This is a genomic window from Pseudomonas sp. CBS, assembly GCF_024734645.1.
Classification (GTDB): Bacteria; Pseudomonadota; Gammaproteobacteria; order Pseudomonadales; family Pseudomonadaceae; genus Aquipseudomonas.
Genome location: NZ_CP102929.1, coordinates 228,641 through 286,311 on the forward strand (window position 1 = coordinate 228,641; position 57,671 = coordinate 286,311).

The following is a 57,671-nucleotide window of genomic DNA, read 5'->3' on the forward strand; positions in this document are numbered from 1 at the left end:
TCTTGCGGTAGCGGGGTCGTCGATGGGTAGTACCTATATGCGAGGCGTGCCTGCTTATCGTAGTTACACGGGACTGGATGTGGGCATCGCTTCCATTATCTTGTCAGCGGGCAACTTTCTTATCCTCCGAGGTCGCGCCTGGGGCGTCTGGATACTGGCAGGCAGTTGTGTGATGAGCTTTTTCATTGTGCTGTTCACCTACAGTTATCAGCCCCATCCTTTTATCTACACAACGGGGCTGTTGTTCCCGCTGCTAAGCCTCTACCTGCTCAATACCCAACGCCACCGCCAAATGCGCGCAGAACTCGTTCTACTTCGTCACGAACGCGAGCGCTACAAAGCCGGCTTTCGGCCCCCGCGTACTCAGGAGATGGCCCAGGCTCGCCTCGAATACAAAACGGCCCGCAGGCTCAAGCGTGAAAATCGCCGCAAATGGAACGCCGCCCTCAACCCTCGCGAAACAAGTCATGGGCATCCAGCAACCGATACGCAATCTCCGGCCGTTTCTCCATGCCCTTGCGAATCGCCGCCGGGATCGACTGCCGGGTCTTGCGACACAACCCCGGCAAGTCATCGATAACGATCTGAATCCCGCGCATCAAGCGACGGTCACGCAAATAAAGGATGCGATTGGCGCGTCTATGAGTATTACCGGCAGCGGGTTGTCCGGGAATATTAGAACCGTCGCTATCGGCCTATACGAAGAGTTTGAATGATGGAATTGAGGCATTCACGTCAGGCCTTTCTGGCTCGGTATGGCCCGGTTTTTATTGGTGCTTTTTTTTGCGCGCTTCTTGGGCTTGTTATGGCGAGCGCGCTTTTGGGCAGCACCTATCTACATCGGATTTCTGGTTACCGCAATTACTCGGGTCTTGATATGGGCGTAATGTCAGTGATCTTGTCGGTGGGAAATGCTCTTGTTGTGCGAGGGCGAGCGTGGGGAGTCTGGATAATGGTTGGCTGTTGTGTGCTGAGCTTTTCTGCGGTGATGTTCACTATCAGCTACACACCAGATCTTTTTACTTTCTCGACAGGGCTTTTGTTCTCGCTTCTAGGCCTCTACCTCCTGAACACTAAACGCCACCGCCAAATGCGCGCAGAACTCGTTCTACTTCGCCACGAACGCAAGCGTTACAAAGCCGGCTTTCGGCCCCCGCGTACTCAGGAGATGGCCCAGGCTCGCCTCGAATACAAAACGGCCCGCAGGCTCAAGCGAGAAAATCGCCGCAAATGGAAGGCTGCCCTCAACCCTCGCGAAACAAGTCATGAGCATCCAGCAACCGATACGCAATCTCCGGCCGCTTCTCCATGCCCTTGCGAATTGCTGCCGGGATCGACTGCCGGGTCTTGCGACACAACCCCGGCAAGTCATCGATAACGATCTGAATCCCGCGCATTGTCTTCACTTCCGTATGGCCCGGCGCGACATGCACGCGAATCCCCAGTTGCTGGTGCATCAGCTGTTGCATGCGCTCCAGGTCGGGCAGGCTTTGCAGGTTTTCGAGGCGTTCGAGCAGGCGTTTTTCTTCCTGGCGCGTCAGGTGCAGGATGCGTGCATCGGCGCCGGGAAGGTCGAGCAGTTGCTCACGATTGCAGTCGCAGACGCCGGGTGGGCAGGGTTGGCGAATTGTCATGCAGTCTCCCTCCCGTTACCGGCGCCGGCGGCTTACCAGGTCAGATGGACCCCAAGGCTTTCCAGCTCTTTCCAGTACTCAGGATAGGTCTTGCCGACGCAGTCCGGGTCCTGAATCCTGATCCCCGAGACCTTCAAGCCCGCCAAGGCAAAGCACATGGCGATGCGGTGGTCGGCGTGGGTGTCGATCAGCGCGTTGCAGGTGGTACCCGCCAGGGCCGGATCGCTGGCTACCAGCAAGTCATCACCTTCAATGGTCGCCAGGCCTGGGCGGATTTCATTCAGACCGTCATGCAGTGCCTGCACCCGATCACATTCCTTGACCCGCAGGTTGGCCAGTTCCGTGAAACGTACCGGCGTGTTGTTGAACGCTGCGAGCACGGCGAGGGTGGGGATTGCGTCCTGCATCTGCGAACCGACAACCACCGGTTGCATGTGCGGGAACTGCGCGATCACTGCCTGGGCCTTGGCATCGGGCTGGGTGAAATCCTGCGGGGCGACACCGAGGTCGATGCGGCCGCCGGTCAACACTTCGGCAGCCCACAAATAGGTGGCGGCGGAAGCATCAGGCTCGATCAGGTAGTCGTGGGCGGTGTAGCCGGTCGGGGCCACGCGCCAGGTGCTTTCATCAACGATGTGTACCTGGGCACCGAAGGCGCGCATGCAGTCCAGGGTCAGGTCGACATAGCCACGGGCGCCAATGTCCTTGCCGGTCAGGGCCACTTCAATCGGGGCTTCGCCGCACGCCGCCAGCATCAGCAGCGCCGACACATACTGGCTCGACAGGCCGCCGTCGATCTCGAAACGCTTGGCTTGCACGCGGCCAGTGCCATGGACGGTCACGGGTGGGCAACCGGTAGGGCTGTCGACCTGGATGCCATTCTGGCCGAGGGTCGCCAGCAGCGGGCCGATCGGGCGTTTTTGCATGTAGGCATCGCCGTCCAGCACCACGGTGCCTTGTACAGTGGCCACGGCAGCGGTGAGGAAGCGCATCGCCGTGCCGGCGTTGCCGAGGAACAGCGGCTGCGCCGGCAATTGCAGCTTGCCTACGCCGGTGACGACGAACGTGGTGTCATCCGGTTCATCGATCACCACGCCCATCTGCCGCAGGGCCACCGACATGTGGCGAGTGTCATCGCTTTTCAGCGCGCCGCTCAAGCGGCTGGTGCCCTTGGCCAGGGCCGCCAGCAGCAAGGCACGGTTGGTAATGGATTTGGAGCCGGGGGGCGCTACCTTGCCGTTCAATGGAAAGTTGGGCGGTGTAACGGTCACGGTTTTCTGCGAACTCAAGGTACAAGGCTCCTGCTTCAAGGCGGGTGGCATTTGGCGGACACGAATAATCGGCCAAACACGCTACCGTTGTCGAGCGTGGATCGTTGAGAGTCGCGGGTTATGGCGCCATGCGGCCATTCATGTCGCCATACGCTCGCACTCGTGAAACCACCATTGGTCGACATTTCCCTCCTTGATGTCGATTGAGCGCCTGATGGATCGACTACAAGCACAACAACCCGTCGAATCAGGAGAATGATCATGTCTTACGTAGATGGCTGCGTCATCGCGGTGCCCACCGCAAAACGCGAACAATTCATCCAGCACGCCAAGGCCGCCGCCGTGGTGTTCAAGGAACACGGTGCGCTGAATATCATCGAGTGCTGGGGCGATGACGTGCCCCAGGGGCAGGTGACCTCGTTTCCCATGGCGGTCAAGCTCAAGGAGGATGAAACCGTGGTGTTTTCCTGGATCGTCTGGCCGTCGCGGCAGGTGCGTGACGTCGGGATGAGCAAGGTGATGGAAGACCCGCGCCTGAAGGCAGACGTCAATCCGATGCCGTTTGATGGGCAGCGGATGATCTATGGCGGGTTTGAGATGATCCTCAACACCTGAGGCCAGGCGTTCATGGACGGCCGCTGTAGTCCGATCGCCTGTCGTAGGGTAGGACCGACGACAACTCTGGTGCAAGACCGGCGCGAAAGCTACGCAAAACAAGGACATGACGCGATTTGTCTGACAGAACCGTCGGGTAGACAACCCGGCGGGGTGGGCTAAGTTCAAGGCGCTTCCCATGACGGGAGGTCTTCAATCAAGGAGTGACTGAAATGAACAAACCCCAGACTCAACTCAAGCATGGTCGCGTCGTGACCCCCGCCAGCCGTGGCGCGGTGGCGGTGGAACGCGGACTGCTGGAAAGCTGGCAAGTCAACGAAATGGAAGGTGGCAAGAACTTCCCGGCCCTCAACGCAGGCCCGTTTCCGGCGCCTTACGAAACCGACGATCAGAGCGTCACGCCGCCCGCTGACGGGCACATCCTCAGCGGCGGCAAGACCGATGCCCGCGACTGCGTGAACTTCACCGACGAAGAAATGGGCAAAAAGCTCAACACCCCGTTTAACTGGCCGTTACTGAATGTTGAAGCCGGCCAGGTGTTCAAGGTGCAGTGGGCTTACACCGCCGCACACGTAACCCGTGGTTATCGCTGGTTGATCACCAAGGACGGCTGGGACCCCAAGCAGCGCATCAGCCGCGCTCAACTGGAGCCCAAACCGTTCTTCGAGGACTTTTATACCCAGGTGCCGTATTACCAGCACTCGGCTGAACTGAAGGCCAAGGTTGAACATCAGGTGACATTGCCCAAGGGCAAGAAGGGCCGGCATGTGCTGGTGTTGATGTGGATCGTGGCCAACACCGGCAATGCGTTCTATCAGGCGTTTGACGTCGATTTCAACTAGCGACAACTGAACCTGGAGGCAAAACAAAATGTGGCGAGGGAGCTTGCTCCCGCTGGGCTGCGAAGCAGCCCTGAAAATCAGGGGGCGCTTCGCACCCCAGCGGGAGCAAGCTCCCTCGCCACAGGTGTTGCGTTCAGCGCTGGGCCAACCAGTAGTCGTGCAACGCGCGGGCGGCCGGTTCGATAGCGGCTACCCGTTGCTGATGGGCATCAACATCCAGGTCTGCCGGCAGTTCAAAGTTGTCCTGCTCGGCGCACCAGGAAATCTTCTCCAGTTGCCCGGCCTGTTCGGCGGGCAGCTCTGGCCAGTTGCCAATCGCGGCGCCACGGATATAGCCAAAGCACCATTCTTCCGCCAGGGTCAGTGGCTGGTCCTGATGCTCGGTTTCTTCGAAACGTGCTTTAAAGCCTTGGGCATCGGTCGCCAGTTGCGTGGCAATGGCGTTCATATGGCGCACGCACAGCTCAAGGAACTGCCCGGCTTCTTCCGGGCTTTCCCAATCCGGGTTCTGCCCACCAAAGATCCCCGGGAACCATTCGGCAACGTCCACTTGGGCAGGGCTTGAAACCAGTGCGGTGAAGTAGCCGTCGAGTTCCGCCAGGTTCAGCACCGAATGGTCGTCGCCGTACTTGAGCAGGGTTTCGTCGATGAATTCGAAATCGGCGGGGGCGAGGGGTTGGTCGTGCATGGGCATATCCTTTGTGCGTAGAACGCCGCTGATGGGGCGGCTTAAAGCGCGGAGGATGGCGCGTGTCGGGGTTTTAATCCAGCTTCTTCAACGCTTTTCCCACAGGACGCACAGCTTGCTCATGCACATCGAACCCGCCACTGCGAGGATGATCGGCACCAGGAAGTCATGGTCGATGCGGGTGAATTCCGCCACCAGCACAATCGCCGTCAACGGCATGCTCATGCTCGATGCCAGGAACGCTGCCGCGCCAATGATCGCGAACGCCCCCAGCGGCACGCCGGGCCACAGCAGGTTCCAGGCGCCACCGAGGATGATCGCGAGCAACGCGCCGTTGGCCAGCGCCGGGGTCAGCAGGCCACCTTCGGCACCGGCGCGCAGGCTGCTGGCGGTGATCAGCACCTTGACCACCAGCAGTACGGCGGCCAGGGCGATGGTCAGCTCGTTGTCGAAGCCCAACTGCGCCGGGCCTTTGCCGTTGCCGAGGATTTGCGGCAGGAACATCGCCAGGCCACCGATGATCGTAAAGTTGATCAACGACAGCACGGGCAGCCGCCAGCCACGGGCGGCGTTGCTGCGGGCTGCTCCGGTCAGGCGGGTGAATCCGTAGGCGGCGAGACCAAATACCGGGCCGCAGGCCAGCGCCCAGGCGATCAAGCCGGGGCTGAGCACGAAGTGCGGCACCACGTATTGCGCCTCAGCCCCCAGGCCGATCCAGGCCACTGATGCGCCGATGGCCGAGGTGGCCAACGCGATCACCGCCGCAGGCCAACTGAACACACCCACCAACACTTCGAGCACAAACACCGCGCCCCCCAGCGGCACGTTGTACACCGCCGCCAGCCCGGCACCCGCGCCGCAGGCAACAATCAACCGATGCATGTCCGGTGCCAGGCGCGCCCGTTGTGATAACCAAGTGGCGGCCAGTGCGCCGACTTCCCGTGGCGCCACTTCACGGCCCAAGGGCGAGCCGAGGGCCACGGTGATGATTTGCAGCACGGCGTGGGCTAGGGTGGTCTTGGGCGGCATGATCGGCGCCTCGGCCGAGACCGCTTGCTTGATGCTCACCAACGGGCGGCCATAGCGGTAGATCAACCACCAACCCACGCCGGCTACTAGGCCGCAGGTGATCAGCACCAACACCCGGCGTTCGGGCGCGGCGGCGGTGACGCCGAGCAAAAAGGTTTCATGGCTGATCAGGCTGTCGAGGCTGTAGCCGTAGGCCAGGTGCTGAATGCCGTGCAGCAGCAAGGCGAGGAGCATGCCGCCCAGGCCGGCGCCGATGCCGGTAAAGATGACGACGAGGGCAAGAATCAGCAGCGAACGGGTCTTTGAGGGCATGAAGGGTCCAGGGAGCCGGGTTTTCGAGCCTGATTCTATAGCGCAATGGTGACGCCATAGCCCCGAGATGTAATGCAACTGCGCGAACTGGCGTTCCACAACATTGCATTACGTTCAGATTACTTTAACGGCCCGGCCAATTGCCTGAATCGGACCTGTCGGCTTGCCGGTTTTCGAGCCACCCGGGTTTTCCAGGGTCAGCTCAAACAGCTGGTTCGGCGCCAGTGGCGGGAGTTTGTCCAGCGGCACAGATAACGTCTGCCCAGGCTTGACCAAGCCCAGCGACACCGGGCCTTGCCAGTCTTCGCCCTTGGTCCAGAACTGCAAGGTCTTGTCCGCCGGTACTTCCATGACGCCCAGGGGAATCAGCTGGATTTCCTGAGTATTACTCGCCTGGATCACCCAGCCCGGCGCCTGGTTTTGCGGGGCGACCAGCACCACCACATAAGCGGTCGGGTTGATGGCAGGTGTGCGGGTGAGTAGCAGCGTCGCCAACACCAGGCTTGCCGCGATGCCGGCACCGGCCAGCCCGCGCCACAAGGCCAGCCGGTTCCACCACGAAACGGGCGAACCGTGAGTGGCCGAATGCCCCAGGCTGCGCTCGATGCGTCGCCATAAATACACCGACGGCGTTGCGGGCGGGGCCTGCTCGGTCAATGGCAATAGGCGCTGCTCCCAGGCCTGTACCGCTGCGCGCAACGCGGCGTCGGTTGCCAGGCGTTGTTCCACCTCGGCACGCTGCTCGGTGGGCAAGGTGCCCAGCACGTATTCGCTGGCCAGTTCGTCGATGCTGTTCATGCCATGCACTCACGCAATGCCGCGAGGCTGCGTTTGATCCACGCTTTCACGGTGCCCAGCGGGGTGCCGAGTTTGTGCGCGATTTCGCTGTGGGAATAACCGTCTACGTACGCATGCAGGATGCAATTGCGGCGGGCCGGGTCGAGTTGTTCGAGGCAACTGTAGATCCGCCCCGAGCGCGCTTGATAGTCGAAGGTGTCGGTGGGCGCTGCGCTTTCATGTTCTTCGCTGAGGGGCACTTCGCGGCCACTACTGCGCACAGCATTCAACGCCAGGTGTCGGGTCACGCTGTACACCCAGCCGCGGGCCGAGCCTTTGTGCGGGTCAAAGCTGGCGGCACGGTTCCAGATCTTGATAAAGGCGTCATGCACGATGTCTTCGGCCACCGCCTTGTCGCGCACAATGCGCAAGGCAACTCCCAGCAACCGGGAGCTTTCCTGTTGGTACAGCCCGCGCAAGGCCGGTTGTTCGCCACGGGCGCAAGCCAGCAGGCAGGCTTCATAGTCAAAATCGGCTTCAGGCAAAGACAGGTTTCCAGGTGGAGGCCCCGGCGGAGAGCCCGGGGCGCTTTCGCAGCAGCGTAGACGAGTTTGGTCAGTTGGCCGCCCAGAAGATGTAATCAGCCTGGTACTTCACCACTGCCTGCTGGCCCTTGTTGGCCGCCGTGCATTCGGTGCTCGGTGCTACGCCACCCTTGAGGGCGACCCGTTGAATGTAGGCGACGCCGCTCATTGCACCCTTGCCTTCGGCGGGGTTGGCCTTGACCAACTGATAGGGCAGGTTGCCGGGGCTGGACGGCGCCACCGCCAACTGGGTGCCGGTGACTTTCGAGCCGTCCTTGGCCTGCCAGGTGGCCGGCGGGCCGAAGTAACTGCCGACCTGCTGGCCATTGCGGTCATTGAGTACGGCCTTGGGCCCGACGAAAAACCATTCGGTCTGGCCGGCAGCGTTGGCCTTGTCGCGGCACTCGTAAGTGATTTCGCCGACTCCAGTGGTTTCCATTGCCACCTTGTGACCGTCCGGCACCTTGATGCTGTCGGGTAAACCGGTCTGGGCAAAGGCGGTCGGTGCAGCGGCAAACAGGCAGGTCACGCAGAACAGGGCTTTGGCGTTCATCGGTGTCTCTCCGTAGGGGCAGCAAGGCGCTGCTGCCTGTACTACCCACGGCACGCGAAAACGGATGCAGCGATTAGAAAATAAATCAGCAAGGGCGCACACTGTGGCCCCCGCACTACCAGAGGAGCGATTGGCAATGACCGGTGTTCACACGTCTGCTCAACAGGGTTTCTCTACTCAGGCCGTCACCTACGCCCAAGGCCGACCGGACTATCCACGGCAACTCACGGGCTGGCTGACCGACGCCCTGCAGATCAATCCCCATTCCACCGTCATCGACCTGGGGGCCGGCACCGGCAAGTTCACCCGCTTGCTCAATACCGTGGCGCCGACGTTGATCGCGGTCGAGCCGGTGGAGGCGATGGGCGCGCAGTTGAAGAAATTGCTGCCGCAGGTGCGCCTGCTCTCGGGCACCGCCGAAGCCATCCCCCTGGAAGCGGCCACCGCCGATGCGCTGGTATGTGCCCAGGCATTCCACTGGTTCTCCACGGAAGCGGCCCTGGCGGAAATTCACCGGGTGCTCAAGCCGGACGGTCGCCTTGGGTTGATCTGGAATGTGCGGGATGAGTCGGTGGACTGGGTTGCAGCGATCACCGAGATCATCACGCCCTACGAGGGTGACACCCCGCGTTTTCACACCGGGCGTTGGCGCGAGGCGTTCACGGGTGAGTATTTTTCCACCCCCGAAATGACCTGCTTCCCCTACAGCCACGTGGGCAGCCCCCAGGAAGTGATCATGGATCGCTTCCTTTCCGTGAGCTTTATCGCAGCGTTGCCGTCGGCGGAAAAAGCACAGGTGACCGAGCAGTTGCAGGCGCTGATCAACACGCATCCGGCGTTGCGCGGTCGTGAGACAGTCGCCTTCCCGTATCAGACCCAGGCCTACCGCAGCCAGCGACTGGCAAGAAAGGCATAAAGTCAGAACGTTTTGATATAAGTAGTTATAAGAAATATCGCTATGCTGCGGCCAGAATTTTATAAGGCCGCAGGTAGTGGTAATGGATGTAGGTAATTTTGGTTTCTCGATTGCTGGCCTGATTGTTGGATTTATCGTGGGTATGACCGGTGTCGGCGGCGGCTCGTTGATGACGCCGATCCTGCTCTGGTTCGGCATCAACCCGGCCACCGCCGTGGGTACCGACCTGTTGTATGCCGCCATCACCAAGTCGGGGGGTGTGCTGGTTCACAGCAAGAATCGAAACATCGACTGGACCATCACCGGCTGGTTGACCCTGGGCAGCGTGCCTGCAGTGTTGCTGACCTTGTGGTTCCTCAAGAGCCTGGACACCGATCCCGCCGCCTTGAACGCGGTCATCAAGCAATCCCTGGGCGTGGTGTTGCTGCTGACGGCCACGGCGATCCTGTTCAAGAACAAGCTGCTGGCGTTCGCCCAGCGGCATGCCGGCGACGACTACAAGATGGCGCCGCGCAACCTCAATGGGCTGACCGTCGTTACCGGCGCTATCCTCGGCACCATGGTGGCCCTGACCTCCATCGGCGCCGGCGCCCTGGGCACCGTGGCGCTGTTTATCCTGTACCCGTTCCTGGCCACCAAGCGCCTGGTGGGCACCGAAATCGCCCACGCCGTGCCGCTGACCCTGGTCGCCGGCCTCGGCCACGCGAGCATGGGCAACATGGACTGGACCCTGCTGGGCTTCCTGTTGCTGGGCTCGCTGCCGGGGATTTATGTCGGCAGCCACATGGCCGGCAAGGTCCCGGACGGGATATTGCGTCCTTGCCTGGCGTTCATGCTGGTGATGATCGGCTTCAAGCTGGCGCTTTAACGCGCCGGCCCATTGCCGATCTGCCATACAAACGGCGGCTCGGTGCCGTTGATCACCCAGTCGCCGACAATCCGCGCCTTGTAGATCACCGGGTTGTGGGACGACACCGTGCGTGCATTGCGCCAGTGCCGATCGAGGGCTTTGCCCTGGCGCACATCCGACGCCCCCAGCGCGTTGAACAGTTCAGTGGTGGCGCGCTGGATCAGTTGCGAAACCACTACCTGCGCCGTGGCTGATTCAATCTCGGCCGCCACGTTGGCTTCGCGCTCGACGGCATCGTCCCCACCAAATCGCGCCACATAAGCCCGCTGCGCCGGAACTGCGGCCTTCAGCGCACTGGCTTCGGCGGCATACACCAGTGCTGCGACTTCGCCCACCACCTGCTGTATCTGCGAATCCTGGCTCACATGGGCCGCATTGCCGTGGCTGTAGATCCGCTTGCGGCTGCGCACCTGATGCGCCACATCCTTGAGGGCTGCGCGGCCGATGCCGGCGAGGGTGGCGAGCAGTACCAACTGGTAGAACGCAGTCTGGTATTTGAAGCGGGTAGCAAAGTCGATGACGTTTTCCGCCTCCACCACCGCATCGGTAAAACGCGAGGTGCCGCTGCCGGTGGTGCGTTGGCCAAAGCCGTCCCAGTCATCGCTTTGCACCACGCCGGGCTGGCGGGTGCGGGTGGCGGCAATCACGTCGCCGCCGGTGTCGCTGCGTTGGGCATAGACGTCGATCCAGTCGGAAAACAGGCTGCCGGTGCTGTAGAACTTCTCACCGTTGAGTTTCCATTTATCGCCGTCGGGGCTGACTTTAGTGACAACATCGCCGATGGCCACGCTGCCGATTTCGGTCCAGGCGCAGCCGACGATGTCGCCGTCGACAAAGCGTTTGAACCAGATGTCCCGCGCTGCGCCAGGTGCGGCGTTCAGGCGGTCTTCGGCAAACGCGAAATGTCCACGCAGGGCCTGGGGCACGTTGGAGTCGGCTTCGGCGAGCTCGATCAGCAGTTCAAACAACTGAGGCAGGGAGGCGCCACCACCGCCGTATTCCACGGGCACGCGCACGGCGCCAAAGCCGGCTTGCTTGAGCCATTGGATCGGCTCGTAGGGCAGGGCGCGGGTGTGTTCGCGTTCTACGGCACCCTCGGCGATGCGCTGGAAAATCGGCCGGAAGCGTTCGGCCAGGGCGTGATAATCGACGCCGGTGGACAGTGGATTGATCACGTGATGTTCGGTCATGGGGAAGGCTCCTGGGCAGTTGGACAGTGGAGCTATTGCACGGTCCATGCCGGGCGCCAACGGCCGTGTTTGCGGGCGCGGGGCGAATCCAACTGTTGCTGTGGCAACAGCAAAACGACAAACCACCGCAATCCATGACACCTTCCCGCAGGTCGTTTTTCGCCCATTTCAGCGCGCCAGGCCCCTTGGTCCGGGCCTCTCGCAGTGACTGGCACAGTTGCTGCTCCCTACGCTGTACATGCCAATCCACGAGGTACAGTCCGATGAGTCAGCAAGCCGTTAAATTTGCCTACTGGGTGCCCAACGTCAGCGGGGGGCTGGTGGTCAGCAAGATCGAACAGCGCACCCACTGGGGCATCGATTACAACCGCAAGCTGGCGCAGTTGGCTGAAGAAGCCGGCTTCGAGTACGCCCTGACACAAATTCGTTTCACCGCCGGTTATGGCGCCGAATACCAGCATGAGTCCGTCGCGTTCAGCCACGCGTTGCTGGCGGCCACCACCAAGCTCAAGGTGATCGCGGCAATCCTGCCCGGCCCTTGGCAGCCTGCGCTGGCGGCCAAGCAACTGGCAACCATCGACCAGCTCACCAACGGCCGCGTGGCCGTCAACATTGTCAGCGGTTGGTTCAAGGGCGAGTTCCAGGCCATCGGCGAACACTGGCTGGAGCATGACGAGCGTTATCGCCGCTCCGAAGAATTTATCCGCGCCCTGAAAGGCATCTGGACCCAGGACAATTTCACCTTCCGCGGGGATTTCTACCGCTTCGACAATTACAGCCTCAAGCCCAAGCCTCTGGGCGAACCGCACCCGGAAATCTTCCAGGGCGGCAGTTCGCGAGCCGCGCGGGACATGGCCGCTCGGGTGTCGGACTGGTACTTCACCAACGGCAACACCCCGGAAGGCATCAAGGCGCAGGTGGACGATATTCGTGCCAAGGCCGCTGCCAACCACCATTCGGTGAAAGTCGGGGTCAACGCGTTTGTGATCGCCCGTGACACCGAGGAAGAAGCCCGCGCCGTGCTCGCGCAAATCATCGAGCAGGCCGACCCGGAAGCCGTCAACGCATTTGGCGACGCGGCGAAACAGGCGGGCAAGGCATCACCGGAAGGCGAGGGCAACTGGGCCAAGTCGACCTTTGAGGATCTGGTGCAATACAACGACGGCTTCAAGACCAACCTGATCGGCACCCCGCAACAGATCGCCGAGCGCATCGTCGCGTTGAAGGCGGTCGGCGTGGACCTGGTGCTGGCGGGCTTCCTGCACTTCCAGGAGGAAGTCGAGTACTTCGGCCAGCGCGTGCTGCCGCTGGTGCGCGAGCTGGAAGCCAAGGCCGGGATCAAGCAAGTCGCCTGAACACCACCACCGCCGCACGCAATTTGTTATTGCCGAACCGGCACATTCGCTCGAACTCCCCGTGGCTGACCGGCAGGTGCTGGCAGTCCATGGGCTGGCGATGCTGGCTGTGGTCCACGTCCGGGTCGTGCAGGTAGACGAAGTCCTCGTCGCAGTCGGTGACGATCACCCAATGGGGCGATTTGGAGCGTGTGAGCCGGTAGCTGCTGATCAACACCAGCGGCTGCCCACCGTCCCGCAGCACCTGGGGTAAATCCAGGGGGCCGCCGAGCACTTGCTCAACGTCGCTCAACGCCAACTCTTCCTCGAAGGCGTCATGCACCAAACGCATGACGTCTTTTTTATGCGCATCACGCACCCCGTCGAGAAACAACGGCCCGCTGACGTTGACCTGCATGCGCACCCGAAAGCCCCGGCGCCACGCGGCGAGTGCCAGGCCTTGGGGGCTGCAACCACCATGGCCGGCGGTCATGAACACGGTGGTTGCTTCGCGCCAGATCTGCAGCTCTTCCCGGCGCTGTGCCACCCGCGCAGGTTCCAGGGCACCCATGGCCATCAGCAGGCTGGCGGCGCCACAGGTGAAGTCGGTGGTCTGTTGGTAATAGGGCACACTCAAGGCCCGCGCGTCCTGGTGCTGGAGGATGCGTTTCTCCAGGCGCAGGGCCGGGGCGTGGTCTTCGTAGTAGTCGTTGATCAGGGCAAAACGTCGGTAGCCGTTGCGCTCGTACAGGGCGATGGCACCGGGGTTGTCGGTGCGCACTTCCAGGCGCAGGTAGGCGCAGTCATGTTCTACGGCGCAGGCTTCGATGCGCGTCAGCAGTTGCTTGCCCAGTCCCAGGCCCCGGGAGGACTCGGCGATGGCGATGGAATACAGGCGCGCCAGGGAGGTGCCCCGGTGGAACAGCACCAGGGCGTAGCCCAGCAATTCGTCATCTTTTTCTGCCACCAGCAGTTGCCCGTGGGCGCGGCTGACCATCCACTGGAAGCTGCGGGTGGAGAGCCGGTCCGTGGTGAAACAGTGCTGTTCCAATGCCACCAATGCAGGCACGTCATCGGGTGTTGCAACGCGAAAGGAAAGAGCCATGTGACCGCCGTAAAAGTTGCGTAACGAAACGGGACTTCTCTAAAAGATCGTGCTTAATAGAAAAGGTCTAGTTCTCTAAAGCGGATCAATCAATATGTCAGCGGTACAAGGTCATTGGCGTGAAGTATCCGAGCAAACAGTGGCGGCGACAATAACTTCCAACGGTTATTTTTCAAGCCCTCCCAAGAGTGCAAGTCAAGTCGTGATTATTGTCGAACGCAAGGAAGACTGGGCGTCGTACTTTCCCAGTGAAGACATCGTCACCGCCCAGGAATACCTTGAGCAAACCCGGGAAAGCGAGACGGGCAAGCGGGTGCAGGTGATCAACCTGTGCCGCAGCTACAAGTACCTGGGGCATGGTTACTACTGCTCGCTGCTGGCCGAGGCGCGGGGCCACAAGGTGATTCCGTCGGTGCGCACCATCAGCGAACTGACCAAGAAATCCCTGTATGGCCTGGCCCTGGATGACCTGGATAAAACCCTCGACAAAGCCTTGAGTCACCATCTCTACAGCAACACCGAAGGCTTTACCCTGACACTTTACTTTGGCCGAACCAATATTGAACCCTTGCAGGATTTGGCCCGCCAATTGTTTGAAGCATTTCCCTGTCCGATCCTGTTAGTTGAGTTTCGCAAGAATAACGGCTGGCACATCGAAGGCATTAAGTCTGGCGTATTGCACAAGTTGCGGGATGACCAGGAAGATCAATTTGCCAATGCGCTGGATAACTTCAGCCGCAAGATCTGGCGCCAACCACGCTCCCGACGGTTGGCCCGCTACGACCTGGCGATCCTGCACGATCCCCAGGAACAATTGCCGCCGTCCAACGCCCGCGCCCTGGACAATTTCGTCCGGGTGGGCAAGGGCCTGGGCATCGATGTGGAGCTGATCGAACGCAAGGACTACGCCCGCCTGGCCGAATACGACGCCTTGCTGATCCGCGAGACCACCAGCGTCGACAACCACACCTACCGCTTCGCCAAAAAGGCCGAGAGCGAAGGGCTGGTGGTGATGGATGACCCGGCGTCGATCCTGCGCTGCACCAACAAGGTCTACCTGACCGACCTGCTGAAAAGCCACCAGTTGGGCATGCCGGCCACCGAAATTCTCTACAAGGAGCGACCCGAAGATTTCGAACGGGTGGGCGAGCGCCTTGGCTTCCCGCTGGTGCTGAAGATCCCCGACGGGTGTTTCTCCCGCGGCGTGATCAAGGTCGAAAGCCAGCAAGCGCTGCTGACCGCCACTGCCGAACTGTTCGAGCATTCAGTGTTGCTGCTGGCCCAGGAATTTTTCTACACCGAGTACGACTGGCGCATCGGCGTCCTCAACCGCAAACCGATCTTTGCCTGCCAGTACTTCATGTCCAAGGGCCATTGGCAGATCTACAACCACAAGGCCATCGGCCAGGACATCAACGGCGAGTGCCGCACCCTGGCAGTCCACGAAGCCCCCAAGGCGGTGGTGGAACTCGCGGTGAAAACCGCCAACCTGATCGGCGACGGCCTGTATGGCGTCGACCTCAAGCAATCCGGCGACAAGGTGGTGGTGATCGAGGTCAACGATAACCCCAACATGGACGCCGGCATCGAAGATGCCTACCTGCAAGACGACTTGTATTCCCTGGTACTGGAAGAATTCGTACGACGCCTGGAGTTGAAGCGTCAAGGCCAGGTGTGGTGACGCGCGATGATCCAGCGCTTTGAATTAACCGATGGCAAGTTGTACAACAGCCTGGGGGACGGCGGGGATGTCTTGCTGTTCAGCAATCCGGACCCCCACGAGCGCAAGTACCTGCGCGACTGCTACAAGCTCGACGAACATGCCCTGGCCTCGGCGCTGGACCCGGACGAAGTGTCCCGCATCGAGTTCCACCCCGATAACCTGTTCCTGATCTGGAAGCGCCCGGAGAACTATTCCGGCGGCGGCAACCTGGTGTTTGAAGTGTCGTCCTGCGGCCTGCTGTTTTCCGGGGACCAACTCCTGGTGATCGCCACCGACGACAGCCAACTCTCCGGGCTGGGTTCACGTCGGCCATTACGTACGCCACTGGATGTGTTGCTGGACCTGCTGCTCAACAATATCCACCACTACCTGGGCCACCTGAAGGTGATCAAGATGGTCGCCCGGGAGTTGCAGCAGCAGTTCAACGCATCGATGAGCAACCGCCACCTGATGCAGATGTTCAACCTCAGCGAAAGCCTGATCTATTACATCAACGCCCTGCACAGCAACGGCGCGGTGCTGACGCGCCTGCGCAACCATGGGGAAAAGGAACATTTCAGCGCTGAAACACTGGGCCTGATCGATGACCTGATCATCGAGAACAACCAGTGCTACAAACAGGCGGAGATCTACTCCAACGTGTTCTCCGGGCTGATCGATGCCCGGGGCAACCTGATGAACAACAGCATGAACAACCTGCTGCGCAAGCTGACGTTGATCAACGTGGTGTTCCTGCCGCTGAACCTGATTGCGAGCGTGGGCGGGATGTCGGAATTCAGCATGATGACGGCGGGGACGCCGTGGTGGATTTCGTATCCGTTGTTCATGGCGGCGATGGGGCTGGGAGCGGGGTTGATGGTGTTGGGGTTGAAGCGGATTGCGGGGAGTGGCGACAAGGCAGTATGACCAAAATCCTGAATATCACTGAGGTCTGAATGTGGGAGCGGGCTTGCTCGCGAAAGCGGTGGATCAGTCGCTGTAGATGGCGACTGTCACACCGCTTTCGCGAGCAAGCCCGCTCCCACAGGGGATGTGCGCCATTCAGACGTCCGGTTGCAACGTCAACACCTCAAACCCGTCCCGCGTCACCGCCACGGTATGTTCCCACTGTGCCGACAGGCTGTTATCCCGCGTCACCACCGTCCAGCCATCCTTCAAGCTGCGCACCTTGGCGCTGCCCTGGTTGAGCATCGGCTCAATGGTAAACACCATGCCTTCGCGCAGTTCCATTCCGGTACCGGGGCGGCCGAAGTGCAGGATTTGCGGCTCTTCGTGCATCTCGCGGCCGATGCCGTGCCCGCAATATTCACGCACCACGCTGTAGCCGTTGTTCTGGGCATGGCTCTGGATGGCGTAGCCGATATCCCCCAGGCGCGCGCCGGGTTTGACCTGGCGGATCCCGGCCCACATGGCCTCAAACGTCATTTCCACCAGGCGTCGAGCCTTGGGCGCGACGTTGCCGATCATGTACATCTTGCTGGAGTCGGCAATGAAACCGCCTTTTTCCAGGGTGATGTCGATATTGACGATGTCGCCGTCCTTGAGCACGGCCTTGGCGCTCGGCATGCCATGGCACACCACCTCGTTGATCGAGGTGTTGATGCAGAAGGGGTAGTCGTACTGGCCCAGGCTCGCCGGCCGCGATTGCAGGTCGTTGCGGATGAACGCTTCGACGGCGCTGTCGATCTCCAGGGTCGACTGGCCGGCGGCGACAAAGCCGTCAAGCATGGTAAACACCTGGGCCAACAGGCGGCCGGATTCGCGCATCACCGCGAGTTGTTCCGCCGTCTTGATCATTGCGCGCGCCCCCGGATCAGGTCGGGTTTGTCCAGCAGCAGCTTGTTGATCAGGTCGTTATAGGCCAGGTGCGGATTGAGTTCGGCGAGCAGGCCGATCTTGATCCAGAACTCGGCCTGGGCGTTGATGGAACGGTCCATGGTGGCGCTGGCCAGACGGAGTTGTTCGTGCAATTGGTCGGTGATCTTGACGATGCCCATAAGCTTCACTATGCAGGGTTGATATACAAAGCGTATACGTTTCGTATGCTCCGCGTAAAGCCTGGCGTTTCGCCATTGACTTGCCCGATGGCGCCGGTTAATTTTGATTCATGACATTTCAAACCTTTCGTTGCCAGCCAAGCATTATTACCGCCATTCCTCATTTGGCGGGATAGCGCACGGCTGCACCCAAACCCGCCCTAGAGGCGGGTTTTGTTTTTCCGTCTCCAGGGCCTTGTAAACACCCAGGAGACATCCATGAGTACCCGCCCGGCGAGCCAGCCCCAAGATTCGGGATTGCTTGAGCACTACGTGAAGAAGATCCTGGCCGCCCCGGTCTACGACCTGGCGGTGCGCACGCCATTGCAGGCAGCGCCGGCGCTTTCGGCGCTGCTGGGTAATCAGATCCTGCTCAAGCGCGAAGACTTGCAACCGACCTTTTCCTTCAAGATCCGTGGCGCCTACAACAAGTTGGTGCAACTCAGCGCCGAGCAAAAGGCCCGGGGCGTCATCACCGCGTCGGCGGGCAACCATGCTCAGGGCGTGGCATTGGCGGCGCGGGAGTTGGGGATCAAGGCGACGATTGTCATGCCGTGCAGCACCCCGGAGTTGAAGGTGTTGGGCGTCCGCTCCCGAGGCGGCGAGGCGGTGTTGCATGGGGCCAGCTTTCCGTTCGCCCTGGCCTATGCGTTGCAATTGGCCGAGGCCACCTGCAGCACGTTTGTCTCGCCGTTCGACGACCCGGACGTGATTGCCGGGCAGGGCACAGTGGGAATGGAAGTGCTGCGTCAGCAGCAGGGCCCGCTGGACGCGATCTTCGTCCCGGTGGGCGGCGGCGGGTTGATCGCCGGTATCGCGGCCTACGTGAAATACCTGCGCCCCGAAGTGCGCATCATCGGCGTCGAGCCCGAAGGCTCCAGTTGCCTGCTGGCAGCCTTGCGTGCGGGGAGCCGGGTGGTGTTGCCGAGTGTCGACAGCTTTGCCGATGGCACGGCCGTGGCCCAGATCGGCGCCTATGGTTTTGAAATCTGTCGGCACCATGTAGATGAGGTGATCACCGTCAGCAATGACGAATTGTGCAGTGCCATCAAGCTGATCTACGACGACACGCGCTCGATCACTGAGCCTTCAGGTGCCCTGGCTGTCGCCGGTATCCGCAAGTATGTCGGGAAGACTGGCCTCCAGGGGCAAACATGGGTGGCGATCAACTCCGGGGCCAATATCAACTTCGATAGTTTGCGGCATGTTGCTGAACGAGTGGCTGCTCAGACAGGTTAAACGTTTAACCTAAAGACTGTTTAATTTAGTTACATTCATCCGTTTGGATACTGGTTATAAAGGCGTCAAAAATTTTGTTGCGGGCACTTATAGCGAGCGGTCTTTCAATTTGCATGATGCCAAGGGAGGCTCATTGCAAGACGCATGAGTCGACGGCACGTAATTTTGTCCGAAAGCCCCGATTTTCCTGGGGCTCAGGGCAGTGCGCACGGCGGCACGTTTAATGCTTTATAAGATCCTGTTACAACTCTGAATGAGCTACAAGCACGACGGTTCATACCTCAAACGGGAGGGTTGATGGCGGTCTGCCACGTAACTTATATAAGTAATGTCGTCGCTTATGAGGAAAGGATCCAACGCATTTCGAGCGAGCCTAGTACGCTGGGTAAGTAAAGCCGTCTGCCAGGGCTGGTCAGGCGCAAACGGCGAGCGTGTCACCGCGTTCGCCAGCCGTACGAATAAAGAATATTGATAACAATCGATTGGCAATCTCATAAAAGGAGAGGTCGGCCATGCTTTCGGATCTGGAACTACGCGGCATTATTGAAGGAAGTTTCCTGCCTAAGCGCTGTGAAGTCACCAAGGCGCCAGACGCCTCACTGACAGTGAAGGTTTATCACGAGATCGACCATGACCGGGTCGACCTGGTGGTCACCGGCATTTGCGCGAACAAGCTCGACAGCAGTCGGGCGATCTGCAATTTGATTACCGAGTTGCGTGAAGACCTCAAGCACACCCACACCCATGCCCCGGCCCTCAAACGAGCCGGTGCGCGTCCTTTCTATTAAACGGACGTATATTAAACGGACGGTTGAGCTTCAATCAGTGAAGACTTGCGGGCCTGGAGAAACGCCAGGCCCAACGCCGTTTCCGTGATCACCGCCAGCAAAATCCCCGGGCCCGCGTGGCCGCTGATCCATTCGCTGATCCCCAACATCGCCAGCACAAAACAGCCGATCACAAAGCCGGAGGTCATGGCGTGCCGTGTCGCATCAGGTGGGGAATGGCGGGCGCGGTAAAACATGATGCCAATGGCCAGGAACAGCGCGGCGTTGCGTCGGGCGACCAGGCCGGTGGCACTGGAGTATTCAACACTCCACACCCACAGGAGCAGGTCCGGGCGCAAACCCCAGATCAGCGCGAGGGCAAAGCACAGCAGGGCAGTGAAGGTAGCGAGGGGACGGAAGTGCACTTGCATGGCGAATCCTTTCAGCCGTAACGAGCGCTCAAGGATACCCCTGTAGGAGCGCGCTTGCTCGCGAAGAACGCAAGGCCATCGCGTACATTCAGGATGCCCGCGTTTCGCTGGGGGCTTTCGCGAGCAAGCTCGCTCCTACAAAAAAAACGATCGGTTCAATTCTGGAAATCACAGGCTTCCGACAGTTTGCGATAGCCCACGTCCTGGACTTTCCCTTGACTGTCCACGAACTTGATATCGGCCTTGATCACCTTGCATTCATTGGTATCGGTTTCATGCATGGCAAGCACCTTCTGCACATCCATCTTCTCGCCGTAGTGATAAGGCGTGACGACGGGTGCGGTGTCAGCCTGCGCCATCCCCGTTACAGCCGTCAGGGCCAGTGCAGCACCGAGCATTAACGTACGCAGTTTCATGGTGTTTCTCCGCAAGTCGTTCGCAGGCTCAACAACGTGATGAGCCGCGGCCGCCCTGGGCAACGGCAGGAGCCGTGCGAGTGCGGTTGAATCAACTGTCTTCCCGGGGGATTAACCATCGATTAAGTGAGGCTTTACTGACAAAAGCTTCATCTTCATGGGGGCGTGGGCTGCGTGAGGGAAGCATCTATTACGCCTTTTTTTATCACCTCACAACCTGTCAACTCTGACAGTTGTCTGTCCTGGGAACTGTGCCATAACTAGGTTGCCCCGGCGCTTGAAACGTCTCACCCGCCGGCCATCAAACTGGCCTCCAAGGAAAGAATAGCCATGAACAATTTGATCAACCGCACGCTGGTTCTCGCGATGGCGGGTGCAACTGCCTATACAGGCGCTGTCAGCGCAGCAACATTCGTCGGTGAAGGCACGGCTGCCGGGAAGCAATGTGTTTCCTTGGCGGTCAACAACTCGGGCGTTGTGGTGGGTACCTGTACCCCGGGCACTACTTCGGGGCCATCCGTGGCGTGGGTCGCGTCCACGGCAGGCACTGAAGTTCCGCTACCGCCATTGGTGAGTGGCCAAGGCTGCACCGCCGTGGCTATAGACAATAACGGACAAATAGCGGGCTCATGCAAAATGGCAGACAATCGAGCCACCGCCGTCATCTGGAACAGCGCTACGCCGGGCGCTGCGCCGGTGGCGTTGCAAGCCGTCTCGGTATTGGGCACTGGATTACTGCCTGAGGCGCGCACTGTCATTAGTGCCTTCAACCAGAGCGATGTATTGGCCGGGGCGAGCTTAAGCGGTACCGGTGACGCAACGGCAGTGTTGTGGTTTTCCGGGAGTACAGCCCCGCTTCAAGTGTCCGCCCTGCACGACAACTGCTTTCCCGCCGACATCAACAACACGCCTATAAACGGTGTGCCCACCGTTGCGCTCGACTGCCCGAATCCTGCGTCTGGCAACACCGTCGCCAAAGTCGTGCAGAAAACCGGGCTACTGGGCACCTTGGTCACGACGCCCTTGACCACACCTGCCGGTAGCACGGGCTGCAGCGTAAGCAGCGTAAACAATGCAGTGCAGTTGCTGGGCACTTGCCACTTCTCGGCGCCGGATGTGCCCCAAGCCGTCTACTGGCCCAATCCAAGCGCCACGCCGGTTCAGTTGAGCAGCATCAGCGGTGTATCGGGGGCATCTCGAATCACCGGTTTGCGGTTGAACAATAACGGGCATGCCGTTGTGTCGTACCAGGACAGCAATGGCCATCATCTGTTGGCCTTCTGGACGCCTTCGTCGGGCAGCACTCAGTTGATTCCGCCGTTGGCAGGCGGCACACATATAGGCTTCGTGGATTTGAGTGATAACGACGTCGTGGCACTGACCAGCGAAAATGCCGGCGAGCATCACCAGGCCGCCACCTGGACTTCTGCGACGGGAACCGTGGCCATTCCACAGTTCGGCGGCGGTCAGGAAAGCGGTCTGACGGCGATATCCCCAAACGGCACTTATGTGGCAGGCGGTGCTGAAGACAGCACGGGCACCGACGATGCAGTCGTTGCAACGCTGCCATAGAAAAAGGCTCACCGGTTTACCGGACAAGTCTGATACAGCCAAGTTAATCGCTTTTGCTACCGTCGCCGCCAGGCCCATCAATCGGATGGCGTTGGCATTGGGTGGAGTTGGTTTGCAAAAGAAAATCGCAGCAGAGTTTCTTGGGACGTTCTGGTTGACCTTCTGCGGGTGCGGCAGCGCGATACTGGCCGCGGCGTTTCCGGAACTCGGGATCGGCTTCGCCGGTGTCGCCCTGGCCTTTGGCTTGACGGTGCTGACGATGGCCTACGCGGTGGGCAGTATTTCTGGTGCACACTTCAACCCGGCGGTGACCATCGGCCTATGGGTGGGGCGCCGGATGCCGGGCGTTGACGTGGTGCCGTACATCATTGCCCAAGTCGCCGGTGCGATTGTCGCCGCCGCCGTGTTGGCGCTGATCGCCAGTGGTCGTCCGGGGTTTGAAGTGGGCGCTTTCGCCGCCAACGGCTATGGCCAATTGAGCCCCGGGCATTACAGCCTGCTGGCCGCGTTGGTGGTCGAGGCGGTGGGGACGTTCTTTTTTGTGTTCATCATCATGCGTGTCACCGGCCCGGGTTCGGCTGTCGGGTTTGCGCCGATTGCCATTGGCCTGACCCTGACGCTGATTCACCTGGTGGCCATCCCCGTCACCAACACCTCGGTCAACCCGGCGCGCAGCACCGGGCCAGCATTGTTTGCCGGCGGGGAATACCTGATGCAGTTGTGGCTATTCTGGGCGGCACCGATAGTGGGGGCGGTGGTGGGCGCCATCGTTGCCCGGGCGGTTACCCGCGCTAGGGAAGCGTGAGCCTACCAGCTCATGCGTACCTGCGCATTACCGCTGAAACCCTCCAGCGTATAGCTGTCCAACTGGGTCTCCTCACATCTTCCAGAATTGCCTTTGTGTCGACGGGCGTTGCGCCTGGAACCAACGTGGCCAACACGATCCCGTGCTGCGCAAACCAAGTATCCGGCTCATGCTGGCCACTTCAATAGTGCAAATTGACCCCTATGCGTGTATGTCCGACAGCTTTTCCCGCTCCCGTGCGGCAACTGATCCCATTTGCAGAGGTGCCGTTACAGAAACCCGTAGGGAATCCGGGTTGAGTGGCGCTCTTTTCTGGGCTCAAAGTTTTCAATGGGGCATAGGGTGCTATAGACACAAAGGACACATGTTCCCATGCAATAGACTCCAGGTCTGTCGTGGTATCCAGTGGCGTTGCGCGAGCAACCGACGTGGCCAACACTATCCCTACGAACAAGCCAATCTTGATGTTTTTCATAAAATCTCCCGGCAACACAATGATGTTGGCGCCACTTCCTTGAGATCGAGGCGTAACCGGAGTCTTGACCCGAAAACCACGACTGACAACTGTCAAAGTTGACAGGTTGTGGAGGAAAGGAGAAAGGAGTACATGAGTTGCCCCCGCAGCGCGCGGGGGCAGGCGGGGTTAGCTCAATTGCTGGCGGTAGGGCAGGTCCGGCCCGGTCTTGCTGCAGGTGAGTGCGGCAGCGCGGATGGCGAAGGTGAGCATGCTGCTGATCTGCTCGCGGGACAGCTGTTGCAGGCCCTCCACCGAGTCCAATTGTTGCTCGGTCAGCCAGGCAATCAACGCGGCCTGGAAGGTATCGCCAGCCCCAACCGTGTCCGCCATGACGACCTTGGCCGCCGGCGCCGACCAACTGCCGTGCTGGCGGCTGAACACCGTCGCGCCGTCGCCGCCGCGGGTCAGGAACACCAGTTGGCAACGGTGCTGCAACCAGCCTTGCAGGACGCTTTCCGGGGTTTGGCCGGGGTAGAGCAGGTGCAGGTCTTCGTCGCTGACCTTGATCAGGTCGGCATGCTTGACCAGCTCGGCCACGCGGGCGCGCCATAGCTCGATATTCGGCTCCGGGTTCAGGCGTACGTTGGGGTCGAGGCTGATCAGGCGTTTGCCGCTTTCCCGGCGGACCAGGGCCAGCAGGGTGTCGGCAATCGGCTGCACCACCAGTGAGAACGAGCCGATGTGCACGCCACGCACTTCGTCACCCAATACGGGCAGATGCTCAAGTTGCAACTGGCGGTCAGCGCAGCCTTCACCGCGAAAGCTGTATTGCGGTGAACCGTTGGCACCCACGGCGACCATTGCCAGGGTGGTGGGCGCTGAGAATTCCACGAGGTAATCCTCGCCCACGCCTTCGTCCTTGAGCACCTGCAACAGGCGCCGGCCCAGATAGTCGTCGGAGATCCCGGCGAAAAAGCCCGCATCGATTCCCAGTCGACGCAAACCTACCGCGACGTTGAACGGCGAGCCGCCGGCAATCGCCTTGTAATTGACCCTGGATGCCTTGCCGCTGGCATCGTCCTCGCTGAAAAAATCAAACAGCGCTTCGCCACATACCAAATACATATTCGTTCGCTCTTAAAGGGATGCCACGTGCTGTTGATAACGCTCATAAGCCTGCTGGTAGGCGCTGACGCTGTCGGCGTGGGGCAGCGTGCGGCTGGCCGCGTCGACGCTGACGCAACGCTGGCACAGCTGCGCCAGGCTCTCACCGGACTGGCACCACGCCGCCTGGATCGCCGCGCCCAGGGCCGCAGCTTCGCTTTGTTCGGTGCAGATCACTTCGGTGTTCATGATATCCGCGACCATCTGCCGCCACACCGGGCTTTTCGAGCCGCCGCCGATCAGGCGGATACTCTGGCTTTGCAGGCCGGTCTGGCGCAACAGGTCGAGGCCGTAGCGCAGGCCGAAGGTGGTGCCTTCGACCACGGCGCGGCACAGGTTGGCGCGAGTCAGGTTGGTCATGGTCAGGCCGTGCAGGCTGCCGGTGGCGTGGGGCAGGGCGGGCACCCGCTCGCCGTTGAGGAACGGCAGCATGCTCACGCCATCGGCGCCAATCGGAGCCTCGGCTACCAGCGCGTTGAACGCCGCCAGGTCCAGGTCGAACAGCTCGCGAATGACCCCGGTGGCGTTGGTCAGGTTCATGGTGCAGATCAACGGCAGCCAGCCGCCGCTGGAGGAGCAGAAGGTCGCGACCGACGCCTGCGGGCTGACGTTGGCCTGATCGGCAAAGGCATACACGGTGCCGGATGAGCCCAGGCTCATGGTGATCACGCCGGGGGCGATATTGCCGGTGCCGATGGCGCCCATCATGTTGTCGCCGCCGCCGCTGGAGACTTGCGCATTCGGGTTAATGCCCAGACGTTCGGCGACGGCGGGCAGGATGGTGCCCACTGGCTGGCTGGCCTCGATCAACTCCGGCAGCGCCGCTTCCAGGCGCCCGTCGGGATCGATGTGGCGCAACAGTGCCAGGTCCCATTCCCGGGTACGTACATTGAAATAACCGGTGCCCGAAGCATCGCCATATTCCGCACAGGCGCGGCCGGTGAGCCAGTAGTTGAGGTAGTCGTGGGGCAGCAGGATGTGCGCGATGCGCGCGAACACCTCCGGGTGTTGCTCGCGGGTCCACAGCAGTTTGGACACGGTGTAACCCGGCGCGATGGCTACACCGAGGCGTTCCAGGGAGCCGCTTTCACCGCCCAGGTGTTGCAGCAGGCGATCGTTTTCCGGCGCGGTTTCGGTGTCGCACCACAGCTTGGCGGGGCGCAGTACCTGACCCTGGTCGTCGAGCAATACCAGGCCGTGTTGCTGGCCGGAGACGCCGATGGCGAGAATGTCTTGGCCGTCCACGCCAGCCTGTTGCAAGGCGCGGTGAGTGGCTTCGGTAAAGGCGTCGAGCCACTCCTGGGTGTTTTGTTCGCGGCGGCCATTGGCGCCGCTGATCAGCGTATGGCTGGCGGCGCCCAGGCCCAGGACTTTGCCGCTGCTGGCGTCCAGCACGATGGCCTTGGTGCCCTGGGTGCCGCAGTCGATGCCGAGGTAGAGGTTTTGCTGGGTCATTGTAGGTCGCTCAGCCTATTGTTATGGAGAACTCGGTCAATGTGGGAGCGGGCTTGCTCGCGAATACGGTGTGTCAGTTAACGCAAATATTGACTGATCCACCGCTTTCGCGAGCAAGCCCGCTCCCACATTTCTGATTCGGTTCCGTCAGTTGAGATTGGCGAGCAGCCGCTCCAGCGTTTTGCTCACACCCACATCCTGCAGGCTTTCGAAACACCGCTCAAACGCTGCCACAAACTCGGGCGAGTTGGGAATAGCCGCACCAAAAATCTCTTCCACCCCCAGCAGCCGCTTGCTGATCAACGCGTCTTCCGTCACCAGCCCCTGGCAAAACTCGGCGCGGGGATCCGGAATGCGGTAGATCACCCCATTTTCATCCACGCCTTTCAAGTACAGCGCCCATGCAGCCACCACCAGTGCGGCACGCTCGGTCTCGCGCCCGTCGGCAATCAGGCGGTTGATGGTGGGGACGGTGAACTTGGGAAACTTCGACGAACCGTCGGAGCACACGCGCTCCAACTGGTCGGCAATCGCCTGGTTGGAAAAGCGGTCCACCAGGGTCTGCTTGTATTCGGTCAGGTCGATACCCGGCACCGGTGCCAGGTTGGGCGTCACGTCCAGGTCCATGTAGGCGCGCATGTAGGCCACGAACAACGGGTCGTTCATGGTTTCGTGGACGAAGCGGTAGCCCTTCAGGAAACCCAGGTACGTCAGCGCCAGGTGGCTGCCGTTGAGCAGGCCGATCTTCATCTCTTCATACGGCGTCACGTCGTCGGTGAACTGCACGCCTACGGTTTCCCACGCCGGGCGGCCGTTGACGAACTTGTCTTCCAGTACCCACTGCACAAACGGCTCGCAGACCACCGGCCAGGCGTCGTCGATGCCGTGCTCGTCATGCAGTTGCAGGCGATGCGCAGTGCTGGTCATCGGCGTGATGCGGTCGACCATGGCATTCGGGAAGCTGACACTGGCCTTGATCCACTCGTGCAGGTCAGCGTCATGCAACGCGGCGAAGGCCAGCAACGCCTTGCGGGTCACGGCGCCGTTGTGGGGCAGGTTATCGCAGGACATCACGGTAAACGCCGGAACCCCGGCCGCCCGGCGCTGGGTCAAGGCCGCGCAGATAAAACCAAACACGGTTTTCGGTGAGCCCGGGTTGGCCAGGTCGTGCTGGATCTGCGGCAGGTGGGCCATGAACTCGCCGTTGCTGTCGTCGATGCAGTAGCCGCCTTCGGTGATGGTCAGCGAGACGATGCGAATCTGTGGGCTGGCCAGCTTGTCGATCAGCGCCTGGGCACCGTCTTCGGCCAGCAGCATGTCGCTGATGGAGCCGATCACACGCACTTCGGTGTCGTCGGTGTCGCCCAGTTCATACAGGGTAAACAGGTAGTCCTGGCCGGCCAGGTCGTCCCGGGCCTTGCGGTCTTCGGCGCGCAGGCCCACCCCGCAGATGCTCCAGTCCAGGCCCACGCCGGTATTCATCAAGGCGTCGGTGTAATACGCCTGGTGCGCGCGGTGGAAGCCGCCGACGCCAATGTGCGCTATGCCCTGGCTGGTATTGGCAATCGCATAGGCTGGCAGTTGCACTTCAGGCGCCAGTTGCGTGAGGTTTTGCTTGTTCAGTTTCATCGGGAAATTCTCGCGAAATCAGGCGGCGGCGCGCAGTGGACGGGCCACGGCAACACCGTCAGCGTCGAACAGATGGCATTGGGTCGGGTCCAGGTACAGCTGCAGGGTTTCGCCATACTGGCTGGCCATGTCGCCACGGATCCGCAGGGTCAACGGCTCTTTGCTGGCGGTGATGACGTGGCAGAAAGTGTCACTGCCCAGGCGCTCACCGACGTCGGCGGTAACGGTCAGGGTGGCCTGGCCAGGGGTGGCGATTTCCAGGTGTTCCGGACGAATACCCAGGGTCACCGCGCTGCCAACGCTCAAGGTGGCGCTGCTCAGGGGCAGGCTGATACGGCCGCCGGCGTCCAGTTCGACGTCGCAGCTCTGGGCATCCACGCGGCTGACCTTGCCTTTGAGGAAACCCATTTTCGGCGTGCCCAAAAAGCCTGCGACAAACAGGTTGGCCGGCTGGTGATACAGCTCCAGCGGCGAGCCCACCTGTTCCACGCGGCCGCTGTTCAGTACCACCACCTTGTCGGCCAGGGTCATGGCTTCGACCTGGTCGTGGGTCACGTAGATCATGGTGGCTTGCAGTTCTTTATGCAGGCGCGACAGCTCCAGGCGCATCTGCACCCGCAGGGCGGCATCGAGGTTGGACAGGGGTTCGTCGAACAGGAAGATCTTCGGGTTACGCACAATCGCACGGCCAATGGCGACACGCTGGCGCTGGCCGCCGGACAACTGCTTGGGCTTGCGCTCAAGCAAAGGGCCCAGCTCCAGGATACGCGCCGCTTCGTTGACCTTGCTCTCGACAATCTTCTTGTCGACGCCGGCCAGGTCCAGGGCAAACGACATGTTCTTGCGCACGCTCATGTGCGGGTACAGGGCGTAGGTCTGGAACACCATCGCCAGGTCGCGCTTGGCCGGGGTGACTTCGGTGATGTCGCGGCCATCCAGTTCGATGGTGCCTTCGGTGACTTCTTCCAGGCCCGCAATCAAGCGCAGCAGGGTGGATTTGCCGCAGCCCGACGGGCCGACGAACACCACGAACTCCTTGTCGTTCACTTCAAGGTCGATGCCCTTGATGATGGAGAAACCTTCGAAGCCTTTTTGCAGATTCTTGATTTTCAGGTTGGCCATGATGGGCCTCCGCTTCTAAATATTTTTGAAGGAGCCGTTACTTCACGGCGCCGAAGGACAAACCGCGGACCAGCTGTTTCTGGCTGATCCAGCCAAAGATCAGGATCGGCGCACAGGCCAGGGTCGACACGGCAGACAATTTGGCCCAGAACAAACCTTCGGGGCTGGAGTAGGAGGCGATCAACGCGGTGAGCGGCGCGGCATTGGACGAGGTCAGGTTCAGCGACCAGAACGCTTCGTTCCAGCACAGGATCAGCGACAGCAACACCGTGGAAGCCAGTCCGCCCTTGGCGATTGGCAGCAGCACCCGGACCATTTCCTGCCACAGGGTGGCGCCGTCCAGGCGGGCGGCTTCGAGGATGTCCTTGGGGATGTCCTTGAAGTAGGTGTAAACCATCCAGACCACAATCGGCAGGTTGATCAGGGTGTAGATGATGATCAGCGCAATGCGCGTGTCCAGCAGGCCGAAGCTCTTGGCCAGCAGGTAGATCGGCATCAGCACGCCTACCGGCGGCAGCATCTTGGTGGAGAGCATCCACAGCAGCGTGCCCTTGGTGCGCTTGGTCTCGTAGAAGGCCATGGAGTAGGCGGCCGGTACCGAGATCAGCAGGCACAACGCGGTGGCACTGAAGGAAATCAGCACTGAGTTCCAGGCGTAGCTGAAGTAGTTGCTGCGCTCGTTGATGTGCAGGTAGTTCTCCAGCGTCGGCGTGAAGATGAACTGCGGCGGCGTGGCGAACGCGTCGATTTCGGTCTTGAAGCTGGTCAGCACCATCCAGAAGATCGGGAAGAAAATCAGGATCGCGATGGCCCAGGCCAGGGTGCCGAGCAGCACGCTTTGCAGGCGGCGGGATTGTTGAAGCGTCATGGCGCGGCCCTCAAGGCTTGTCAGTCAGGTTTTTGCCGATCATCCGCACCAGGATGATCGCCGCGATATTGGCGATGACCACGGCAATCAAGCCGCCGGCCGAGGCCATGCCCACGTCGAACTGCACCAGCGCCTGGTTGTAGATCAGGTAGGCGAGGTTGGTCGAGGCGTAGCCGGGGCCGCCGTTGGTGGTGGTGAAGATTTCGGCGAACACCGAGAGCAGGAAGATGGTTTCGATCATCACCACCACGGCAATCGGGCGCGCCAGGTGCGGCAGGGTCAGGTGCCAGAAGATCGCGATAGCGCCCGCACCGTCGAGGCGGGCGGCTTCCTTCTGTTCCTGGTCGAGGGACTGCATGGCGGTCATCAGCAGCAGGATCGCGAAGGGCAGCCACTGCCAGGACACGATGATAATGATCGACAGCAACGGGTAATGGGCCAGCCAGTCCACCGGCTGGGCGCCGAACAGCTTCCACACGTAGGCGAGAATCCCCGACACCGGATGGAAAATCAGGTTCTTCCAGATCAGCGCACCGACGGTGGGCATGATGAAGAACGGTGAAATCAGCAACACCCGCACCAGGCCGCGACCGAAGAACTCGCTGGCTTCCAGCAGGGCGCTGATCAGTACGCCAAACACCACGCTGATCAGCAAGACGCTGCCCACCAGCAACAGGGTGTTGGTGGCGCCGGGCAAGAAGCCCGAGTCGGTGATGAAGTAGGTGAAGTTCTCCAGCCCCACGAACTGGTTTTCGCCGGGGTAGAGCAGGTTGTAGCGAATCAGCGAGAAGTACAGGGTCATGCCCAGCGGCACGATCATCCACAGCAGCAACAAGGCCACCGAGGGGCTGACGAGGAACCAGCCGGGGTTGATCAAGCGGCTTTTACGCGGCTTGTCCGGCGAAGCGGTTTGCACTTGGGCAGTGGTGGTATTCATGGTGATCAGGACCGATTAGAGACAGGTACGCAAAGCCCCTGTAGGAGCGAGGCTTGCTCGCGAAAGTATTCCAGGCGCATCGCTGCGGTGGATGTACCTTTTTCGCGAGCAAGCTCGCTCCTACAGGTGTTGGGGGTTACTTGGGATAACCAGCCCGCTTCATTTCGCGTTCGGTGAAGGTCTGTGCATCCGCCAGGGCTTTTTCGGCAGTGGAGCCGCCGGTCAGCGCGCTGGAGAAGAACTTGCCGACCTGGGTACCAATCGCCTGGAACTCAGGAATGGTCACCAGCTGGATGCCCACATACGGCACCGGCTTGGCCGACGGGTCTTTCGGGTTCGCAACTTTCAGCGATTCCAGCGTCACCTTGGCGAACGGTGCAGCCTTCATGTATTCGTCGCTGTAGGTCGACGTGCGGGTACCTGGCGGTACGTTCGCAATCCCGTCGGTCTTGGCGACCAACTGGCTGTATTCCTTGGAAGTGGCCCAGGTGGTGAAGACCTTGGCGGCGTCCTTGGCTTTGGAGCTGGTTGGAATCCCCAGCGACCAGGAGTACAGCCACGAAGTCCCTTTGTCGGTCTTCTCGTGGGGTGCAAAGGTGAAGCCGACGTGGTCAGCCACCTTGCTTTGGGTCTTGTCGGTCACGAACGAGCCGGCGACGCTGGCGTCGACCCAGATGGCGCACTTGCCGCTGTTGAACAGCGCCAGGTTTTCGTTGAAACCGTTGCTGGAGGCGCCCGGCGGGCCGGATTTCTTCATGTTGTCGACGTAGAAGTTCAGTGCGTCTTTCCACTCGGGCCCGTTGAATTCCGGCTGCCACTTCTCATCGAACCAGCGCGCACCGTAGCCGTTGGCCAGGGTGGTGATCAGCGCCATGTTCTCGCCCCAGCCAGCCTTGCCCCGCAGGCACAGGCCGTACTGTTCCTTGTCCTTGTTGGTGAGCTTCTCGGCGAACTCGCCGATCTGCGTCCAGGTGGGATGCTCAGGCATGGTCAGCCCGGCATCCTTGAACAGGTCGGTGCGGTAATAGGTGATGGAGCTTTCGGCGTAGAACGGCAGGGCGTACAGCGAGCCCTTGACGGAAAGGCCGTCACGCACGGATGGGAAAACGTCATCCAGGTCGTAGGAGGCAGGCAGGTCCTTCATCGGTTCCAGCCAGCCTTTGGCGCCCCAGAGTGCAGCTTCGTACATGCCGATGGTCAATACGTCGAACTGTCCACCCTGGGTGGCGATGTCGGTAGTGAGGCGTTGGCGCAGGACGTTTTCTTCGAGTACCACCCAGTTCAGCTTGATCTCCGGATGCTCGGTCTCGAAGGTTTTCGAGAGCTTCTGCATGCGGATCATGTCGCTGTTGTTGACGGTGGCAATGGTCAGGGTTTGCGCGCCAAGGCTGACGGCGCTGAGGGTCATGCAGGTACAGGCAAGCAGAGCTTTAGCTGTGAACTTCATCGCGCACTCCATTTCTGCGCCCAGGGGCTACAGAAGGACAGTTATTGTTGTTGTGTCTTCCACGACGGCAGGAAGAGTGTGCGTTGATTACAGCCTTCAATTGGCGTGCTGACAAATCCTTGAGAGCACTTTTACTGATACTTTTTTGCACTCGAATCGTTTTCGTGCCGGAAGATGCGTGACCAATCCATAACGACGTTGGCACCGCTGCACAACACAGCGGTGCTCGGGCATGGGGCGCTATGCCGTAGTGATGTTTTTCTGGGGGCCGAACCTCACCGCTCTGTAGTCGACAGGAACTGTCATATACACCGGGGTTTTGACGGTACCTATGTTTACTTCAACCAAATTACCCACGTCTTTTCTAAGCGTAAAATGATTATCAGCAGGCTTGTAGGCCTTATTGAACTTAATCTCCGCCAGTTCCAGAATATTTTCTTCGCGTTCACGTGGAAATTGCTTTTTAAGACCACGCAGTATCACGTCGAACTTTTCTTTCAGATCTTGTTGTCTCCACTCCGTGATAACCGGACCTTCAAAGCCTTTAACCGGTTTACCCGTTATTTTCTGCAGTTCGGCAGCGAATGAACGCTCGCCGCCGCTTGCGGAGAAGCAGACCACGGTACGGACATTGTCGAAATTGCGAATATCTACTCCCCGATCGAGGAGTTTTTGATTGATTTCAGCGGCAGAATATCTTGCCTGATTATCTCCGACGATTTTGATCGGTGCGCCCGCTGTATCGGGTTCTGGGGCGTGCCCCATAATATTGAGTCGGGGTTTCCCATCGTAGGTGTCCACAAATGTCTGGATCTCGCCATCGAGCGGCATGACTGCTTCCAAAGGCCCGCCCAGCCTTATTCTGCCAATTCGGTCGCTACCCTCAGGCACCACCCACTCCAGAGAGGGCCCCTCAGCCTCCAGGGTCGTGGGGTTGTAGGCGTATCGTTCGCCATCCTTACTGACCGTTGTGATCAAGATCCGCTCTCCGGTGTCGGGTCGAAGTACCGTGCGATCAGCGATTCCAGAGGCTTGGAGAACTTGGTTGCTGGCCGGAACACCAAGATGGCTGCCCTGCAAACGGCCCGTTGCACTGAGCGACTCAGACGTGCTGAGCGTGGTCATTTCCGTGAGCGCAATGCTCTCGGCTTCTTTCGTGCCGAATTTCTCGATGAACCCGGCAGAAATTTTGGCGGCGGCCCAGGATGCGCCGGATTTCGCCAAGGTCCACAGTTTGCCGGCACCCTCGGTGGCTGCGTAGATCGCAACATCAACAGCCAGGTCGAAGCCCGCCTTCAGGAATTGGCCGTGGTAAAGGTCTTCAATGCTGTTGGCTCCCGGCAGGGCATGCCAGATGGCCTTGAAGAAATCACTGGGCTGTGTGGCAGTTTCGAGGGAATTGCTCGCCCAATTGCGGTGCAGGTTTATAAACTGGGTTTTGTTCAGGTAGGTCGAGTCGACCATGACTTTTGCCAGCTTGGATAATCTCCCGTTCGCGTAGTGGGGGGAGAACTTGTCATGTTCACTGTGCGCCGGGAAGTTGACTGCCACTGGCCAGGGCTCATTGTTGTCATCCAGAAGACGCTGGTCAGCGGTGCTCAGTACGACCTCGGATTTCACTCCCTTTTTGGGGGCTGTACCATTTTTGAAGGCCTCGGCATCGATCTCAAGACTGACCGGTCTGCCGAGCGGTGTTGATGGGTCTATGTCGGCAATTCTTACGATCTGACCCTGTGCCGGATAAACTGCGAAATCTCTTCTGACGCCCTTGTACAAAGACGTTATGACCAAGCCGCTGCCGGCGCCTTCAACGTTTGTAAACTGTACATCGCCATAAAGCAGGCTCTTGTGTTCTTCCACTGGCAGCTTTCTAAGCATGTTTTCGAACAGCGTTACGGTGTGACGTCTGCGCAGGTTGAAGTCTTGTTTGATCGCTTCGTCGAATTGATCGTTGATAACGGGGAAATCGGGCTCGTTCGCTCTTTTACGCAGACGGTCGAAGTCCACATTATTCCCTTCTTGAAGCCAGCGTTCACCCAGTCTGCCTGCTTCATAGATTTCTGCGAGACTGTAGTGGCCGCCGCTGATGACCCCGAAGGCTTCGTTTTCCACCATGTAGCGACGTTCATAATCAATATCATCGCCGAACTCTTTCCTTAGCACTGCGAGCGTCAGGGCCCTTCTGTTCGGCGCATCGAACTGGCTCAACCAGTTTGTAGCTCCGGCGGTCGCCTTCATTTGAGCCTGAAGTTTTACCTGGCTTTCTTTGAGCTGTTCTAAGGTGTAGTCGTCCTTGTTGACGTCGTTATTAAGGGCCGCCCAATCCAGCAATGGGTTCATCTGCGCATAGCTCAGGATCTGCGCTTCCAATGCTGAAATAGGTTTGATGTTGTGGTAATTCATGACCTGCTGGTAAGTCATGTTTCGAGTGGCGCCGGGGGCGTTCCATTCAATCCGGTTCACTGCTGTCGTAAAGTTGACCCATTCCGGGGAGCCGAGTGTCACAACGTTTGGCACTTCTTTTACCAGCAGTTGTGGCGCCATGCCCGACATCATCAACTGCGCGATGACGGGTTTGAGGTTTGCCGGGATGGCTTTTTTGGCGGCCAGGTCATGGCTGAACTGGTCACGAATAAACTCGGCGCTGTGTCCTGAGTAGGCGGCGCCCATCAAGTCAATGCCTGCGACGGTTTTGTGTTGGGTGCCGGCTGTCGAGTCAATCTCCATGACTACGGCAGTCAATAACCATTCTTTCAGGCTGGTGGGTGTTGCAGCCCCCTTCATCTCGGTTTGCAGGTTGTTGGCGAGTTCAATTGCTTTGGTGCTGGAGAGAAGTTGATCCAACGCTTGGTCGGGATCGGTACTCAGGTGGTTAACGCCGCTGCTGAGAAAGCTCAGAAGGTTGTTATGCGTGCCAATCGACTCTCTTACGACCTTGTCCACCGCACTGCGTTGCTCAGCACTCAGCGGTATACCCTTGGACAGAAAGCCCCAGCGGTCACCTAAGTCAGGGGACTGTGGAACAGGCGTTTGTAGTGCCTTCAACAAATTCGCTTTTTCATCCGCTGAAGTTGGAGCGTACCAATTCTGGTCTGCGAGGTACTTACGAACTGTCGCTGGGCCTTTAGGCCGGTGAGATGAATCCGGGTCGACGAGGAAGTGCGTGGTGTCGTTATTATCGATATGCCCGTGCTTGAGCTGCTGGATAAGCATGTACCGGTCATTGCTGTTACCCAGCGCGGTCTTTTGTTGGCGCAACCGATCCAGGCTTTGCAACGGGTTTTCAGGTTGTTCGGGGAAGCTTTGTGTGCGGCCCATCTGCGCGGTGGTGTTGGCGAACGACAGACTGCTGTAGTCGTTATTCTCAATGCCGTAAAAATTCGATACGAGTTCATAAGGCGCGCGTCTGTCACTGCCATGGGACAGCATGAGTGGCCTGCCATTCGGCACGAGCGCCTGAGCGGCGTCTGCAACTGCGGTGAGTGCGTCGAAGTGCTCGGGGTATTTTTGTGCGAAGTCAGCAGCTGTGAAACGTTGATTTACACCATTGACCTTGCCGATCAGCGCCTTGTCCAGGGGGTCAAAATGCAGCGTCGCCAGTTCGACATTGTGTTGCCGTGCCCAGTCGGTGAGGCCACGCCCCTTCAGGGCTTTGCCCAGTTGGCTCCACCATTGGCCGAACAGGCTTTTGTCCGGTATCGGCTCGATCATTTTCGAGGGGGCCAGGCTCACACCGGTTGTCAGCTCGAGCATCGCGCGATGTACGCTGGCTGCCAGTTCGCTCTCGTTGCTCACCAACTCATCATCCGACGGTTCAACATTGTTCACGTTTTGGCTGGCTACGACGGCTGCCGCCAGGCTTTCAAGGGTTGAGCGTGGAGCGGGCGCTCCGACAAGTTGTTGCGTTACGGCGTTCTGACGTTCTTGCACCGCAGCAGAGCGGGCGTCGTCCACGCCTGGGTTGACCAAAGCCTTGAAACCGTTGTTGGTGACCAGCGCGACACTTCGCTCCAGAGCCGATACGCGCTGGCGTTGCTGCCAGTCGCTCTGTTGGGGCTCTGGTTGGGCAGGAACTGGTTCGTTGTAGAAAGCCATGACCTCATACAGCGAGGCAGAGGGTGGTGCGGGGTATTGAACAAAAGCATCCGATCCAGCTGCCATCTGTTGAACTGCCCCTTTTATCTCGTTCCAGGCATCACTCCAGCCCGAGAGATCGTTGGCGCTGAAGTCCCTGTCGACGCCGTTTACCTTGCCCGTCATATCGCCGGTAATGGGGTTGATACGAACACTGGTGCGGTCGACATTGTTTCCTTGCGCAAAGGTTGTGAAAGCGTTGCCGGCCAGCGCGTCCAGCAGGTTTTTGCGCACTTGGTTGAATGTCGAGTACTGCGGAATATCCTTGAGCATGACCGGCAAAGCAACGCTCTGGCCCTGGGCGTCAGGCAATAGATTCAGGAGTGCCTGGCTAACCTGCTGCGCCAGGGTTCGGTCGGCTTCTTTAACCTGTTGTGCCATGGCTGAAGGTGCGAACTGCGCCAAGCGTTGGCTCAGTTGGTCCGCCGGTAAGTCCACGATCCGCTGGCTGGCCTCTTTTTGTCGTTGTTTGACCGAGGCGTGCAGTGGGTCAGAGCTGCTCAGCGCCTTGAACGTACCGTCCTGGAACAGTTGCTTGATAATGGGTAGCACATGGTCATAGTCGAGTCGGTCCAGTTGCAATCCATAAAAATTGGCAACGTTCAACACGCTGGGACCACCATCGCGGATAAAAACCGGCATAGGATTTTCACCGCCGACTTTTTTGGCGGCGGCCAGGACCGCAGTCGAAGCCGCTGCCCACTCGGGGTCCTGGTGCAGGTAGTAATTAACGCGTCGATTATTTGCTGTTCCAGACAACCTTCCGTCGATGAAAAAACTCAGATGGGAGGTATCGAGTTTCCTGGCTTCGGCGAAGGACTTGAAGGGCTCCGAATTCACAGCGTCACGCAGTTCGGTCCAAGCCTGGCCGAACGTGGAGTCAAGCGGGGGGACGATCACCGGGTATTCGCCAGTCCTGACGCGGCCGGTGTGGGCATAAAGCTGATGACGGACCAAGTTATTGGCGACATCCAGCGCCAGTTGACGGTCGCCACTGTCGACCAACGCATCGGCAAATTTGCGCACTGTCACATTGCCAGGGGTGGGTGTCACTTCATTTTCATGGGACTGTCGGCTTAAACGGAACAGGAACGGTTGAGTGTTCGGTAGCCTGGGTAAAGGTCTTTCGAGTGTTTTCTGGATGGCGGGGGGCGCTTCAGGGTCTGCAGGTTGCAGGGAGGGATTCGATTCGGACCGAAGGATGGCGCTTGGCGTGTATGACGGCTGGAGTTGAATCATGGGATTACCCTTGTACCGGTCTGGCGAAAAAGTACCGCCCATCGTGGGAACGATGGGGGATGCTCTCGCTAAGTGGTCGAGGGGCTGGCGGGGTTCCAGCGCCTGAGGGTAATGACTGATTGATCTGTAATCGTTTATTTGGGCCAGCGTCAAGCCAGGTTCTGTTCGGTCAGCCTTTGGACGGCCAAGCGACGGTAGTGGGAAGGAGTCATGCCCTTTAACTGCTGAAAGCGCCGGTTGAAGTTGGAAATATTGTTGAAACCCGACTCAAAGCACACATCGGTCACGGCCTTGTCACCATCGGCCAGCAGCTCGCAGGACTTGCTGATGCGCAGCCGATTGACGAACTCGATGAAGGTGCGGCCGGTGGCTTGCTTGAATACACGAGAGAAGTAGGTGGGCTTCATTCCCAGGTATTCGGCCACTTCTTCCAGGGACAACTCCCGCGCGTAGTGGGCAAATATGTAGTCCACCGCGCGGTTGGTGCGGTCGATGCTGTGTTCGTCCGCCAGTTGCGGGGTGGTCACGCCGGAGAGCAGTTGGTAATCCTCGCAGGCACTGAGCACCTCCATCAGGATGAAGAAATGCCCCAGACGAGCCATGCCCTGGGCGTCTTCGATGCGCTGCATCAGGGTCATGGCTTGGGCGATGGTCTTCTTGCAACGAAATTCGATGCCGTACTGCGCCCGTTCCAGCAGCGGCGCCAGGGTCTTGAGTTCTGCAAAGATATGGCTGCCGCCGTCGAACAGCTCGTCGGTGAAGTTCACCAGCATGTCGCGCTTGGGCACCACTTCGTCCTCGGCCACCTGGCTGATCCAGTTGTGGGGCAGGTTGGGGCCGGTGAGGAACAGGCTTTCCGGGTAGAAGTTGCCGATGTAGTCGCCGATAAACACCTTGCCGGAGCTGGCAACGATCAGGTGCAGCTCGTATTCCTTGTGGAAATGCCAGCGCACCAACGGGCACGGGAAGCCGTGTTGGCGGTAGATGATGGACAGACCGTTGTGATCGTCCATCAGCTCGTAGGAGGGATCGGTGATTCTCGCTGCTCGGGTCATGCTGCAGTCGCTTTATTGTGGGGGCGCAAAAGGATAATGCCCCCTTGCGCGCCACCTCGCCAGCGTCTGTGTTTACAGGCTGCGGTTTTTCGCCTCGATCCACTGCGCCATGTATTGAGTACTTTTGTGCAGGTGGTGGCGCAGCATACTGCCGGTGAAGTTGTTGCGGCGGTGCTCGGCCAGCTCGCTGCGGCATTCCTCCAGGCGCGCCACCAGGGCCGGTCCGTGAAGGTCCTGAGCGTACCGGCGGGCGAGTAATTGCCGACCGTCTTCCTGGGCCTGGGTCCAGCGCTCCTGGTCCTGATACAACACAACCGCTTGCGCCGCCAGCGCACTGGCGCTGTGCTCGACTACGCCAGGCCACGGTTCACCCATGGCTTCGGCACCCACTGGTGTGGTGACGCTCGGTGTGCCACAGAGCATCGCGTCGGCCAGCTTGCCCTTGATCCCGGCACCAAACCGTAGCGGCGCGAGGCAGAGGCGCGCGGCAGTCATGACCTGCAACGCGTCTTCGGCCCAGTTCATCACATGGAAGCCTTGGGCCGGGTTGTGCAGGGCAGTGGCCTTGGGTGGCGTGTAGGCGCCATACACGTGGAGTTGAACACCCGGCAGTTGCTGGCGGATCAGCGGCCACACGCTGTTCTTCATCCACAACACCGCATCCCAGTTCGGCGCATGGCGAAAGTTGCCGATGCTCAGGAAGTGCGCCCGGTCTTCAAACGGCGCGAAGTCCTCGGTGGGCGGTATCACCATCAGCGGGCACCAGTGGAGCAGGGCGGCGGGCACCTTGAAGTGCTCGGTCAGCAACTGGATTTCCACATCGGAGATCATCAGGCTGATGTCGCAGCGGTAGATCGCGGCGACCTCGCGCTTGGCCAGGTCGGTATCGGCCATGTAAGCGAATTCGGCGGCCAGGTCCTGGCTGAACAAAGGGCTGAAGTCGTCAGCCTCGGGTTGCGTCTTCAGGAAGTCCTTGAGGCGCTGGTGCCGGGCATCCCGCAGGCTTTGCAGGTCCGAGCTTTCCAGCACACGAAGCGCATTCGGGCAGCATTTCTCTACGCGCCAGCCGAACTGTTCTTCCATCATGAAACGGTCGAACAGCACGATGTCCGGAGCAAGTTGCTGAATGAATTCGTCGAAACTGCTGTTATTCAGCTCGATCGCACATTCGCGAACGCCCAGGGCGGGCAAGTCGGCCTTGTGCTCACCCGAGGCGGCGGGGCTGCTGAAGGTAATGTCCCAACCCTGGGCCAGGAAACTCTCGAGAATCTGCATCATGTGCCCGCCGGCTGCCGAGGAGCGGGGCTCTGGCCAGACGTAACCAATGACCAGGACTTTGGTGGCGGGCTGATTCATCGACAACGGATTCCTTGAAGGGCTGGGCAAAACGCGCAATTAAACCACAGCCCTTCAAGTTACAGCGCAGTCAGCGGGATAAGTTGACCGGAGAAGGCAACGTCACCAGGTTGACGTAGCCATCCCAGAAGTTCTTCTGGTCCACGGCAAACACCACCTTGGCCTTCTGCGTGCCCACCGGCGCGCCTTTCTGGTAGCCCAGTGCCCGGCCGTAATCGGCGCCGAAGGTGGCGTCTACATCCACCCACAGTTCGCGGGATTCGGTGACGATCTCGGGGCTGACGAGAAACAGCGCCGGCAGGCTGTCCCAGGTGAAGCTGTGGTAGGCCGGGTCCTTGTCGAACAGCGGCCCGAACTCGTGTTTATACAGGTCGGCAATTGCGCCTTTGTGGGCAATCACCCGCTGGTACACCGAGTTGTCGAAGGTGACTTTCTCACAGACATCGTTGGGGAAAATCACGTGTTCGATGGGCGAGCGCAACACGATCTTCGCGGCCTCCGGGTCGAACCACCAGTTGAACTCCGCCGCCGGCGTGGTATTGCCCGGAATTTCCAGGGCGCCGCCCATGTACACGATGCGCTTGATCAACGGCACGATGTCCGGCGCCGAACGAATCGCCAGGGCAATGTTGGTCAGGGGGCCGACCGCCAGAATCGTCACTTCGTGGGGGTTGGCCCGCACGCTGTCGACGATGAACTGGACGGCGGTTTCCTTGCGCAGTTGGGTGTGAGTGGCCAGCCCGTCCGGCGGTGCTACCAGTTGGGATGCGCTGGTTGGACGCGGGTTCTTGAATGCGCCCGGCCAACCGGAACCGAACAGGGCTTTTTCCGCCGCATAGGTGGTGTAGTCATGCAGCAACGGGTAGGCGGCGCCGGAATAGACGCCGACTGCCTTTTCCACGCCCATGCGCTCCACGGCCTTGAGGGCGTCCACCTGTTCCTGGTCGACCCACGCGTTGCCGCTGACCAGGGTCATGCCCAGCAGGTCGATGCGTTTTTGCCCATGCAGCTGGGCGAGCATGATAAAGGCCTGGCCGTCATCGTTTAGCACGTTGAAGTCGGTGTCGAAGATGACCTTTTCTGCGGCCTGCGCCGTACCGGCACACAGGCCGACGGCGACAAGCAGGGCACAGCGCTTGATGAAACCTTGCATGGAGACTCACCCCGGGAATTGTTGTTATTAACGGTTCACCAGTTTCGCCGGCAAGGCGATGACCAGGAAGCTGCTGAGAATCAGGCAACCGGCGAAAAACCATAAGGCGCCTGCGCTGCTGCCGGTGACGTCGATTGCCACGCCCATCAACGAATTGCTCACCAGGCCCGCGATGTTCGCCAGTGAGCAGGCCAGGGCAAAACCGGTGGCCGCTGCGGTGCCTTTGAGAAAGGTCGCCGGCAGGCTGAAAAACACCGGCACCGCGCCAATGATCGCCGCCGAGGCAATCGCAAACAGTGCCACCGTGGCGACCACGTTATGGGTGAAGAAGGTGCTGGTGGCCATCGCCGCTGCGCCGATGAAAAACGGCACGATGATGTGCCAGCGGCGTTCGCGGTGTTTGTCGGAGCTGGCGCCGATCAGCAGCATGCCCAGCAGTGCGGCCACACTGGGCAACGCGGTGAGGATGCCGATGTGGAAGGTGTCGGTGATGCCCGCGTTGCGGATGAACGTCGGCATCCAGAAGCCCATGGCGTAGGCGCTGAGCAGGATCGAGAAGTCGATACCGCCGAGCATCCATACCTTGAGGTTGAAGAAACCGTCGCGGAAGCTGTGTTTGCTGTCGGCACCGTCGGCGTCGTCCTTGCGCAACTCGCTTTCCAGCAGGGTCTTTTCTTCCGGCGAGAGCCATTTGGCTTGCTGGAAGGAGTTGGGCAATGCCCAGAAGGTCCACACACCGAGCAATACGCTGGGCACTGCTTCGATCAGGAACAGCCACTGCCAGCCGCGCAGGCCGCCCATGTTGTCGAAGTGGCCCATGATCCAGCCGGACAGAGGGCCGCCGATCACGCTGGACAGCGGCAGGCCGATCATGAACAGGGCGATGATCCGCCCCCGGCGATGGGTGGGAAACCAGGTGGTCAGGTAATACAGCACGCCCGGCAGAAACCCGGCCTCGGCGGCGCCCAGCAGGAACCGCAGGATGTAGAACTGGGTGGTGGAGGTGACCAGCATGGTACAGGCCGAGAGCAGGCCCCAGGTGATCATGATGCGGGCGATCCAGATCTTCGCACCGACCTTTTCCAGGATCAGGTTGCTCGGGACTTCGAAGAGGATATAGCCGACAAAAAACAGCCCGGCGCCGAGGCCGAACGCGGTTTCGCTGAAGTGCAGCTGGTCGAGCATCTGCAGTTTGGCAAAGCCGATATTGATGCGGTCCAGGTAGGCTGCCAGGTAGCAGAAACACAGGAACGGGATCAGCTTCCAGGTGATCTTGTGGTAGAGCGTGTTGACCGGATCGGCGACCGTAGTCGCGGGCGCTGCATTCGCAATGGGCATTGGGGTGTCTCCTGGCGGTGACTTATGGTTTTTATACAGCCGCTTTTTTTTAGCACTTCGGAGTGCTGTGAAAGCGACGTCCAAAGGCAGTGACAGAAGACTGAGGTGGCCCTGTTGGAGGTGATCAAGTGTGGGAGCGGGCTTGCTCGCGAAAGCGGTGTGTCAGTGGCATGGACTACACCTGATACACCGCTTTCGCGAGCAAGCCCGCTCCCACATTCGCATTCCAGCGTGGGCGCTCAGTTTTTTCCGGACCACGCTCTTTGTCGTGGTTCCTGTTGACGCGTTACTGCTCCTTGAACTTGCTCATCGCCTCCTGCTTGCTCACCACGTCGCCGTACTTGCTGTCGATATCAAACAAGTTCGCTTCATGGGGCGCCGGGTGACGGTCGCCGACGCATTCGCGCACGACGATGGTACGAAAGCCATGTTGCACTGCATCGACGGCGGTGGCGCGGATGCAGCCGCTGGTGGAGCAGCCGGCGAGCACCACGGTGTCGATGCCTTGGGCGTGCAGCATCGGGGCCAGGCTGCTGCCGAAAAACGCGCTGGCGTATTGTTTGGTGATGACCACTTCATTGGCCAGGGGCAGGACTTCGGGGCAGAAGGCTGCCATAGGGTTGCCTTCGACCATGTCTTTCATCACCGGAGCCTTTTTGACCCAGATACCGCCATCGGCGAAATGGCCGGGATGGTAGCGGATATTGGTGTGCACCACGCTGATTCCGTGACGCCTGGCGCAGGCCAGCAGCTCGACGCTTTCGGCCACGGCGATGCGCACTTCGGGGGCAAACAGCGGGGCGCCTTCGGTGGTATAGCCCTGCATGAAGTCGATCATCAGCAGGGCGGATTTTTTGCCGAAGCCGATGCGGTTGCCCCAGACGCCCTGGTAGTTGGCGTCGGCGGATTGTTCGGTCATCTTTCAGTCCTCGGTAATGGACAGTGCACATACCCTGTGGCGAGGGAGCTTGCTCCCGCTGGACTGCGTAGCAGGCCTGTTTTTTGGGGGCGCTTCGCACCCCAGCGGGAGCAAGCTCCCTCGCCACAAAAGCATTTGTTAGTAGGCACCGGAGAGCAGGGCACCGGCGCCGGGGACGATGGGTTCCAGGTCCAGGGCCTTGAGCATGGCGTAGGTGGTGGCGATGGCGGCGGTGAGTACCGGCAGGCCGGTTTGCGCTTCGACCTTGGCCACCACCGGCAACGACTGCATCTGCACGCAGGCCGACAGCACGATCACGTCGACGCCTTCCAGGTTCATCCCGGCGACGATGGCCGGCAAATTGGCCGGGTCGTGGCGGGCTACTTCGAGGTTGTCGGGGATTTCCAGGGCGCGCCAGTCCACCACGTCAAAGCCTTCTTCGCGGATGTAGTTCACCACCAGTTCGGTCAGCGGTTTCATGTACGGCGCGACGATGGCGATACGCTTGGCGCCCATCACTTTCAGGCCTTCGATCAAGGCGCCGGCACTGGTGATCACCGGGGCGTTGGCGTCGTTGTCGGCGGTGGCCTTGCGCAGCCGTTGCTCGGAGTTACGGTGGTAACCCAACCCCATGGCCATGATCGCCACCAGGCAGGCGTAGCCCAGCACGTCGACCTTGGCGTCGGACAGCTCGATGGCGCAACGGTCGGACTCGCCGTCCATCGCCGCCAGTTCTTCCTTGCGCACTTGCTTCATGCGCATGCGGCTGGAGTGAAAGGTGAAACGTTCCGGGCGGATCGCCTGGCGCGCGTTGAGCATCGCCGGAATCTCGGTTTCCATGGTGGTGTTGGAACTCGGCACGATCTGGCCGATACGATAAGGCTTGAGCATGATGGTCTCCGTTATGCAGTCAGGGGCTGGCCGAGGAAGTCGCCGAAGGCAGCGAAAAAGCCTTCAAGGTCGTCCCAGGGGATCATGTGTCCTGCATTTGGCACATGGGCGACCTGCAGGCTCGGCTGTAGCTGCCGGACTTCCGCGACATCTTCGGGCTGAATAACACCGCCGCGTCCGGCAACAATCAACAGGGCAGGGGCCTGCAGGTGCGGCAGGTCCTGATGGAAGTCGACGGTGTGGAAGTCGTTGAAGGCGCGAACGATGGCCGGCTCGTAGCAGGTGTGCAGCCATTCGGCGCGCAGTTGCAGTTGCTCGTCGGTCCAGGTGGCGCAGAAGGCGCGCATTGCTTCAGCGTCCATGCCCACCAGCGACTGGCGGATCGAATCGACGTACCACGGCAGTTTGCTCGGGTACTCACGGCGACCGGGGCCGGACATCGGCGGGTCGATCAGCACCACACGGTTAACCCCTCGTGGATGACGCACCGAGCTGCGCACGGCAAACCGCGCGCCCATGGAGTGGCCTACCAGGTGATAGCTGTCGAGCTTGAGGGCGTCGGCAAAGGCGCCAATGTCATCGGCGCAGGTGTCGGCGCTGTAGTCCAGTTCCGGGCCGGAGGACGACAGGCCGCGACCGCGTACGTCCAGCACATAAGTGTCGAAATGCAGGCCCAGGCGATCCGCGACAAAACCCCAGGTAATCGCCGGGCTGGTGATGCCGGGAATCAGGATCAGCGCCGGGCCCTTGCCGCCATAACGCAGGTAATGCTGGCGAATGCCATTGGCCTGGACGTTACCGCCGTAGAGAAAGCTGCTCACGCGGCCACCCCCGATTTCAGCTGCTGGGCGTAGAGGTCATAGCCGTAGACCCAGTCCGGATCTTCCTGGGTGCGCAGCCAGGTGTTGGCGTTGGACACGGCCTGTACCCGGGACGCGCGCTCCTTGCGGTTGGCTTCATACAGTTCGAACGCGGTGCGGTAGTCGCCGGTGCCGGTTTCCTGCAGGCAACGGGTGAGCATCGCCGCGTCTTCGATGGCCATGCCGGCGCCCTGGGCCATGTGTGGCTTCATTGGGTGGCAGGCGTCCCCCAGCAATACCAGGCGGCCGCGGCTCCACAACGGCAGCGGATTGCGGTTGCGCAACGGCCATTTGGTCACGCTTTCGGTGGATTCGATCAGGGCCTGGACGGTGGGATGATAGCCCTTGAAGGCGTCGAACATCTCTTCGCGACTGCTGTCGACGAAGGCGCCCTGGAAGTCCCATTCCGGGTGCGGCACGCCGGTGACGTAGTAGTACTCGTCGCGCTTGCCGGTGGTGTAGTAGACCATCATGTGCCGGTCCTCGGTCCACCACTTGATGCAGTCTTCGAACTTCAGGTCGTACTTGGCCAACTGATCGCCACGGATCAGCGCACGGTGGGCGACCCAGCCGCTGTACAGCGGTTTTTCCGCGCCCAGCAGTTCTTCGCGAATACGCGAGTTGATGCCGTCGGCACCGATCACGATGTCGGCGTAGGTCACCTCGCCGTCGGCGAAGGTCAGGCGCACCTGGGTGTCGGTTTCTTCGAGGGTTTCCAGGCGCTTGTTGAAGTGCAGGGTGCCAGGTTTGAGGGTGGACATCTGCAGCGCGTGCAGGTCGCCGCGGTGCACGGTGATGTAGGACGCGCCGTAGCCGGTGAGAGGAATGCGGGACAGGTAGTCGCCGGTTTCACCGTGGCGGCTGAACCAGTGCTCGGGGTGAGAACCCATCAGGTCCAGCTGCTTTTCAATGCCCATGCGCCGGAAGATTTTCATGATGTTGGGGCCCATGTGGATCCCTGCACCCAGACGGGAAAACTCCGGCGCCTGCTCGTAGATGTCCACGTCAAACCCTGCCTGTTGTAGCAGGGTGGCAGCGGCGGCACCGCCAAGGCCGGCGCCGACGATTGCGATTTTTTGTGTGCTTCCCATGGGGCGTGGTCCTCTTTTTCGAATGATGGCCGGCGGCGTCAGTCCGCAAGGTTTTTAAAGTGTATACGCTCATTTTTTTAAATGAAAAGCCCGGGTTTGAAAAATTGTATTTTTGGCCATATCGATCCCCTGTAACCGATTTTCGCCATATAACATTGGGTTCGTGTGGATTGGTAACGTTTTGGCCTGGCGCTTGCAGTTCATCCTGAAATCAGTTCTTATCGTGGTTAATTGGCGTGTACGCTATAAAAACGCACTAGAGTGAAGCGCACTGCAAGATCTTGGTGCAGCAGCTGAGGAGACAGGAAATGCCGGTAAGTGATTGCGAACTGACCCAGATGTTTGAACACGTGTTGAAGCTGTCCAAGGTCGACCCGACCCAGAGCGTCGCCGTGCTCAAGAGCCATTACTCCGACCCACGCACCGTGCGCGCCGCGATGGATGCGGCGCAGCGCCTGGGGGCCAAGGTGTATGCGGTGGAGTTACCGTCGTTCAACCATCCCCGGGCGATGGGCAACGACATGACCGCCTACTGCGGCGACACCGCGCTGACCGGTAATATCGCGGCCCAGCGGGCGCTGGAAGCGGCGGACCTGATCGTCGACACCATGATGCTGTTGCACTCGCCGGAGCAGGAACAGATCCTCAAGACCGGCACCCGCATCCTGCTGGCGGTAGAACCCCCGGAAGTACTGGCGCGCATGCTGCCCACCGAGGAAGACAAGGTGCGCGTGCTGGCTGCTGAAGAATTGCTGAAAAAGGCCCGCTCGATCCACGTCAAATCCCGCGCCGGCAGTGATTTCCGCGCAGCGCTGGGGCAATACCCGTCCGTCACCGAATACGGCTTTGCCGACGAACCGGGACGCTGGGATCACTGGCCGAGTGGCTTCCTGTTCTCCTGGCCCAACGAAGAAACCGCAGAAGGCGTGCTGGTGCTGGATATCGGCGACATCCTGCTGCCGTTCAAGACCTACACCCGCGAGAAAATCACCCTGGAGATCGAGAAGGGCTTCATCACCAAAATCCATGGCGGTTTCGAAGCCGAATACCTGCGCGACTACATGAAATACTTCAACGACCCTGAGGTTTACGGCATCTCCCACATCGGCTGGGGCCTGCAGCCACGGGCACAATGGACCGCCATGGGCCTGCACGACAAGAACGACGGCATGTGCATGGACGCCCGGGCGTTCTACGGCAACTTCCTGTTCTCCACCGGGCCGAACACCGAAGTCGGCGGCACCCGCAAAACGCCGTGCCACATGGACATCCCGCTGCGCAATTGCGATGTCTACCTTGATGATGAGGCGGTCGTCATCGCCGGCGACGTCGTAGCCCCCAAGGCCTCCCTGGCCCCCTGACACCTCCACCTGTAGGAGCGAGCTTGCTCGCGAAAAACTCAAGGACACCGAGGGAAGCCAGACCCCCCGCGCCATCGTTGACGACCTTCGCGAGCAAGCTCGCTCCTACAGATGTAAGATGCCACCCCATCAACCACCGCCTCCCCGAGCCCGCCGTGCCTGATTCCTACGTTTTCTCCGAGCAAGTCGGCCACCTGTTGCGCAAGGCCTACCAGCGCCACCTGGCGATCTTCCAGCAGAACGTCGGCGACTCCCAGCTCACCGCCGTGCAGTTCGTCACCCTGTGTGCCCTGCGCGATCACGGTGCAAGTTCGCTCACCGAACTGGTCAAGGCCACCGCCGTCGACCAGGCGACCATCCGCGGCATCGTCGAACGCCTCAAGGCCCGCGAACTGATCACCCTCGAACCCGATCCCCAGGACAAACGCAAAGTCGTGGTCAACCTGTCCGACTCCGGCGCCGCCCTGGTGCAGCAAACCGTGCCTTGCGCCGCCACCATCACCGAACTGACCCTGAGCAACCTCAACCCCGCCGAACGCGTGGCCGTACTCTTCCTGCTACGCAAAATGATCGACGACCCCCAACCGTAGCAGCTGTCGAGCCCCAGCGAGGCTGCGTCGGCCGCACCGCCGTTATCGAGCCAGGCACAAGACCGCGTCGGCCACACCGCCGTTATCGAGCCAGGCACAAGACCGCGTCGGCCACACCGCCGTTATCGAGCCAGGCACAAGACCGCGCCGCCCGCAACGCAGCCTCGCTGGGGCTCGACAGCTGCTACGGCGGATATGTTATTTCTCCGATGGGCTGGCACCGTTTTTGCTCTGCTTTGATGTAGTAACCACTTCACCATTCAAGTGTGTCGCGAGGCCCCAGGTACGCGACGCTTTTTTTTGATTGTTTGATGTAGTGGGCACTTCACCAAACCCAACGGGCGAAGCGAATGATCAGCCAGCACATCACGGTAACGCTTGAGGTCAACGGTCACACCACCGAAGTCAGCGCAATGGCCGACACCCCGCTGTTGCTGATCCTGCGCAATGACCTGCAACTCAACGGCCCCAAGTACGGTTGCGGCCTGGGGGAGTGCGGCGCCTGCACGGTGATCATCGACGGCGTGGCTGCACGCTCCTGCGTCTTCCCACTGTCGGGCGCCGTGGGCCGCGACATTGTCACCCTCGAAGGCCTCGGCACCCGCGAAACCCCGCACCCGGTGCAACAGGCCTTTATCGACGAGCAGGCCGCCCAGTGCGGCTACTGCCTCAACGGCATGATCATGACCGCCAAGGCGTTGCTCGACCGCAATCCCAACCCCAGCGAAGCCGAGGTGCGCAGCGAACTGTCGGGCAACCTCTGCCGCTGTGGCACCCATATCGAAATCCTCCGGGCGGTGCTGCGTGCCGCCCGCCAAATGCCTTGAACGTGGATCGATGACCATGACTGACACAATCCTTTCCCGTGACCAATGGCTGGCCAAGGCCGGCGTCCTGCTGATTGTCGACGATGTGCTGCCGCCTTCGGGGCCAGTGGCCAAGGGCGGTACGCCGACGATCAAGCCCAAGGAGCTGGGGCTGTTTATCGCGGTGAACGATGACGGGCTGGTGTACGCCTTCAACGGGCATGTGGACCTGGGCACCGGCATTCGCACCTCCCTGGCGCAGATCGTCGCCGAGGAACTGGACCTGACCATGGAGCAGGTGCGCATGGTGCTGGGCGACACCGAACGGGCGCCGAACCAGGGCGCGACCATCGCCAGCGCAACGTTGCAGATCTCCGCAATCCCGTTGCGCAATGCCGCCGCCGAGGCCCGGCGTTTCCTGCTGATGCGGGCGGCGCAACGTTGGTCGGTCGGTGCACAAAGCCTCACGGTCGACGCAGGCGTGATTACCGCCGAAGACGGACGCACCACCACCTATGGCGAACTGGTCATGGGCGAGCATGACGAATTGCGCATCAGCGGCGACGCACCGCTTAAAGCCATCGCTGATTACCGCCTGGTGGGCAAGGGCGCATCCCGGGTGGATATCCCCGGCAAAGCCACTGGCGAGCTGACCTACGTGCACGACATGCGCGTGCCGGACATGCTTCACGGTCGGGTGGTCCGCCCGCCGTACGCGGGGCTGGATTGCGGCGACTTTGTCGGCAACAGCCTGTTGAGCGTCGACGAATCATCCATTGCCCACATCCCGGGGATTGTTGCGGTGGTGGTGATCCGTGATTTTGTCGGTGTGGTCGCCTTGCGCGAAGAACAGGCGATCAAGGCCGCCCAGGAACTGCGGGTGCACTGGAAACACTGGAATAACCAACTGCCGGACATGAGCGACGTGGAGCAGGCGATTCGCGACAACCCACGGGTACGCCGCACCGTGCTCGACCAGGGCAACGTCGACGCAGCCCTGGCCGCCGCCAGCCAGCGCATGCCGCGCACCTACCTGTGGCCGTACCAGATGCACGGATCCATCGGCCCCTCCTGCGGCGTGGCGGATTATCAGCCCGGGGTCAGCCGGGTCTGGTCCGGCAGCCAGAACCCGCACCTGCTGCGGGCCGACCTGGCCTGGCTGCTGGAATGCGCGGAAGAATCCATCGAGGTGATCCGCATGGAGGCCGCCGGCTGCTACGGGCGCAATTGCGCCGATGACGTGTGCGCCGACGCCTTGCTGCTGTCCCGTGCCGTGGGCAAGCCGGTGCGGGTGCAACTGACCCGCGAACAGGAACACCTATGGGAGCCCAAGGGCACCGCGCAATTGATGGAGGTCGACGGCGGCCTGAACGCCGACGGCAGCATCGCTGCCTATGACTTTGAAACCAGCTACCCGTCCAACGGCGCGCCTACCCTGGCGCTGCTGCTGACCGGCCGGGTCGAGCCGGTGGCGGCGATGTTCGAGATGGGCGACCGCACCTCAATCCCGCCCTACGACATCGAGCACATGCGCGTCACCATCAACGACATGGCGCCGATCGTGCGCGCTTCGTGGATGCGCGGCGTGTCGGCGTTGCCCAACACCTTCGCCCATGAATCCTATATCGACGAACTGGCGTTCGCCGCCGGGGTCGACCCGGTGGAATACCGCCTGCGTTACCTGAAGGACGAGCGCGCCATCGACCTGGTGAAATCCACCGCCGAGCGGGCCAACTGGGCACCGCGCACCGCGCCGATGCAAACCGCCAACGAAGACCACCTGCTGCGGGGCCGGGGCTTTGCCTACGCGCGCTACATCCACAGCAAGTTCCCCGGTTTCGGCGCAGCGTGGGCGGCCTGGGTCGCGGATGTGGCCATCGACAAGCAGACCGGCGATGTCTCGGTAACCCGGGTGGTGATCGGGCATGACTCGGGGATGATGATCAACCCGGCGGGGGTGCAGCATCAGATCCACGGCAATGTGATCCAGTCCACCAGCCGCGTGCTCAAGGAGCGCGTGACCTTCGAAGAGTCCACCGTGGCGAGCAAGGAGTGGGGCGGTTATCCGATCCTGACCTTTCCTGAAGTGCCGCGTATCGACGTGCTGATGATGCCGCGCCAGGACCAGCCACCGATGGGCGCCGGTGAATCCGCCTCGGTGCCCAGCGCGGCGGCGATTGCCAACGCGATCTACGACGCCACCGGGATTCGTTTTCGCGAGCTGCCGATTACCCCCGAGCGCGTGCTGGCGGCGCTGAATGCAGGCACCTTGGGCGAGCCGGCGAAGTCCCCGGAAAAGCGCCGCAAATGGTTGTTCGGCTCATTGTTCGCCGCGTTTGGCGCGGTACTGGGCATGGCCGCCACCGCGTGGCCGTTTCACAGCGAAATCGCCCCGATTGCGCCGCCCAGCGCCGGCACCTGGTCCAAGGCCACCCTGGAGCGCGGGCGTTTGCTCGCGGCCGTGGGGGATTGCGCGGTGTGCCACACGGCGCCGGGTGGCGCCACCAATGCCGGCGGGCTGGCCATGCACACGCCGTTCGGCACGCTGTACAGCAGCAACATCACCCCGGATGAAAAGACCGGGATTGGCAGCTGGTCCTACCCTGCGTTCGAGCGGGCGATGCGCGACGGCATCGGCCGCGACGGGCGTAACCTGTACCCGGCGTTTCCCTATACCGCGTTTCGCAATATCAACGATGCGGACATGCAGGCGCTGTACGCCTACCTGATGTCCCAGGCGCCAGTGAGCCAGGCGCCGGTGCCGAATGCGATGAAGTTTCCGTTCAATATCCGGCCGTTGATGGCCGGCTGGAACGCGCTGTTTTTGCGCCGAGGGGGAATCAGCGTGCAACCCCAAAGAAGTGAGCAATGGAACCGCGGCGCCTATCTGGTCAACGGATTGGGGCACTGCGCGGCGTGCCATTCGCCGCGCAACCTGATGGGAGCGGAGAAGGGCGGTAAAGCATTCCTCGCGGGGGGCAGTGTGGATGGTTGGGAGGCGCCGGCGTTGAATGGCTTGTCCAAGGCGCCGGCGCCGTGGACCGAGGACCAATTGTTCACCTATCTGAGCACCGGTTATTCCGATGCCCACGGCGTCGCGACAGGGCCGATGGGGCCAGTGGTGACTGAGCTGGCCAAACTGCCCAAGGCCGATATCCGCGCGATGGCGGTGTACCTGGCTTCATTGAATGACAGCGGCGCCGCCGAGGCGCAGGTGGTGGCGGCTGCGACGGTGCCCAATGCCAATGGGCGGCGGGTATTCGAAGGTTCGTGCAAGGCCTGCCATGCCGATGGGCAGGGGCCGAAGTTGTTCGGGGTCAGCCCGTCACTGGCGACCAATACCAACGTACACAGCGATCAACCGGACAATCTGATCAAGGTGATTTTGCAAGGGATCAGCACCCCGGCGACCAAGGATCTGGGTTACATGCCGGGCTTCAAGGACAGCCTGTCGAATACCCAAGTGGCAGAGCTGGCCGCCTACCTACGCGGGCGCTTTGCACCCAATGCACCGCAATGGGACAGCTTGGAGCAAAAAGTCGCTCACCTGAGAGCCAACCCGGGCACCCATTGATTCACACGGTCAAAAATGTGGGAGCGGGCTTGCTCGCGAAAGCGGTTCGTCAGTCGCCAAATGTACTGATTGATACACCGCATTCGCGAGCAAGCCCGCTCCCACATTTAGATCCAGGTTCTACCGTTGGATGGGCGGTGTCAGGCATACCCCACGCAACACCAGATCACTGATAAACCCCAGCCAATCCCGCTGCTGGCGCTTATCCGCCAAATCCTCCCCCAAAAACGAACTCAGCGTGTGCTGGTTGGAGTTATAGAAGTAGCACAACGAAGCAATCATCAAGTACACATGCTTGATGTCCACATCCTCACGAAACAGCCCCTGGGCCTGGCCCGCCTCAATGATCGGCCGCAACACCCCGACCGCTTCCCCGGACAACCGCCGCAGCTCACCCGACTGCTTCGCATGCTTGCCCTGGTGCAGGTTCTCGATACTCAGGATCGCCACAAACTCGGGATGCTTGACGTAGTAATTCCAGATAAACCCCACCAGCGCCTGCAACGCTTGCACCGGTGCAGTCAGGTCGAGCTTGAGTTTGCTTTCGGCCTTGTTGAATTGTTCATAGGTGTGCTCCAGCACACACACAAACAGGTGCTCCTTGCTGCCGAAGTAGTAATACAGCATGCGGTCGTTGGAGTCGGCCTCGCGGGAAATGCTTTCCACACGCCCGCCGGAATAGCCGTCGCGGGTGAAGACCTTGACCGCCGCCTGGAGAATCCGCGCGCGGGTCTGGTCGGCTTGCTGGGCGCGGATACCGGTCTTCTTGATCACCATCGAAAAGCCTCTGCTGCACAGCGTAAAGGCCCGGAATATAGCATGGGCATTATTCCGTTACCGACAGGCTCTGTCACAAACGCGGCATAACGCTGGGGCTTGGATCGGAAACGTATTACTTTCGAGTTCTTCTAATAAACAGAGTAGCCAGGGATGAAATACCAACCGTTTACCCGAACGTTGATTGCCACCGCGTTGGTGCTGACCGTCAGCGGTGTACAGGCGGCCTCCCAGGCCCCGGTGGCTGGCGAAAATGGCATGGTGGTCACGGCCCAGCACCTTGCCACCCATGTGGGCGTGGACGTGCTCAAGGCCGGTGGCAATGCCGTGGATGCGGCGGTGGCGGTGGGCTACGCCCTGGCCGTGGTGTACCCGGCGGCCGGCAACCTGGGCGGCGGCGGCTTCATGACCGTGCAACTGGCCGACGGGCGCAAGACCTTCCTCGACTTCCGCGAAAAAGCCCCGCTGGCAGCCACTGCCGACATGTACCTGGACAAGGACGGCAACGTCGTTCCGGACCTCAGCTCCAAGGGACACCTGGCCGTCGGCGTACCCGGCACCGTATCGGGCATGGAACTGGCGCTGAGCAAATACGGCACCCTCAAGCGTGCCCAGGTGATCGCCCCGGCGATCAAGCTGGCCGAAGACGGTTTTGCCCTGGAGCAGGGCGATATTGACCTGCTGCACACCGCCACCGACGAATTCAAGAAAGACAAAGACCTGCGCGGCATCTTCCTCCACGGTGGCGAGCCGATGCTGGTGGGCCAGAAGCTGGTGCAGAAAGACCTGGCGAAAACCCTGCGGGAAATCTCCGCCAAGGGCGCCGACGGCTTCTACAAAGGCTGGGTAGCCAAGGCGATTGTCGATTCCAGCCAGTCGGGCAAAGGCATCATCACCCAGGCCGATCTGGACAAATACAAGACCCGCGAACTGGCGCCCATCGAGTGCGACTACCGTGGCTACCACGTGGTCTCCGCGCCACCACCGAGCTCTGGCGGCGTGGTGATCTGCGAGATCATGAACATCCTCGAAGGCTACCCGATGGCCGATCTCGGCTATCACTCCGCTCAAGGCTTGCACTACCAGATCGAGGCCATGCGCCACGCCTACGTCGACCGCAACAGCTACCTCGGCGACCCGGACTTCGTACAGAACCCGGTCGAGCACCTGCTGGACAAGGACTACGCGGCCAAACTGCGCGCCGCCATCGACCCGCAAAAAGCCGGCATCTCCCAGGACATCAAGCCGGGGGTTTCGCCCCACGAAGGCAATAACACCACCCACTACTCCATCGTCGACAAGTGGGGCAACGCCGTCTCGGTCACCTACACCCTCAACGACTGGTTCGGCGCCGGTGTAATGGCGAGCAAGACCGGGGTAATTCTCAACGATGAAATGGATGACTTCACCTCCAAGATCGGCGTGCCGAACATGTACGGCCTGGTCCAGGGCGAAGCCAACGCCATCGCCCCGGGCAAGACGCCGCTGTCGTCCATGAGCCCGACCATCGTCACCAAGGACGGCAAGGCAGTGATGGTGGTGGGTACGCCGGGGGGCAGCCGTATCATCACGGCCACCTTGCTGACCATTCTCAATGTGATCGACTACAAGATGAACATCCAGGAAGCCGTAGACGCCCCGCGTTTCCACCAGCAATGGCTGCCTGAGGCGACCAATATCGAGCGCTTTGCCCTGAGCCCCGACACCCAGAAAATCCTCGAAGGCTGGGGCCACAAGTTTGCCGGCCCGCAGGATGCCAACCACCTGGCGGCGATCCTGGTGGGCGCACCGTCCCTGGACGGCAAGCCGGTGGGCAATAACCGTTTCTATGGGGCCAACGACCCTCGGCGCAATACCGGGTTGTCGTTGGGCTACTGAGGTCAATCGCGCCTGAAAACGGAACGACCGAACACCTTCCGGGCTCTACTCCAAGAGCCCTGGAAGGACCCTTCCCATGAAAGCGCTGAAGATCGCGACCTTCAACATCAATGGCATCCGCGCCCGCCTGCCCAATCTGCTGGAATGGCTGGCGCGGGAACAGCCCGACATTGTCTGCCTGCAAGAACTCAAGGCGCCCGACAGCCTGTTTCCCTTCAACGACTTTGACGCCGCCGGCTACGGTGCGTTGTGCCTGGGCCAGGCCTCGTGGAACGGCGTGGCGATTCTGGCCCGCGACGCGCAACCGCTGGAAAGCCGCCGGGGTTTGCCTGGCGATGACGCCGACCATCAAAGCCGCTACCTCGAAGCCGCCGTGCACGGCATTCTGGTGGGCTGCCTGTACTTGCCCAACGGAAACCCTCAGCCGGGGCCGAAATTCGATTACAAGCTGTCGTGGTTCGAACGGCTGATCGACTACGCCAGGCACCTGCAATCCAGTGAACACCCGGTGTTGCTGGCCGGGGATTTCAATGTGGTGCCCACCGACCTCGATATCTACAACCCGCGCTCCTGGCTCAAGGACGCGTTGTTGCAACCGCAAACTCGTGAGTGTTATCAGTGCCTGCTGGCGCAGGGCTGGACGGACGCCTTGCGCCATCTGTATCCCGACGAGCAGGTCTATACCTTCTGGGATTATTTCCGCCAGCACTGGCAGAAAAACGCCGGCCTGCGAATTGATCACTTGCTGCTCAATCCGGCGCTCAAACCTTATCTGAAAGGCGCCGGGGTGGATGCGTGGGTGCGCAACGAGCCCCACGCCAGCGACCATGCGCCGACCTGGATCCAGCTCGGCACCCGCAAGGCCCGTTAGAGCCCGCGGATCAGCTCAAGCACCTCAGCCTTTTTCAGCGGGTGCTTCATGCGTTGCGAGAGCAGCGCCATGGCCCGCTGATGTTCGCAGGCAACCACTGCTTGCACTTCATCGCCACGGCAGAGCAGGGCAATGAAGTGGTGGTGCTGCAAATCGCCTTCCACGTGGAGTTGATTCCAGTGACCGGGATGGCCCAGCAGTTCGAAGGTCTTGCCGAAGTGATAGGTCCAGAAGAACGGCACATCGGCAAACGCCTGCTCGGCCCCCAGCATGTTGCGCGCCGCCAGCACCCCGAGTTGCTGCGCCACGCGCCAGTGTTCGATGCGTACGGGCTGGTCGTTCCATGGGAAGGTCACCATGTCGCCGGCCGCCCACAAACCTGGCGCGACGCGCAAACTCGCGTCTGCTTTCAACGATTGGTCATCGGCGGTTTCCAGCCCGCGAACGAACCCGGTGGCGGGTGTTACACCGACGCCCATCAGCACCAGGTCTGCGGCCAGTCTGTGGCCGTTTTTCAGCACGACCGTCGTCACGTCCCCGTGTCCTTCGAGGCGCGCGGGCTCACTGGCGCTATGGAATATCACGCCATTGGCCTCATGCAATTGGCGCAGTGACGCACCGATGCGCTTGCCCAGTTGGGCCGCCAGAGGAATCTCGTGACGGCCCACGACCTGCACCGTCAACCCGCGCTTGCGTAACGCTGACGCGGCCTCCAGGCCGATAAAACTGTCGCCGATGATCACCGCGCATTTGCCGGGTTGCGCAGCCTTGACGATGCGTGCCGCGTCGTCCCGTGAGCGCAGCACAAAGACGTTATTGAGTACAGCGCCCGGAATATCCAGCGGTTTGGCCTCGCCGCCGGTGGCCAGCAGCGCCGCGTCATAGTCGAAGCGGCGACCGTCTACGAGTTGGAGGCATTTGGCGTGAGGGTCAAGGTTTTGGACTTCGCCGTGGATCTGGATGTCGCGGTAGCTGGCTTCATCCAGCAACGGCGGGGTTTCGTCGGGCGGCATCTCGCCTGCGATGACGAATTTGCTCAAGGCAGTGCGGTCGTAGGCAGGATTTTGCTCCTGGTCGATCCACAGCAGGCGGCCGCTGAAGCCTTCGCGGCGCAGGGTGGCGACGGCCGCCGAACCGGCTGCGCCGGCGCCAATCACGATAAAGCAGCGGGAATCATCGGCCTGTGGGGCGGATGAAGAGGGCAGCGCTTTGTCGCCCACACTGACCACGCCATCGTGAATCTCCACCGGGTACTGCGTGAGCTGCACCAATGCGGGCGGCTCGCAGACCTGGCCGTCGTCTACCCGGAAAGCCGCCTTGTGCCACGGGCAAATGATCTTCCCGTCACAGATGACGCCTTGCTCCAAAGGCGCCCCGGCGTGGGGGCACTCCGCCTGATAGGCCCGCACCTGGCTACCCGAACGCACCAGCAGGAGCTTGTGGGCGGCGGTTTCAACACGAACGCCACGGTCTTCGGGCAAGTTGATCAAGCGGGCAACGATGCGCATGTTCATAGGCCAATCTCCTTTTAAGGATTGACCTGTGCCCTGGGTGGAGAGCTGCGTTGGCCCGATAACCGGTCTTCAGCCTTGCTCGCTGTGGCTGCGAAAATGCGCCAGCGAGAGGGCGATATCATCATGGGAGAGTTGGGTGGCGGCCGCTTCGGCGCTGTCACGGGCGATCGGCTCTATGCGCTCGAACATCTGCGTTTCATAGGCCTTTACCGCCTCGGAGCATGAGCTGTTTTCGATCAGGTGCCGAGCCAGCTCCGCAGCATCGAGCATCGCCGCATTGACGCCTTCGCCACCAAACGGTGACATCAGGTGTGCGGCATCGCCGATCAGCGTCAGGCCTGGGCGGTGTGCCCAGTGATGCCCGACGGGCAGCGCGTAAATGGCCCGGGACACAAAGCGCTCGTTTGAGGCGTGCAGCAGCGCCAGGATGTCCGGG

49 protein-coding genes and 1 pseudogene (1 of these 50 cut by a window edge) are annotated in these 57,671 nt (G+C 60.7%); 17 read left to right on the top strand and 33 right to left on the bottom strand.

What is annotated here, in order from left to right; all coding sequences use genetic code 11:
* Positions 1-446: 446 nt before the first annotated feature.
* The 3 genes and pseudogenes from NVB75_RS01010 to aroA all read right to left on the bottom strand — a co-directional run.
* Positions 447-599 (bottom strand): annotated as a pseudogene (locus NVB75_RS01010) (hypothetical protein); the annotation flags it as partial.
* 645 nt (positions 600-1,244) lie between these two features.
* Positions 1,245-1,634, bottom strand: a complete 390-nt coding sequence (locus tag NVB75_RS01020; RefSeq protein ID WP_017475570.1) for a hypothetical protein — start codon at positions 1,632-1,634, stop codon at positions 1,245-1,247.
* Between the two features lie 32 nt (positions 1,635-1,666).
* The gene (gene aroA, locus NVB75_RS01025) at positions 1,667-2,923 is read right to left on the bottom strand and encodes a 3-phosphoshikimate 1-carboxyvinyltransferase (protein WP_258345443.1); all 1,257 of its coding nucleotides are present in this window, start codon (positions 2,921-2,923) and stop codon (positions 1,667-1,669) included.
* 243 nt (positions 2,924-3,166) lie between these two features.
* Between aroA and NVB75_RS01030 the strand changes: the two genes are divergently transcribed.
* Positions 3,167-3,520: a DUF1428 domain-containing protein gene (locus NVB75_RS01030; RefSeq protein ID WP_258345444.1), complete on the top strand. Its 354-nt coding sequence runs from the start codon at positions 3,167-3,169 to the stop codon at positions 3,518-3,520.
* A gap of 212 nt (positions 3,521-3,732) precedes the next feature.
* Positions 3,733-4,362 carry a lytic polysaccharide monooxygenase auxiliary activity family 9 protein gene (locus NVB75_RS01035; protein WP_258345445.1) on the top strand — a complete coding sequence of 210 codons (630 nt, stop codon included), beginning with the start codon at positions 3,733-3,735 and terminating at the stop codon, positions 4,360-4,362.
* A gap of 133 nt (positions 4,363-4,495) precedes the next feature.
* Here NVB75_RS01035 and NVB75_RS01040 read toward each other — a convergent pair whose 3' ends face one another.
* The 5 genes from NVB75_RS01040 to NVB75_RS01060 all read right to left on the bottom strand — a co-directional run bounded on the left by NVB75_RS01040 (position 4,496) and on the right by NVB75_RS01060 (position 8,305).
* Positions 4,496-5,050 (bottom strand): UPF0149 family protein, encoded by a 555-nt coding sequence (locus NVB75_RS01040; RefSeq protein WP_167664681.1) that lies wholly within the window; start codon positions 5,048-5,050, stop codon positions 4,496-4,498.
* 87 nt (positions 5,051-5,137) lie between these two features.
* A complete protein-coding gene (locus NVB75_RS01045) occupies positions 5,138-6,391 on the bottom strand; it encodes a chloride channel protein (RefSeq protein ID WP_258345448.1) in 1,254 nt (417 codons plus the stop codon).
* 114 nt (positions 6,392-6,505) lie between these two features.
* Positions 6,506-7,189 (bottom strand): anti-sigma factor domain-containing protein, encoded by a 684-nt coding sequence (locus tag NVB75_RS01050; RefSeq protein WP_258345450.1) that lies wholly within the window; start codon positions 7,187-7,189, stop codon positions 6,506-6,508.
* The gene (locus NVB75_RS01055; RefSeq protein WP_258345451.1) at positions 7,186-7,713 is read right to left on the bottom strand and encodes a sigma-70 family RNA polymerase sigma factor; all 528 of its coding nucleotides are present in this window, start codon (positions 7,711-7,713) and stop codon (positions 7,186-7,188) included. The genes NVB75_RS01050 and NVB75_RS01055 overlap by 4 nt, the downstream gene beginning before the upstream one ends.
* Positions 7,714-7,783: 70 nt before the next feature.
* Positions 7,784-8,305: a DUF3455 domain-containing protein gene (locus NVB75_RS01060; protein WP_226475917.1), complete on the bottom strand. Its 522-nt coding sequence runs from the start codon at positions 8,303-8,305 to the stop codon at positions 7,784-7,786.
* 136 nt (positions 8,306-8,441) lie between these two features.
* Here NVB75_RS01060 and NVB75_RS01065 point away from each other — a divergent pair, with 136 nt between their 5' ends.
* Both NVB75_RS01065 and NVB75_RS01070 read left to right on the top strand, forming a co-directional pair.
* A complete protein-coding gene (locus NVB75_RS01065; protein ID WP_258345453.1) occupies positions 8,442-9,221 on the top strand; it encodes a class I SAM-dependent methyltransferase in 780 nt (259 codons plus the stop codon).
* 82 nt (positions 9,222-9,303) lie between these two features.
* Positions 9,304-10,089, top strand: coding sequence for a sulfite exporter TauE/SafE family protein (locus NVB75_RS01070; protein ID WP_063029803.1), 786 nt, complete (start codon positions 9,304-9,306; stop codon positions 10,087-10,089).
* On the opposite strand, the gene NVB75_RS01075 is transcribed toward NVB75_RS01070, so the two are convergent.
* The gene (locus NVB75_RS01075) at positions 10,086-11,321 is read right to left on the bottom strand and encodes an acyl-CoA dehydrogenase family protein (RefSeq protein WP_258345454.1); all 1,236 of its coding nucleotides are present in this window, start codon (positions 11,319-11,321) and stop codon (positions 10,086-10,088) included. The two genes, NVB75_RS01070 and NVB75_RS01075, sit on opposite strands and share 4 nt — an antisense overlap.
* Before the next feature lie 263 nt (positions 11,322-11,584).
* On the opposite strand from NVB75_RS01075, the gene sfnG reads away from it, so the two are divergent.
* Positions 11,585-12,676: a dimethylsulfone monooxygenase SfnG gene (sfnG, locus tag NVB75_RS01080; protein ID WP_017475582.1), complete on the top strand. Its 1,092-nt coding sequence runs from the start codon at positions 11,585-11,587 to the stop codon at positions 12,674-12,676.
* Here the strand turns inward: sfnG and NVB75_RS01085 are convergent.
* Positions 12,660-13,760 (bottom strand): GNAT family N-acetyltransferase/peptidase C39 family protein, encoded by a 1,101-nt coding sequence (locus tag NVB75_RS01085; RefSeq protein WP_258345457.1) that lies wholly within the window; start codon positions 13,758-13,760, stop codon positions 12,660-12,662. The two genes, sfnG and NVB75_RS01085, sit on opposite strands and share 17 nt — an antisense overlap.
* 94 nt (positions 13,761-13,854) lie before the next feature.
* On the opposite strand from NVB75_RS01085, the gene NVB75_RS01090 reads away from it, so the two are divergent.
* Both NVB75_RS01090 and NVB75_RS01095 read left to right on the top strand, forming a co-directional pair.
* Positions 13,855-15,441, top strand: coding sequence for a RimK family protein (locus tag NVB75_RS01090; RefSeq protein WP_258345458.1), 1,587 nt, complete (start codon positions 13,855-13,857; stop codon positions 15,439-15,441).
* A 6-nt stretch (positions 15,442-15,447) separates the two neighbouring features.
* Positions 15,448-16,389, top strand: a complete 942-nt coding sequence (locus NVB75_RS01095) for a magnesium transporter CorA family protein (RefSeq protein ID WP_258345459.1) — start codon at positions 15,448-15,450, stop codon at positions 16,387-16,389.
* 135 nt (positions 16,390-16,524) lie between these two features.
* Here NVB75_RS01095 and map read toward each other — a convergent pair whose 3' ends face one another.
* The gene (map, locus tag NVB75_RS01100) at positions 16,525-17,280 is read right to left on the bottom strand and encodes a type I methionyl aminopeptidase (protein WP_258345462.1); all 756 of its coding nucleotides are present in this window, start codon (positions 17,278-17,280) and stop codon (positions 16,525-16,527) included.
* Positions 17,277-17,480, bottom strand: a complete 204-nt coding sequence (locus tag NVB75_RS01105; protein ID WP_017475587.1) for a ParD-like family protein — start codon at positions 17,478-17,480, stop codon at positions 17,277-17,279. Before NVB75_RS01105 ends, map begins: the two co-directional genes overlap by 4 nt.
* Before the next feature lie 258 nt (positions 17,481-17,738).
* Here NVB75_RS01105 and ilvA point away from each other — a divergent pair, with 258 nt between their 5' ends.
* Positions 17,739-18,758 carry a threonine ammonia-lyase, biosynthetic gene (ilvA, locus tag NVB75_RS01110; protein WP_258345464.1) on the top strand — a complete coding sequence of 340 codons (1,020 nt, stop codon included), beginning with the start codon at positions 17,739-17,741 and terminating at the stop codon, positions 18,756-18,758.
* Positions 18,759-19,270: 512 nt separating this feature from the next.
* Positions 19,271-19,546 (top strand): DUF1652 domain-containing protein, encoded by a 276-nt coding sequence (locus tag NVB75_RS01115; protein WP_063029815.1) that lies wholly within the window; start codon positions 19,271-19,273, stop codon positions 19,544-19,546.
* Positions 19,547-19,557: 11 nt separating this feature from the next.
* Here the strand turns inward: NVB75_RS01115 and NVB75_RS01120 are convergent, their stop codons facing one another.
* A complete protein-coding gene (locus tag NVB75_RS01120) occupies positions 19,558-19,956 on the bottom strand; it encodes a hypothetical protein (RefSeq protein ID WP_258345473.1) in 399 nt (132 codons plus the stop codon).
* Positions 19,957-20,111: 155 nt separating this feature from the next.
* Positions 20,112-20,372: a DUF2790 domain-containing protein gene (locus NVB75_RS01125; RefSeq protein WP_008436118.1), complete on the bottom strand. Its 261-nt coding sequence runs from the start codon at positions 20,370-20,372 to the stop codon at positions 20,112-20,114.
* Between the two features lie 330 nt (positions 20,373-20,702).
* On the opposite strand from NVB75_RS01125, the gene NVB75_RS01130 reads away from it, so the two are divergent.
* Both NVB75_RS01130 and aqpZ read left to right on the top strand, forming a co-directional pair.
* Entirely contained in the window at positions 20,703-21,944 is a 1,242-nt protein-coding gene (locus NVB75_RS01130; RefSeq protein WP_008436119.1) for a hypothetical protein, read from the top strand.
* A 112-nt stretch (positions 21,945-22,056) separates the two neighbouring features.
* Positions 22,057-22,749 carry an aquaporin Z gene (aqpZ, locus tag NVB75_RS01135; protein WP_008436121.1) on the top strand — a complete coding sequence of 231 codons (693 nt, stop codon included), beginning with the start codon at positions 22,057-22,059 and terminating at the stop codon, positions 22,747-22,749.
* Positions 22,750-23,392: 643 nt separating this feature from the next.
* On the opposite strand, the gene NVB75_RS01140 is transcribed toward aqpZ, so the two are convergent.
* The 16 genes from NVB75_RS01140 to NVB75_RS01215 form a co-directional block, all read right to left on the bottom strand.
* Entirely contained in the window at positions 23,393-24,331 is a 939-nt protein-coding gene (locus tag NVB75_RS01140; protein ID WP_258345479.1) for a carbohydrate kinase, read from the bottom strand.
* A 12-nt stretch (positions 24,332-24,343) separates the two neighbouring features.
* Entirely contained in the window at positions 24,344-25,825 is a 1,482-nt protein-coding gene (gene xylB, locus NVB75_RS01145; RefSeq protein ID WP_258345480.1) for a xylulokinase, read from the bottom strand.
* Positions 25,826-25,972: 147 nt separating this feature from the next.
* The gene (locus NVB75_RS01150; protein WP_258345482.1) at positions 25,973-27,454 is read right to left on the bottom strand and encodes a mannitol dehydrogenase family protein; all 1,482 of its coding nucleotides are present in this window, start codon (positions 27,452-27,454) and stop codon (positions 25,973-25,975) included.
* Between the two features lie 18 nt (positions 27,455-27,472).
* Entirely contained in the window at positions 27,473-28,576 is a 1,104-nt protein-coding gene (locus NVB75_RS01155; protein ID WP_258345484.1) for an ABC transporter ATP-binding protein, read from the bottom strand.
* A gap of 37 nt (positions 28,577-28,613) precedes the next feature.
* Positions 28,614-29,444 carry a carbohydrate ABC transporter permease gene (locus NVB75_RS01160; protein ID WP_003215312.1) on the bottom strand — a complete coding sequence of 277 codons (831 nt, stop codon included), beginning with the start codon at positions 29,442-29,444 and terminating at the stop codon, positions 28,614-28,616.
* A gap of 10 nt (positions 29,445-29,454) precedes the next feature.
* The gene (locus NVB75_RS01165) at positions 29,455-30,381 is read right to left on the bottom strand and encodes a carbohydrate ABC transporter permease (protein WP_017475596.1); all 927 of its coding nucleotides are present in this window, start codon (positions 30,379-30,381) and stop codon (positions 29,455-29,457) included.
* 136 nt (positions 30,382-30,517) lie between these two features.
* Positions 30,518-31,828: a sugar ABC transporter substrate-binding protein gene (locus NVB75_RS01170; protein WP_258345490.1), complete on the bottom strand. Its 1,311-nt coding sequence runs from the start codon at positions 31,826-31,828 to the stop codon at positions 30,518-30,520.
* Positions 31,829-32,068: 240 nt separating this feature from the next.
* Positions 32,069-37,201: a hypothetical protein gene (locus tag NVB75_RS01175; RefSeq protein WP_258345492.1), complete on the bottom strand. Its 5,133-nt coding sequence runs from the start codon at positions 37,199-37,201 to the stop codon at positions 32,069-32,071.
* Positions 37,202-37,350: 149 nt separating this feature from the next.
* A complete protein-coding gene (locus NVB75_RS01180; protein WP_063029835.1) occupies positions 37,351-38,256 on the bottom strand; it encodes an AraC family transcriptional regulator in 906 nt (301 codons plus the stop codon).
* A gap of 72 nt (positions 38,257-38,328) precedes the next feature.
* Entirely contained in the window at positions 38,329-39,612 is a 1,284-nt protein-coding gene (locus NVB75_RS01185) for a glycosyltransferase (RefSeq protein WP_258345493.1), read from the bottom strand.
* Positions 39,613-39,682: 70 nt separating this feature from the next.
* A complete protein-coding gene (locus NVB75_RS01190; RefSeq protein ID WP_258345494.1) occupies positions 39,683-40,765 on the bottom strand; it encodes a nucleoside hydrolase in 1,083 nt (360 codons plus the stop codon).
* Between the two features lie 27 nt (positions 40,766-40,792).
* Entirely contained in the window at positions 40,793-42,103 is a 1,311-nt protein-coding gene (locus tag NVB75_RS01195) for an MFS transporter (RefSeq protein ID WP_258345495.1), read from the bottom strand.
* Positions 42,104-42,389: 286 nt separating this feature from the next.
* The gene (locus NVB75_RS01200; RefSeq protein WP_258345496.1) at positions 42,390-43,022 is read right to left on the bottom strand and encodes an N-carbamoylsarcosine amidohydrolase; all 633 of its coding nucleotides are present in this window, start codon (positions 43,020-43,022) and stop codon (positions 42,390-42,392) included.
* Between the two features lie 138 nt (positions 43,023-43,160).
* On the bottom strand, positions 43,161-43,913 hold the full coding sequence (locus NVB75_RS01205) for an Asp/Glu racemase (protein WP_088424308.1): 753 nt from the start codon (positions 43,911-43,913) through the stop codon (positions 43,161-43,163).
* Positions 43,914-43,924: 11 nt separating this feature from the next.
* Positions 43,925-44,734 (bottom strand): alpha/beta fold hydrolase, encoded by an 810-nt coding sequence (locus tag NVB75_RS01210; RefSeq protein WP_258345497.1) that lies wholly within the window; start codon positions 44,732-44,734, stop codon positions 43,925-43,927.
* Positions 44,731-45,864 carry an FAD-dependent monooxygenase gene (locus tag NVB75_RS01215; protein ID WP_258345498.1) on the bottom strand — a complete coding sequence of 378 codons (1,134 nt, stop codon included), beginning with the start codon at positions 45,862-45,864 and terminating at the stop codon, positions 44,731-44,733. The genes NVB75_RS01210 and NVB75_RS01215 overlap by 4 nt, the downstream gene beginning before the upstream one ends.
* A 308-nt stretch (positions 45,865-46,172) precedes the next feature.
* Here NVB75_RS01215 and NVB75_RS01220 point away from each other — a divergent pair, with 308 nt between their 5' ends.
* The 4 genes from NVB75_RS01220 to NVB75_RS01235 all read left to right on the top strand — a co-directional run bounded on the left by NVB75_RS01220 (position 46,173) and on the right by NVB75_RS01235 (position 52,195).
* Entirely contained in the window at positions 46,173-47,225 is a 1,053-nt protein-coding gene (locus tag NVB75_RS01220; RefSeq protein ID WP_258345499.1) for a 2,5-dihydroxypyridine 5,6-dioxygenase, read from the top strand.
* Positions 47,226-47,380: 155 nt separating this feature from the next.
* Positions 47,381-47,815, top strand: coding sequence for a MarR family winged helix-turn-helix transcriptional regulator (locus NVB75_RS01225; RefSeq protein WP_258345501.1), 435 nt, complete (start codon positions 47,381-47,383; stop codon positions 47,813-47,815).
* 350 nt (positions 47,816-48,165) lie between these two features.
* Complete coding sequence (locus NVB75_RS01230; RefSeq protein ID WP_258345503.1) at positions 48,166-48,642, top strand: (2Fe-2S)-binding protein; 477 nt, start codon at positions 48,166-48,168, stop codon at positions 48,640-48,642.
* A 16-nt stretch (positions 48,643-48,658) separates the two neighbouring features.
* Complete coding sequence (locus NVB75_RS01235; RefSeq protein ID WP_258345504.1) at positions 48,659-52,195, top strand: molybdopterin-dependent oxidoreductase; 3,537 nt, start codon at positions 48,659-48,661, stop codon at positions 52,193-52,195.
* Positions 52,196-52,315: 120 nt separating this feature from the next.
* On the opposite strand, the gene NVB75_RS01240 is transcribed toward NVB75_RS01235, so the two are convergent.
* A complete protein-coding gene (locus NVB75_RS01240) occupies positions 52,316-52,972 on the bottom strand; it encodes a TetR/AcrR family transcriptional regulator (RefSeq protein WP_258345506.1) in 657 nt (218 codons plus the stop codon).
* A 153-nt stretch (positions 52,973-53,125) separates the two neighbouring features.
* Between NVB75_RS01240 and ggt the strand changes: the two genes are divergently transcribed.
* A complete protein-coding gene (gene ggt, locus NVB75_RS01245) occupies positions 53,126-54,850 on the top strand; it encodes a gamma-glutamyltransferase (RefSeq protein WP_258345508.1) in 1,725 nt (574 codons plus the stop codon).
* A 76-nt stretch (positions 54,851-54,926) separates the two neighbouring features.
* Complete coding sequence (xth, locus tag NVB75_RS01250; protein ID WP_258345509.1) at positions 54,927-55,721, top strand: exodeoxyribonuclease III; 795 nt, start codon at positions 54,927-54,929, stop codon at positions 55,719-55,721.
* On the opposite strand, the gene NVB75_RS01255 is transcribed toward xth, so the two are convergent.
* Together NVB75_RS01255 and NVB75_RS01260 are read right to left on the bottom strand one after the other, a co-directional pair.
* A complete protein-coding gene (locus tag NVB75_RS01255) occupies positions 55,718-57,235 on the bottom strand; it encodes an FAD-dependent oxidoreductase (RefSeq protein ID WP_258345510.1) in 1,518 nt (505 codons plus the stop codon). The two genes, xth and NVB75_RS01255, sit on opposite strands and share 4 nt — an antisense overlap.
* Before the next feature lie 69 nt (positions 57,236-57,304).
* A protein-coding gene (locus tag NVB75_RS01260) for an NAD(P)/FAD-dependent oxidoreductase (protein ID WP_258345511.1) crosses the window boundary here: on the bottom strand, positions 57,305-57,671 show its final stretch. It continues 776 nt past the right edge of the window; the window shows 367 of its 1,143 coding nt (coding positions 777-1,143); its start codon lies beyond the right edge, outside the window — the gene reads right to left on this strand; it ends in the stop codon at positions 57,305-57,307.

Bases quoted from the DNA above. Each gene is read 5' to 3' on its own strand.
- NVB75_RS01205 (WP_088424308.1), bottom strand. From the start codon at position 43,913: ATGCTCAAGCCTTATCGTATCGGCCAGATCGTGCCGAGTTCCAACACC.
- NVB75_RS01195 (WP_258345495.1), bottom strand. From the start codon at position 42,103: ATGCCCATTGCGAATGCAGCGCCCGCGACTACGGTCGCCGATCCGGTC.
- NVB75_RS01045 (WP_258345448.1), bottom strand. From the start codon at position 6,391: ATGCCCTCAAAGACCCGTTCGCTGCTGATTCTTGCCCTCGTCGTCATC.
- NVB75_RS01065 (WP_258345453.1), top strand. From the start codon at position 8,442: ATGACCGGTGTTCACACGTCTGCTCAACAGGGTTTCTCTACTCAGGCC.
- NVB75_RS01150 (WP_258345482.1), bottom strand. From the start codon at position 27,454: ATGAAACTGAACAAGCAAAACCTCACGCAACTGGCGCCTGAAGTGCAA.
- NVB75_RS01125 (WP_008436118.1), bottom strand. From the start codon at position 20,372: ATGAAACTGCGTACGTTAATGCTCGGTGCTGCACTGGCCCTGACGGCT.
- NVB75_RS01140 (WP_258345479.1), bottom strand. From the start codon at position 24,331: ATGTATTTGGTATGTGGCGAAGCGCTGTTTGATTTTTTCAGCGAGGAC.
- NVB75_RS01050 (WP_258345450.1), bottom strand. From the start codon at position 7,189: ATGAACAGCATCGACGAACTGGCCAGCGAATACGTGCTGGGCACCTTG.
- xylB (WP_258345480.1), bottom strand. From the start codon at position 25,825: ATGACCCAGCAAAACCTCTACCTCGGCATCGACTGCGGCACCCAGGGC.
- NVB75_RS01215 (WP_258345498.1), bottom strand. From the start codon at position 45,864: ATGGGAAGCACACAAAAAATCGCAATCGTCGGCGCCGGCCTTGGCGGT.
- NVB75_RS01220 (WP_258345499.1), top strand. From the start codon at position 46,173: ATGCCGGTAAGTGATTGCGAACTGACCCAGATGTTTGAACACGTGTTG.
- NVB75_RS01235 (WP_258345504.1), top strand. From the start codon at position 48,659: ATGACTGACACAATCCTTTCCCGTGACCAATGGCTGGCCAAGGCCGGC.
- ilvA (WP_258345464.1), top strand. From the start codon at position 17,739: ATGAGTACCCGCCCGGCGAGCCAGCCCCAAGATTCGGGATTGCTTGAG.
- NVB75_RS01085 (WP_258345457.1), bottom strand. From the start codon at position 13,760: ATGGCTCTTTCCTTTCGCGTTGCAACACCCGATGACGTGCCTGCATTG.
- NVB75_RS01190 (WP_258345494.1), bottom strand. From the start codon at position 40,765: ATGCAAGGTTTCATCAAGCGCTGTGCCCTGCTTGTCGCCGTCGGCCTG.
- NVB75_RS01115 (WP_063029815.1), top strand. From the start codon at position 19,271: ATGCTTTCGGATCTGGAACTACGCGGCATTATTGAAGGAAGTTTCCTG.
- NVB75_RS01200 (WP_258345496.1), bottom strand. From the start codon at position 43,022: ATGACCGAACAATCCGCCGACGCCAACTACCAGGGCGTCTGGGGCAAC.
- NVB75_RS01120 (WP_258345473.1), bottom strand. From the start codon at position 19,956: ATGCAAGTGCACTTCCGTCCCCTCGCTACCTTCACTGCCCTGCTGTGC.
- map (WP_258345462.1), bottom strand. From the start codon at position 17,280: ATGATCAAGACGGCGGAACAACTCGCGGTGATGCGCGAATCCGGCCGC.
- NVB75_RS01165 (WP_017475596.1), bottom strand. From the start codon at position 30,381: ATGAATACCACCACTGCCCAAGTGCAAACCGCTTCGCCGGACAAGCCG.
- xth (WP_258345509.1), top strand. From the start codon at position 54,927: ATGAAAGCGCTGAAGATCGCGACCTTCAACATCAATGGCATCCGCGCC.
- NVB75_RS01230 (WP_258345503.1), top strand. From the start codon at position 48,166: ATGATCAGCCAGCACATCACGGTAACGCTTGAGGTCAACGGTCACACC.
- NVB75_RS01035 (WP_258345445.1), top strand. From the start codon at position 3,733: ATGAACAAACCCCAGACTCAACTCAAGCATGGTCGCGTCGTGACCCCC.
- NVB75_RS01185 (WP_258345493.1), bottom strand. From the start codon at position 39,612: ATGAATCAGCCCGCCACCAAAGTCCTGGTCATTGGTTACGTCTGGCCA.
- NVB75_RS01030 (WP_258345444.1), top strand. From the start codon at position 3,167: ATGTCTTACGTAGATGGCTGCGTCATCGCGGTGCCCACCGCAAAACGC.
- NVB75_RS01020 (WP_017475570.1), bottom strand. From the start codon at position 1,634: ATGACAATTCGCCAACCCTGCCCACCCGGCGTCTGCGACTGCAATCGT.
- NVB75_RS01090 (WP_258345458.1), top strand. From the start codon at position 13,855: ATGTCAGCGGTACAAGGTCATTGGCGTGAAGTATCCGAGCAAACAGTG.
- NVB75_RS01170 (WP_258345490.1), bottom strand. From the start codon at position 31,828: ATGAAGTTCACAGCTAAAGCTCTGCTTGCCTGTACCTGCATGACCCTC.
- NVB75_RS01255 (WP_258345510.1), bottom strand. From the start codon at position 57,235: ATGAACATGCGCATCGTTGCCCGCTTGATCAACTTGCCCGAAGACCGT.
- ggt (WP_258345508.1), top strand. From the start codon at position 53,126: ATGAAATACCAACCGTTTACCCGAACGTTGATTGCCACCGCGTTGGTG.
- NVB75_RS01175 (WP_258345492.1), bottom strand. From the start codon at position 37,201: ATGATTCAACTCCAGCCGTCATACACGCCAAGCGCCATCCTTCGGTCC.
- sfnG (WP_017475582.1), top strand. From the start codon at position 11,585: ATGAGTCAGCAAGCCGTTAAATTTGCCTACTGGGTGCCCAACGTCAGC.
- NVB75_RS01040 (WP_167664681.1), bottom strand. From the start codon at position 5,050: ATGCACGACCAACCCCTCGCCCCCGCCGATTTCGAATTCATCGACGAA.
- NVB75_RS01160 (WP_003215312.1), bottom strand. From the start codon at position 29,444: ATGACGCTTCAACAATCCCGCCGCCTGCAAAGCGTGCTGCTCGGCACC.
- NVB75_RS01060 (WP_226475917.1), bottom strand. From the start codon at position 8,305: ATGAACGCCAAAGCCCTGTTCTGCGTGACCTGCCTGTTTGCCGCTGCA.
- NVB75_RS01070 (WP_063029803.1), top strand. From the start codon at position 9,304: ATGGATGTAGGTAATTTTGGTTTCTCGATTGCTGGCCTGATTGTTGGA.
- NVB75_RS01130 (WP_008436119.1), top strand. From the start codon at position 20,703: ATGAACAATTTGATCAACCGCACGCTGGTTCTCGCGATGGCGGGTGCA.
- NVB75_RS01095 (WP_258345459.1), top strand. From the start codon at position 15,448: ATGATCCAGCGCTTTGAATTAACCGATGGCAAGTTGTACAACAGCCTG.
- NVB75_RS01105 (WP_017475587.1), bottom strand. From the start codon at position 17,480: ATGGGCATCGTCAAGATCACCGACCAATTGCACGAACAACTCCGTCTG.
- NVB75_RS01180 (WP_063029835.1), bottom strand. From the start codon at position 38,256: ATGACCCGAGCAGCGAGAATCACCGATCCCTCCTACGAGCTGATGGAC.
- NVB75_RS01075 (WP_258345454.1), bottom strand. From the start codon at position 11,321: ATGACCGAACATCACGTGATCAATCCACTGTCCACCGGCGTCGATTAT.
- NVB75_RS01155 (WP_258345484.1), bottom strand. From the start codon at position 28,576: ATGGCCAACCTGAAAATCAAGAATCTGCAAAAAGGCTTCGAAGGTTTC.
- NVB75_RS01240 (WP_258345506.1), bottom strand. From the start codon at position 52,972: ATGGTGATCAAGAAGACCGGTATCCGCGCCCAGCAAGCCGACCAGACC.